Consider the following 57,671-nt stretch of genomic DNA (forward strand, 5'->3'; position numbering starts at 1 on the left):
GGCTTTGCGCGGCGATAACCGGGCGGTTCAGAATACGTCAGGATTTTCTGCTGTGGATTCTTTAACAGTCAAAGCTAAGTTCAGTTCTTCATTCTTTACTATTACCCCCCAACCCCTTAACTCTGTTGATGTAAAGAGCGACAGCAAAATAACAGAAGAAGAGCAAAAAGACCTCTTCGACCGCCCTCCTCCCTGATTAGATCATTCAAATCCCATCCTCAAGAGCAATTTGAACCATTTTTAGAAGATGGAATCGGGGGTGGTGCGTATGCAATTAGATGAAGAGAAAATCCCGAAGGGGAAGAAGGCAATTTGTTAGGCTGCAAGCCTGACACTTTCACGGAGCGGAGCGGAGTGAAAGAGAGAGAAGAGAAAACTAATTAACCAATAGGAAAATATAGAATATGAAAGCAAACATCAACATACTTAGAATTCACAAAGGTCAAGTCGTCCCTTGGAATCATTATTTACAAGATGACATTATCGGCATAGAAACAATCGAGCGAGTGGCACTAGAAGTTGCCCTTGTGAAAGAAACTTGTCTGCCGTTCAAAATCAATTGTATTTTCGAATCAGAAGAGGATGCAGAAATCTTTTGCAGACAGTACAGCCATAAAGTAATAAGAAATATAAAGAAGAAATCAGTGCTGAAGCGGCCAAAAAAAGAAGCTATTGAGCCATTTGATAACATAATTTTTGTTTGATGTTCTATATATGAAACAGAGAGGCGACTAAAGCTGCTTTAGTGCGCACTGAGTTGCCCTGAAGCAGCTTTTGATCAGAAAGAGGCATCTGCTATGGATCTGATTAAGGCCCTGAGAATGGCGTGGGGGGAGCAATAAAGGATTGAGAATATTAGTCAATATGAAATATCGCTTAAAAGAGGCAGTGCTTTCTGGAGTTTTGTTATGCCTTCTTTGGAGACATTGGTGTTTTTGAGAGACAACGTGAGAAGCTTCTTCAACCTGCTCAGATAATTCAGCCCTTCATCACTGACCTGTGTGTTATTGAGATACAACCATACTAGAGTCGTAAAACCACCGAGATGCTTCAGACCACCATCGCTGATCTGTGTGTCATTGAGGTTCAACTGTTCGAGATTTGTCAAACCACCAAGATGCTTCAGCCCTTCGTCACTGATCTGTGTGTTATTGAGATACAACCATGATAGATTTGTCAAACCACCGAGATGCTTTAGCCCTTCATCACTGATCTGTGTATCATCAAGAAACAATATCTCAAGATTCGACAATCTGCTGAGATGCTTTAGTCCTTCATTACCAATTTTTGTATGTTCAAGTTCCAATTGTGTAAGATTTATCAAAATGCCGAGATGTTTCATCCCTTCATCGCTAACTTGTGTGTTTCCGATGTCCAAGAATTTAAGATTCGTCAAACTGCTAAGATGCTTTAACCCTTCATCACTGATCTGTGTGTTATTGAGACCCAAAGATCTAAGATTCGTCAAGCCGTTGAGATACTTTATTCCGTCGTCATTGACACTTCTGCTGACGACAGACAAATTTTTGAGATTAGGCAAATCAATGAAGTGCTTCTTAAGATGCTTCAGATCTTCATCACTGATTGGTCTTTTGTAAAAATGCACAGAGTATTCAGGAGCATATATATAATTCGCAACTTCCCCTCCCAGCTTCTTAATTTCCCTAATCGCAACCTGCTCTTTGTGATACGGAAACCAGACTGCCAGAAACACCCACAGTACCATCATCACGACAGCAATAATGCCGAACCATAACAGTTTTGGAATGCGAAGTAATTTTGGTTTGGACATATTGATGATTCCAGCATTAGGTTACCCGCTTCGCAGTGTGAAGAGTGGATGGGATTGAACCCAAATCTACTTCTGTGTCACGTACTCACATTATACGAAAAAATTGTCCAAAGTAAAATTTGATGTATGAGTTAGGGCAGCCCTCACATGAGACCTGAGCAGCCTTTCAATCAGCCAGTAAAATCCTGCTTTGGATCTGCTTGAGGGGCTTAGGGTGGAAGTCAGAGGCGTATCTAAAGTGGGCTGAATTGCCGTAGGTCATTTTTCATGAAGCCTTTTAGGCATTGTGGGTCTGGAAGGTTTTTTGCATTAAACGAATAAAGCCCCTGATTCAGTTTGTCAGGGGCGTTAAGAGTACCTGCTTCTACAGAAAAGGTTGGGCCAAATATTATTATCTCTTTGCAGTCAAAACACTTAGTGAATCGTTTTCTTTGAAGTTTATTAAATAACACGTATTATTCATCAGGTTGTTTTATATTCGAAATAGAAGGAAAGAGCGATGGTTTTATCTGATGGAGAGCGAGTTTCAAATAAAGACAATGGTAGCTTGAATTTGCCCAACATAGATGAGATTTTGGCAGAAGCAGAAGCTACTATTGGGCAATGCTGCATAATGCATGGTGCTCATATCCAATATGCGAATATTGCAGGACGAAAAGTAAAAGATATCAGGAATACTTTCAGGGATGGATTTAGTATTTCTGATCGGGCCATCCCACTAGTTAAAGGCAAAGAAGTTGATGAAAACTATTCTGTTTTGCAGGGAGAAACCTTAGAGTTTGCAAATCAATCAGGTGTCAAAGGTTTGGGTAATCTCTTTACTAAAGAAAAGCTTGCTGAGTTCTGGGGTGTCTCTGAAGAAGCCGTAGAGAGTCTTCTCTCTGGTAGTGGTATTTCCCCTATGGTTTTAGATGGTAAAGAACTTTACTCTGAGCTTGTCATTGACAAAATATTCACAGGTGAAGAAGTTCCTTCAGTAGAACCTTTGGCTATCGCTAAAACAGAAGAGTCTGTTGGTGATGATAGAATGAAGTCTTTAGAATCGAAGCTTGAAGAAGTTCTTCAGGCAGTGAATCAAAATAAGCTTGAAAAAGATTTGAAGGTAGAAAAAAAATGGTTCACAACAAAAGAAGTAGGCAAGCTTCTAAAGCGAAAACCAAACACGATTATGCAAGCATGCAATGCAGGAAGAATTAAGGCTGAAAAAGATGAGGGGGGTAAAAACTGGAGAATTTCAGAAGTTGAGCTTAACAGACTTTTAGCTTCAGGAAGAATTCCTTCAGGTAAATAAATCATCCATAGCATCATTCATGTCTTCAGGAAAAAGATGTCTATACTGTTCTGTCACTTCGCTGTTAGGTTTGTGCCCCATACATGATGCAATGGCGGCTTCAGGTTTTCCTCTTTGTGCTAAATTCGAGCAGAAGGAATGCCTGAATACATGCCACCCTTTCAGAACTTCCCACTTGCTGTTTTTTAGTGTCCTTTCAAAGGCTTGTCTCATTTGATCTTTTGAAAGAGGCTTTGGTTTAACTGCAACAATTCTTGCTTTTGATAATTTAGGATCTGGCAGAGTGGCGATAGTAAATTTGCCACCTACATGATTGTTTTTGAAATAGTCTTTCATAACTTCTGTAAGCTTAGGATGAATTCTGATTTGTCTGTAGCTCAGGCTTTGGGTTCTGTCTTTCTTCTTCTGTCTTATTTGTACTCTTTTGTTTTTAAAATCAAAATCTGAAATTTCACTTCTCATAATTTCAGAGCGTCGAGCACCCGTATAAATCGCAAAACAAAATGCAGGGTGAATGAAATTATGTCTTGCATTTTCTTTTACGAATTTGAGAAGTTCTTCTAGTTCTGATTCTCGCAAAAATAGGCAATCCCACTCTTCTTTGATTTCTTTTTCATCGGTTAAGTGCTTGACTATTTCATCAATTTGCTCCCAAGCCGCAAAAGGTTTTTTTGCTTTCCCTTTAGGGAGTATTACATCTTTGGCCGGCGATTCTTTTTCTTTAGAAATATAACCTATCCTCTGGGCTACTCCCCAAAGAAAGTTAAAGGTTTGAATTTCTTTTCCTATAGTTCTGGGGGCTACTGGCTTATTTTTAAAATTCGTTGGTGGATTCATTCTGTCTTTGACATACTTTTGTAGTTTGTCAGTTGTAATTGACTGAATCGCAATATTTCCCATGAATAGAACTAAATTGTTCATGTGGGTTTTTTCTGTATCTATAGAAGATGGCTCTTTGCCTACAGCATATTTTTCTGCATATTCGTTCCATAAAGTTTCCAGCTTTATGGATTTTATAGCGGTGGGTTTGGCAGTTAGTTTTCCTCCTGAAAGAATAAAATTACCAATCTCTTTTTCAGTCATCCCATCAGAAATGGAAATCCTCCCTGTTTCAATAAGTACGATCGTTTCTTCAATTTCTACGCATCTAGCTGAAGCAATCTTCTTTGATTGAGTTTTTAAGGATCGATTGAATTGTTTTGGTTTTTCGTTGATCGGAAATCTAAATGTGACATAGTAAATTCCGGTTGGTTTTTGATGAATACTTGCCATGAGTGAGGATCTATTTGTAAAGGCAAAAAATCGTCTGTAAAATTTCGGTGCTAAATCGGGCCGAACCAGATAATCCAGCCTTAAAATACTACCGTCTACAAATCACGGTTAAAAGACGGTTGTTGCTTTTTTGTTACTTATTGTGATCTGCTAGTAGTGTGTAAACAAAAAAACGACTCACGGCATTTGCCATAAGTCGTTTTATTTCAATGTATTGGGGATGACAGGACTTGAACCTGCACGCCTTGCGGCACTAGATCCTAAATCTAGCGTGTCTGCCAATTCCACCACATCCCCGGGGAATTTTGATTCTGCAGGAATACTAACGATTTCCAGAGGCTGATACAAATCGGTCAGGAGAAAAAAGTCTGACTTTCAGAGGGTTTTGGGAGAATTTTCCGGTTTTATGCCGGGAATTCGGGCATCCGGAATTGTTAATCTTCTGTGGTCTCGGATTCGGAACTGATTTGCTCTTCCTGCTCGAGTTTGGAAATCTGATCGCGGAGTGCGGCGGCTGCTTCGTAATTTTCTTCTGCGACGGCAGCTGTCAACTCGCGGCGGAGTTTGATCAGGTTGTATTGCTGCTGGCTCGAGGTGGGGGCTCGCTTGGGGAATTTGCCGATGTGGACACATTCGCCGTGAATATTTTCCAGGAGCTGAATCAGCGGTTCCCGGAAGGCAATATAGTCGTGTGGACAGCCGAGCCGCCCTTCACTGCGAAATTCCTGAAAGGTGATGCCACAATTCGGGCATTCCAGTTCTTCATCGAGTTCCAAATCCTGCGAGTTGAGCTCGATCAGTGTGGCTTCGTCCTGGGGTTCCCATTCGTCCTGAGGGGCCTGGCCGCTGATATATTCCTGGAAATGATCTTCGCAGAAATGCAGTGCCTGTGCCTGCCCGCTCTGAATTTCGGTCAGGTGATAGACGGCCGGTTTGTTACAGACTTTACATTTTTTCATGGTCGAGGCTTTTCAGGTACCGGACAAATGAAGGAATTCATCAAACGCAAATGAATCACGTCTGAATTTATTCTATACGAACCGGTACAGGGGCTCAATCGCGATTCCGATTTATTCCGGATGATCAGACGGCGATTCGCCGATCGCGATGATACTGCACGCTTGAATGACGTTCAGCCCGAGTTCCCTGGCACGCTCAAGTAAGTCCGGACTTTCACTGCCGGGATTGAACCAGATTTCGTTTGCCCCGCGGCTACGAATCTGTTCCAGTAATTGAATCCCGACTTCGGGGGGCACATACACGCTGATCCGGTCGAGCTGTTTTGACGGAACTTGTTCCAGGCTGGGGTAGGCGGTTAACCCTTCGATATTGGATTCCGTGGGATGGACGGGGTACACGTCGTAACCCTGTTTTATATGAGCGCGAACCGATTTGTTTCCGTATTTCTGTCGGTCCGCGCTGGCTCCAATGATGGCAATAGTTGGTTTGCCCATGTGATATCCTATTTCTTCAAAGAAGCGGCAAATTCAGCATAGCGTTTCTGAATCTCTGCCTGTGCGGGAGTCTCCCCTTCACTGACAATCACCCGGTATTTCATTTCCAGTGGCTTGCTTTCATCGAACTTCGTATCAAAGAAAGCACCAAAGCGACCGTAGGGACGTTCGGAATAGCGTGATGGTTTTGGAACGCTGGGATCTTCCATGTATTCCACATTGTAATGTTTGCCGTCAATGTCATACGACATTTCGAACCAGCCCAGATTGATGTGGCCGTTGGGGTCGGTTTTGTCGGAGACCTGAAACGGAGCCGGTTGTTGTGGGAATCCTTCGGGGCGAACGTATTTCGCGTTGTTGGATTCGGCGACGGGTTGCGCGGCGCGATACTGGAAGCCGGCGTGCTGGCGGTCGCCATCGAGGATGATTTCGCCGCGTTTGCTTTCGAGTTTCGTTCGCCAGTCGATCTGCCAGGCGGGAATTTTAGAAGTGGCGACTTTGATCGGCGTGACAGTCACAGTGCGGGTTTCCACAATGACTGGTTTGCCTTTGGCGTCGTTCCAGTGAATTTCCGCAGTCATCGTGCCGGATTCGGGGCCGCCTTTCATCTCGATCATTTTAGCATGACGCAGATGAGCGCCTTTCTTACAGTGCCAGAAATCGAGTTCTTTGCCGTTGAATTTGGTTTTATTCCAGCCCACATACAGTCCGCGGTGATGTGTGTATTTTCCGCCGGGGCCTTTGGTGATGATGGCTTTACTGCCCGGTCCGTAAACATGGTGGAAGACTTTGTAGGTGTCATGAATGCTCTCTGCGGATGAGTCATCGTAGGGGTAGACGTATTGCAGAACCGGAGTGCCATTAAAATACAGATCGGCGACTTTTTTCTCGGGCTGATCTTTCCAGGTGAAACCGACTTTTTCCTCTGCGTTAACCGCTGAGACGAATGTGAGCAGCGTCATCATTGCTGAGAGGACGATTGAAAATGCAGAAAAACGTTTCATGGTAAGATCCATAGGACTAAAAGGTGAAAATAATATTGGGTGTGATCTATATGGTACGTGAAAAAATTCCCGCGTTCCAGAGCGGAACGCGGGAATTGGTATTTTCAAGCCGTATGGTTAACCAGCGTTCGAATTGGGATCATTCTTCGGAGGTTTTCCATCGATCCAGGGACCGGCCAGTGACATGTAGGCGGGTTCTTCCAGAAGGCTTCCTTTGTCGCCCGCTTTCCAGCCTGGAATGTGTTTGGGTTTCTGCCGTGCTTTGGACATGGTTTCCCATTTCTTGGACCAGCTTCCGTCACCATCGGTGATTTCCAGCGTGTCCGTATCGAAGTGGTAAACCTTACCGTTGCGATAGCTGTTGGAACCCATATTCACAACGGCAATGGCAGCAGCACCGAGGTCAGGTGGGTTGTTACACTTGCTCTGATCATTGGCCTGCATTGCTTCTACCCAGTTTTTGAAGTGAGCATACGTTGTATCTTTGATTTGAGCGACATCAATTCGCTGCTGCTTCAAAGAACTATCTCGCGTCACTTGAGGACGTTCGGGGATGAAGTCGTATCCGTCGAAACCTTCGCCGTTACCAAAGACGAACGAACCATTGTGCCCGCGAATGATCTGCTTGATGCGGGTTTCCTGGTTACACATTGTGGCGTTAATCAGCCCCTGCGCGCCTTCGTTGAAGTCGGCGGCTACAGTGGCGACATCGGGAACATCACGTCCGTCATATTCCAGATAGAGGCCCCCTGCACCGACAACACGGCCGGGATAACGCAGGCCGGTTGCTTTCAACATAGCGGTTGTTCTGTGGACGAACAGGTCGGTAAACATACCCGATCCAAATGGCCAGAAGCGACGCCATTGTGCGTACACAGCGCGGTCGAATGGCTGGAATTCTGCCAGGCCTTCTTTGGTACCCAACCAGAGATTCCAGTCGATGTTTTTGGGATTCATTTCTTTTTTCAGAGCGTAATACCGCCATTGTCCCATGGACGAGTTACGGAAGTATTCGGTCTGGAACTGAAGGACTTTACCCAGTTGTCCGTCCTGCAGGCGTGCTCGGACGTCGTCCCAGACAGGGAGACTGGTGGACTGCACACCGACCTGCATGATCTTGCCGGTCTTCTTCCAGGTTTCGACGACGGCCAATGCTTCTTCGACTTTTTTCGTCATTGGTTTTTCACAATAGACGTGCAGACCGGCGTTCATCGCGTCGATGGTCTGCTTGGCATGCCAGTGGTCAGGAGTACCGATGGCGACGGCATCCAGTTTTTCTTTTTCGAGCATGTCGAGGTAGTTCACATAAGCGGTAACATCGTTACCCAGCTCTTTTTTGATGTAGTTCGCTGTGCGATCACGGTGTTCTGAATAGACGTCTGATACGGCGACCAGCTCGATATTCATCCCATCCTTCTTCAGTTGAACCAATTTTTTGACGTGCGCACCAAATCCGCGCCCACCTGGTCCAATAAATCCAATGCGAATGGCTTCGTTACTGTTACCAGCTCCGAAGGCCGGCGCAGTCGCCAGTCCAGCGATTGTGCTGGCAGCAACAGCTGTCGTTCCTGATGTTTTCAGGAAATCTCTTCGATTGATGGGGCTTTGATCCATTTCGTTATCTCCAGTTATTTAATAAAGTGAGTCTGTTACTGGATGGCATCAAGGGACGGTGATACCAAGCTGTTCTATACTTTTGTGGTGAGCACCCTCTGGTGCAGCGGGGGAAGGAGAGGGAAACACTCTCCTTACGCATAATAGTAGCAATATTGGGGGCCAGATGGTACTTATCACTCTATATTTTCTGAATTGTTGCCGATTCAATTGATACAGCCTGATCGAAATATCGGGCATAGAGATTTTCTAAGTAAAGGCAATAAATTGTTGGGTTAAGTGGTGTTTATACGTGAAGTAAAAGGATTCAACGTCTGCCAGGGAGGCATCGTCTCAATTGGTAACTTTGATGGCGTGCATCGCGGGCATCAACTAATGATTCAGGCATTGGTTCAACAGGCCCGTGATGAGAAACTGCCCGCGATTGTGTTCACATTTGATCCTCATCCGATTCAACTGCTCCGTCCCGACCACGTGCCCCCGGAATTGATGGGGATTGAAGACCGTGCCGCTATTCTAGAGAGTCTGGGTGTTGATTGTGTGGTTGCCTACCCAACTGATCGGGCCTTACTCAATTTGAGTGCCGAAGAATTCTTTCAACAGGTTTTATGCGATCAACTTCAGGCGAAAGGTCTGGTGGAAGGTCCCAACTTTTATTTCGGCAAAGACCGCGCGGGTGATGTCAAGCTATTGCAGACACTGTGTGAGCGTGCCGGAATGTTTTTTAAAGTGGTCGAACCGAGTTTGTGTGACACACGGATGATTTCTTCCTCGGAAGTCCGCAAAGCGATTCAATCAGGGGAAGTGGCTCTGGCGGAAAAGATGCTGGGCCGTCCTTATCAGATCAAAGGAACCGTAGAACACGGTGCCGAACGGGGAAGAAAGCTGGGCTTTCCGACAGCTAACTTGAGCCAGGTGGCAACGCTCCTGCCTGCCGCTGGCGTCTATTGTGGGTTTGGGATTGTGGGAGAACAGCGTTATCCAGCGGCGATTCATATTGGTGCGAATCCGACGTTTCACAACTCAGAAATAAAGGTGGAAGTGCATTTGATCGGTTTTTCTGGTGAGATTTACGATCAGGTGCTAGAGGTCGATTTGATAGAACGCTTGCGCGCTACAGAGGTGTTTTCTGATGCCGAGGCACTCAAAACTCAGTTGGCGATTGACATTGATTCAGCAAAAAAGCAGCTCAAGCAATGGAACGCCGCTCAATAATTGCCTAAGATGCCTCAATGGCAAAGTGGAATCAGTTACTGGAATTTGCAGGTAAACGCAGCGCAGGAAACATCAATGAGCAGTATTAACTGGACTCCCCTTTGTGAAATCATCGAAGCACATCAAAAGTTTCTCCTTTCCTGCCATGTGCGTCCAGATGCGGATGCTCTGGGATCTGAACTGGCTCTGGCCTGCTTTTTGAAAGAGCTGGGTAAAGAAGTCCGTGTCATCAATCCGTCAGCGCATCCCAAAAGCCTGAACTTTCTAGTGCAGGAGCACGAAGTCCGCTACGTGGGTGATGGTGTGACCACGGAGGATTTTGAATGGGCCGAAGTGCATATCATTCTCGATACCAGTGCCTGGTCACAGTTACCCGGACTGGCGAATTTCTACCGTAAAACGGATTCGAAGAAAGTGGTGATTGATCATCACGTCAGCTCTGATTCTCTGGGCGCGGAAGAGTTCAAAGACATTACTTCTCCGGCAGCGGGGTGTCTGGTGTATGATCTGGGCAAAGCCCTCAAGTGCACGGTGACGCCGGAAATCGCGACCTTGATTTATGCTGCCATTGCCACCGATACAGGCTGGTTTCGATTTCCCTCAACAACCAGTTACACGATGCAGATCATTAGTGAGCTGGTTAAAGCGGGAGCAGAGCCACATCAGATTTATGAGCTGTTGTACGAACAGAATAGTTTGCCGCAGTTAAAATTGATGGGCCGCGTACTGGACAAGGTGCAGACCGACTTCGACGGACAGCTGGCTTATACGGTTGTCAGTTGTGAAGACTTCAGTGCAACGGGAACAACGCCCGTGGATACCGAGGGTCTCGTTAATTATTGTCTGACACTAGCGGGCACTCAGGCGGCGTTTATCGCCGTCGAACAGCGCAGCCGACAGGTGAAAATCAGTTTTCGCAGTCGTTCCGAATGGGATATTTCCAAAATTGCCGAATCGTTCGGCGGCGGCGGACATCGTCAGGCATCGGGCGCTATGTTAAATGGCCCGCTTTCTTCAGCCGTCACCAAAGTTCTGGTTAAATTTCGCGAACTGTTTGACACGATTGAGAAATAACGGTCTGTATTTCTCAATTTTATCAGTGATCTCCATGGCGATTTGATTGCTCTTGCTTCGTGGCTGATATAGCATAAATGATATCAAGCTATGTTTGTCTATTTATTCCAACCACAGAGGGTAATCGATGCGCTTCCACTACCTAAACCGGTTTTCTGTCTCTCTTCTGACGTTTACACTGCTCTTTGGTTTGCTGTTCAAATTCTCTGCAGCCGAAAGCCCGATTCGAAATACACAAGACCCCAAAGATATTGCGACCACTCCGGAACAGACTGTCAAAAATATGACCGTTCCAGAGGGCTTCAAGGTGACGGTGTTCGCCAGTGAGCCCGATGTGCATCAGCCGATTGGGTTTGAAATTGATGATCGGGGCCGTGTCTGGGTCGCTGAATGTTTCACCTATGAACGCGGCACATTCGATGATCAGTATGAGGATCGAATTGTTATTCTGGAAGATACCAACGGCGATGGCAAAATGGATCGGCGAAAAATCTTCTGGCAGGGACCGGGTCCTCTGACAAGCGTCACTGTTGGTTCAAATGGTGTCTGGGCATTATGCCGCGGGGAATTACTTTACTTCGAAGACAAAAACCACGACGATGTTCCTGATGGGAAACCACAGGTTCTACTCGAAGGCTGGAACTATAAAACGATCCGACACAATATTGTCAGCGGCCTGACCTGGGGCCCGGATGGCTGGTTGTATGGAAGACACGGAATTACCGATACCTCACTGGTGGGAACTCCCGAGACCGATCCTTCGCAGCGCACGCTGATTCATTGTGGCATCTGGCGCTATCACCCCGTTCGGAAAACGATTGAAGAAGTCAGTTCCGGAACCACCAATCCCTGGGGCTTTGATTACGATGAATACGGCCAGATGTTCTTCACGAATAATGTAAATGGTCATTTATGGCACATGATTCCTGGTTCGCATTACATTCGCATGAATGGTCACGGCAGCGATCCGAATCCTTATGTTTATGAGTTGATGACGAAGTGTGCCGACCACGATCACTGGGACAGTTCTTCAGGAAAATGGTCTGATTCACGTGATACGTCTGGAATTCATGGGAAACTGGGGGGCGGCCATAGTCATTGTGGTGGCATGATTTATCTGGGCGATAACTGGCCGCAGAGATATCGTAATAGCCTCTTCCTGTGCAACACGCACGGGCATCGTGTGAATAATGACGCACTCGAACGCGAAGGCTCAGGGTATGTGGGCACGCATCGTCCCGATTTTCTATTAACCGGTTCAGATTGGTTTCGAGGAACCGAATTAAAATACGGACCCGATGGCAGCGTTTATCTTTCTGACTGGGCTGATCTGGGAGAATGCCACGACCATGATGGCGTGCATCGTACCAGCGGACGCATTTATAAAATTTCGTATGGCGATGTGACGCAGCCGAAAAAACTGGATCTGAATCAGCTTTCCGACAGCGAACTCGTCAAGCTGCAACTGCATCCGAATGACTGGTATGTCCGCCATGCTCGTCGCATTCTGATGGAGCGAGCGGGAACGACTGCAAACTGGAGTCAGCCCAAAGCGGAATTATTGAACATCTTTAATACATCAAAAGAGGTCCCCCGGCGGCTGCGTGCGATGTGGGCTCTGTATTGTACAAATCAATTGAATGATGCGTGGCTGGTGAAACAACTGAATGATCCCAGTGAGCACGTTCGCATCTGGGCGATTCGGTATCTGGTTGATGATGGAAAAGTCTCTCCAGAGGCTGTTCAACAATTTGCAAAAATGGCGAAACAGGAATCCTCTGGACTGGTCCGACTTTATCTGGCGTCGGCGATGCAGTCACTTGCCCCGCAGGATTGCTGGGAGATCGCAGCGGCCCTTGATCAGAATCATACAGACACAGAAGACCGCAATTTTACGCTGATGCTTTGGTATGGAATTGAACCAGCGGTCATGGCGGAGAGTGATTCCGCACTGCAATTTCTAAGTCATTCCACACGACCACTGGTACGACAGCTCGTGGCACGGCGGTTGACGGAAGACATTGATCAACATCCCGAATATGTAAAACAACTGGTACAGCAGGTGATTGACGCGAAGGACTCTGAGGTTCAAGAAGACCTGTTAACTGGTATCCAGGCAGCGCTACAGGGCCGATTGAAAGCCCAGGCACCGAAAAACTGGCAGGCGCTCAAAGAGCAGACTGCGAAAGCAGACTCAAAGGAACTGCAGACACGGGTGACCGAACTGTCTATCGTATTCGGAGATGGCCAGACGATGGATGCACTCAAGCAGATCGTTCTCGATTCGGATCAGTCGATGAAAAGCCGTTATCAGGCACTGGAATCATTATTGGGCAGTTCCCAGGATAAAGATTTGCTGCCCGTGATTCAGAAGTCGGCGAATTACACTGAATTGCAGCCGTTGGCCTTTCGGGGTTTGTCGCGGTTTTATGATCCTAAAACAATTCAACGCATGTTGGGTCGCTATCGGAATATCAAAAATGAGGGACGTCAGGCTTTGATGGACACGCTCTGCAGTCGCAAGGAATATGCTCTCTTGCTGTTGACGGCCATCGATAAGAAACAGGTGCCTCAGGGTGAAGTCTCTGCATTTCATGTGCGTCAGTTGCGCAATTTTCAAGACAAGGAAGTGGTCGAAAAACTGAATCAGGTTTGGGGCCAGGCCCGAGAAACTCCTGAAAAGAAACGGGCACAGATTGAAGGTTATAAAACATTGCTGACGGCAGAACGACTGCAGCAGTCAGACCGTGTGCAAGGCCGGGCGCTCTACGAAAAAACGTGTGCGAAATGTCATCGTCTGTTTGGGAGCGGTGGAAGCATCGGCCCGGATCTGACCGGTGCCAATCGGACCAATATGGATTATCTGCTGGAAAATATGGTGGACCCCTCTGCCCTGATTCCCAAAGGATACGAGATGGTAGTGCTTGCTCTGGAAGATGGTCGCATTTTGAATGGGACGATTGTCAGACAGACCGATCAGCAATTGACCTTACAGACGCAGAATGAGCAACTTGTGCTGGATCGACGTCAGATTGAAGAAATCAATCAGTCCAAGCTATCTCTGATGCCGGAAGGGCAACTCGATCAGCTGACCAAACAGCAGTTGGCTGATCTGATCGCTTACATTGCTGGAAATACGCAGGTGAAGCCACCCGTTGCAGCCGCCACGACGAGCCCTTGAATCAAAGTAGTGGTGCTGATTCAGTAGTATCGATATTCGGGCGGCTCGGAATAGACTTCCGAGTTGCCCTGGTTTTTTACTGGATGCCACGGACGCAGAGGCTCTCACAAAGACGCCATTCGTCGTTGACTCTTTTAGTTACGCTTCTCTTTGAGGACGCGTTCAATTTCGCGGCTCAGTAGTGTGTATTGAAACTGATTCATGATCTCCATCATCTCAGCTGGAGTTGCATTCTCGGCAGGCGGCCATTTGACGCCGCTGGCCTCAGCGAGATTCTTCATGTAGGTCGCTTTGTCCTGCGCTGGTTCCACATCACTGCGAAATGTGATCTTGCCGTCTGCATTGATCACAATCAGAGTCGGGTAACTCTGTACGCCGTATTTCTCACTAGTTACACCATCCAGAATTGAAGTGCCCCGGTCAATTCCCGTGGGAGTCGTCCACTGTTCGCTTAGTTTCAATTTGTTGATCTGACTCATTTCGCCATCCGCGGTATGGATGCCGAGGAAGACAACGCCCTGCTCTGCAAATTTCTTGGCCAGTTTCTTTTGTGCAGGAATCGAAGCGACGCAGCCACTGCAGCGGAGTCCCCAGAAATCAATGACCACAATTTGACCGCGATAGTCCGACAGTTTGCGGGGACGTCCATCTGACCACTCCGCGATCTCCCACTCAGGGGCGATTAGTCCGACGGCCAGTGGCTTTGTTTTTTCTTCGGTGGCTGTGATAGAAGTTGCCAGTTTTTGCAGTCGAATTGTGACTTCCGTGTTGTCTTTCTTGTTTTTACTGACAAATAGATTGGTGTGTTTTATTTTTGTTCCCCAACGTAAGGAGACTTGAACCACACCGCTGGGTAAATTATTAATCACCGCCCGACCATCGGCGTCAGTGCGAACAGCTTGTCGTCTTAGGGCATATTTACCTCCTGGTTCCACAATTGCTCCAGGGAGAGGCTTGCCCTGTTCATCGAGAACACGGACGGGGATCGAATATCCGGGGCGCAGTGTGAGTGTTTTGAAATCGATGGGGGGAAAGTCCTTTGAAACGGTGACATCGTTCGAGTCCATCCCAGCAAAACTGTCTTTTGTCAGAACGACCGAAAATTGCTGTTCATCAGCAGCTTGGTTGTCATACTCATACATGGGAGAAGCCAGTGCGAAGCTGCCATCGAGTGCGGTATTTGTTGCTACCCCCGTGTCACCACTACCTCCTCCTTTCATGCCAAAGACCATTCCCACCCGCACCCCTGCGAGCGGTTTTCCTTCCACATCGACGACGCGACCGACCAGTTTTTGATTGCCGATTGGTTTGGATACTTCAGGCTCAAATGTGAGTAGGGGAACGCCGTTGTTGAGTGTGACAGTGGCTTTGTTTATGGTTGCTTTTTTCCCCGCCTTGTCGATCATTTGCGTTGTATCCGAATCGGGAAGGCGTTTCAGGGAGACGACTTGAGAATTGTCAAAACCAGGTTCCACGATTAGTTCGGCTGACATATTGACAAGAGTAAATATTAATTTGCCACTGGTGCCGACTTCTGTCAGCCTGCCGCGCCCTTCCTGGTTCAGGAAACTGTTTGATGATGCATTCGCTTTCTGGAACGAGACCGATTCCCCCTTCAGCCATGCTGCCCGTTTCGCATCATCCTCAATCTCCTCTATGGATGCTAATAATCGAATGGGCTGATCCTCGTTTTGCAAGCCTAATAGTTGAAGTTGTTGGTCATTGAGTTTACCTTTCCAGTGTACGTTCCAGACCGCTCCTGTTTGCGCTACAATGTCGTGTTCAACAACGGGGTTGTCAGGTGTTGTTGTTAACGCGCGCGTACATTCTTCCGGCATGAGCCAATATCCGGGTTTCAATGTAGGAAACCACATCTGCACATTGCCCAAAGGGACTTCAATGCGATACTGCCCTGCCTCGTTCGTCGTTCCTTGAATGGTTCTCTTGTCAGGATCTGGTTCTGATGCCACTAGAATCTGGATGCCTGCGTCCGCCACTGGCTTTCCAGTTTGAACTTCCCGGACGGAACCTGTGATGAAATACTGATTTGGTTTATTATTATCTGGAACTGCTTCTGTTTTTGGGGACACTGCCGCTTGCTTCGGTTTCGGGCTGCTTTGTTCCCGGGTTTGCGCCACGTCGCTCAAGCCCGTCACAAACAAAATCAGTAACACGCCGATGGCAAGTGCTGACTTCGTGCGGCTGTCCTGAATCGGCGATGTAAGCTGATTGATGCGAGCACGCAGCGCAGAATGTTTGCCCGCCATAGGGAGCGCAGCAACTGGCCCCTGTGTCTGCCGGGCAAGGCGGATTAATAACTCACCATAAGCATGACGTGCTTGCTTATCGAAATTCTCAACCGTTGCTGAATCCACGGCCTGCTCAATTTCACGGCGCATGCGATTGCTGATCAGGTAGGCCAGCGGATTGAACCAGTGTACGGTGATGGCGAGACGGCTTAATAACAGCAGTAAAACGTCACGGCGGCGAATGTGTTCTAGTTCATGATTGACAATCGCCTGCCGTTCTTCTTCACCGAAATCGGACCATAAATTTCGCGGCAGCAAAATGGTCGGCCGCCAGAATCCACAAGTGGACGGTCCAATATGAGGATCGGTAACGAAACAGCGAACAGGGAACCAGAGTCTGTCCCTCTTTTGTCTTTCTTCAATCAGTTTGAGCAGACCTACATCCCGGAGCCGTTCACTGTTTTTGATGAGTCGTGCTAATATGATCTTGGAACCGATCCATCTGCAAAGCACAACGCAACAACCAGTCAGCCAAAGAAACGCCAGGAAACTGGAACGCGAAATGGGGACGCTGGTTTGGGACTCTTGCGGTAGAATGACTGGAGTGTGCGATGCGTGATGCTCTTGAGACAGCTCAGCAGTTGAGTTCCGGTGATCTGGCTGAAGCGAATTGGGGCGGGGAGTCAATTTTATGGCAGTCGATTCAGTGGAAGAAACCACGGCTATGGGAGTTGGATATTTGCTATCGAAATCGAAAAAATAGAAGAGGCTCAACCCGCTTGCTGGAATCAGCAGTACAGCCAGACGTGCCAGCGGAATGGCCCATAGAAGTGCACGCCATTTGGGTGAAATCCAGCGGTGCATCGTCGAAGTCAGACAGAAGATGATGCCAGCCAGCACGAATGCCTGCCAGGTGGCACGCCAGACAAGTGCCAATAACGCGGTCAATTCAAAATCGAAGTTCATTATTTCTTTCTCCGTCTTGAAGATGATTTGTTGGAAGATTGGTCAGCATTCGGCTCTGACTTTTCTGTGAGACGTTCATCTAAACGTTGTCTGAGTTCTTCCACTTCGTCACTGGAAAGCGTTTCATTCTCGACAAAATGGAGTAATAACGACTGCAGGTCTCCGGCAAAGAATCGTTCCGTAAAGGAACGGGCTGCTAGACGCACGCATTCATTTCGCGTGACTGCCGCACGATAGAGATGTCGCGAACCGTCAACGCGCACTGTGACAGCACCCTTTTCGACCAGACGCGTGAGGAGCGTTCTCACAGTTCGATGACTTCGCTTTCGAATTGGTTCGACGCGGGCGATGATTTCGCCGGCTGTCTGGTCCTCAGCTTTCCAGACGCTGAGCATCACATCCCATTCTGCATCAGTGATTTGTAATTCTGATCGCTGGCTCATGGTATCCCCTGTGACTACGTGTGTAGTAATGTTCTGGCTTAGTGTTACCACAAGTGTAGTAATGCTGCAAGCAGAAAAATTGAGATTGAGCAGATGATGCTGCGCGTTCGTATCAGATCGCTATAAATTGACGACGCAACAGCAGACTTCAGCAGGCTGGAACGATGCGAGCGCTCCACCAGACAAGTCAGTGTGAGATCAGGAGTTGGATCCAAGACGAATCAACGTGAGCGGGCTACCAGCGTCTGCCACTTGGGAAGAAGCTGATCGTGCCCCGTTGATCGATTGAACTGTGAAGTTATTTTTCCTCTTCAGGACGCTGCCATTCGCCGCGCATCCAATTAACGAGCAGGTTCAGATCATGCTGAGAGAGTTTTGATTCTTCAAATGAAGGCATGATATTTTTCTCGCCATAAAAGTGTTCTGCTTCCGGATTGCGAATAAAATCGGAGAGCCATTTGGATGAGCCGTAGCCATTCAAGTCTGGAGCAGCGCCGCCCCCCTCTTCTTCGGGGTCGCCTGCTTTCATGGCGTGGCACTGGGCGCAGTAACCATCGAAGTCGACCACTTTCCCTGATTTATCTTTGAAATCGATGCCACTGAAGACGGACACGCCGCGTTTGATGACTGATTCGCTGACCAGTTCCGCATTGCGGTGTTTGGCTTCGCGTGCGATGAGTGCCGCGACTGCTTCGATGTCTTCTTTCGAGAGTACGCCTTCAGGACCGACATAGCTGTCAGCCCAGTCGCTCATGTCTCCGTGCAGAATTGCATCTCCCCCTTTTGTTGTGCCGAGGTGTCCAAAAAACCTGGGGGCTTTCGGATCTGTCAGAAATTCGGCAATCCATTCGGTTGTCGCAAAGCCAGCCAGATCGGAAGCGCGGGGAGTTGCTTTGACCTTTTTGCCATCTTTCATTTCCATGATATAGTGCCCTGTTCCGTCGTGACCATTCCAGGTATGACAGACTCCGCAATGCCGTGCAAAAATCAGCGGCCCTATTGATTTGGGGTCATTCTGCAGGAGCGAAGCAGGTCCTTCCGGGGGCACGCCATTTTCACTGGCCAGCCACGAGGCACGGGCCGCATAGGCGATTTCCTGTGAACGTTTTAAGGCATAGTCGGGAGCACTTCGCTCCAGATTGACTCCATACCAGCTGATGCCGCAAATGATCAATAAACCGCCCATATAAACGGCAATCGCCAGACGTTGTCCCCATTTCTCACCCAGAACTTTTTCATAAAAGGGAACCAGGATCAGGATGGCAAGCAGCACGCCTGGTAAGACGGCAGTCACCAGGACTTCAAGTTCCTTGGGAACCATGTGCCTGAGCTCAAATAGAAACCGCACAAACCATTCAGGACGCGCGATATAAGGGATTGAGCTGTCGGCGGGCGCTTCAAGTTTGATCTCGCTGGGAGGCAGGTCCATTTCCCACTCCGCCAGTCCTGGCGCCACATGCTGATTTTTGAGGGTGGGGTAAACCAGCATCTGGAGAATCACGATCCCGATCAGGATCAGAGTTAAGACCAGGGTGCGTGTTGTCTGGTAAGGCCAGTAAGGTTGTGTGAGTTCGTCTTTGACCGGGTCATCTTCATCCAGTTCAAAATCGATCTCCGGGTCATCGGCGGCTTCTTTGATTTTCGCGGTCCGCAGACGCTCACGACGCACCAACGCCATGTGAATCGTAAACAGCAGAATGGCTATTACAGGCAGAACGACGACGTGAATCGTATAAAGCCGTGTTAATGTCAGATTTCCGAATTCGCTACCGCCGACGATGACGGATCGGAGTGAGGAACCGATCCCCGGCATGGTACCGGCGATTCCTGTTTCAATTTGATAAGACCAGTAACCTTTCTGGTCCCAGGGAAGCGGATTTCCGGTAATTGTGAGTCCGACAATCACGCCTCCAATGAGCAGGCTGGTCCAATAAACAAATTCTTTCGGTTTGCGATAACCGGCTGAAATGATAACCAGGAATATGTGAATGATGACCGCAACAATCATCATGTGTGCGACGTAATGATGTAGACCACGCACAAACCAGCCCAGGTCTACCTGTGTTTCAATGTAATGTACGCTACCCCAGGCGGCCGCTTCAGATGGGCTGTAAACCGTCATCAATAGTGTGCCGGTGATGATTTCCAGCAGCATCAGCAGAACCAGTGCCCCGCCCCAAATGTTTTGCCAGCGGGAGCGTCTCTTCGTTGGGAAATTCAATAAAAAAATGGCATGGAAGAATTTCTTGTAGCCGGTTCGCTCATCGATCCACTGTTTGGTTTTTTCTGACAGCACTGAAACATCTCCCTATGGGAAATTAAAATAATTACGTCAACGGAGTAAGGTATCAGGAGCAAGGCATGGCATGCCGAGTCAGCCTAAAGGAATTTTTTCTGAAATGCCGGTCTCGAATTTTTGGAATTCGACGACAACCCACTGCTCGCCGCGTACTTTCTTCAGCGACGTTTTCAAATCATCCATTCCACGGGGCTGAGGACCACTGACCATGGCACCATCTGTCTGAAATGTGGCTGCATGGCAGGGACAGAAAAATTCTTCGTCGCCGGGCACATAATCGATCACACAGCCTAGATGCGGGCAAGTGGATGAGAAAGCGGTTACTGTTCCGTCCTGGGCTTTTGTGATCCAGACCGATCCGATCGGGCCAGAAGGATATTTCGTCCAGGCATCCTCGCGCTGGTCGATGATGGAGAATCGCTGGGGAACTCCTGGTTCCAGATCTTTCAGTTTGGCCAGTTGGTAGGTCTTCTCTTCTTGTTGACCGCGCTTGAGAGTCGAAAGCAGAAAGCCTAATCCAGGCACCGCTAGAACAGTGGCGTAGACGGCACCTAAAACACCAGTGCAGTATTTGAGGAATTTTCGACGTCGCATGGTGAGAACCTTCAAATCTGAAAAGCCGGTTGTTGATCAGTAGTCCGGGTATCACTATTTGATTTCTGAATCAAACAACAAGTGCCTTTTAAGGGTAACAGTTTAGTTTTGTTCAATTTCGAACAGTAATACGTCTGTCGTACTTTTCGCTGGCAGGGTGCTTCTCGTTTTTAGTGAGTCGCTGGTGAGGAGGGAAGTAACAATCTACTTTTCCGAAACGGTAATTTTTAAGTTTCCGTTATTGCTGGAAGGCTGGCTCTATCCTAACAAATCATACAAGGGTTTACGAATGTTTATTTTAAGTCTAATGGTTTCATGTCTTTAAGACAATGAATTTAGCTAATTCGGATTATACTGTCCAGAATAGAGGAAGTACAATCCCTGATTCTTGAATTCACTCAGACTATAAAAAAAACGGCTCCCCGATTTGGGAAGCCGTTTTCATCTTTAGTTCAGTCAAACTGAAGTCTTGATTGAGAACTAGTCAATCAGGCCGAACAGGTTTGACAGGCTGTTTCCGCTCAGACGGCGAGACTGTTTCCGGTCTTGCATACGGCTGGGGAAGTAAGCCTTAGGATCTGATGTTGGAGCAGGAGCTGCAGGAGCTGCTGATGGTGAGCATCCAGCAGGAGCACAACCAGTGTGACAGCAAGGTGTGTCACAGCAACCTTCAACAACTTCGTATCCACAGAGTTCCAGAGCCTGAGTTGCTTCACGAACAACTTTGCGGTCGCAATCGCCCAGAGCACAAGTCAGAGCAGCTGTCAGCTCAGGTGAGCAGCAGCAGTCATTCTTGCGAAGCTGGTCGCCGATTTCATCAGCAGCTTTAGCACGAACACGTTCGTCAGCGTCGTTCAAAGCGTAGATGAAAGCACACATGATCTCAGGATTGCATTCGCAAGTGAATTTGTCACCCAGTTTGTGGATTGCTTTGCGACGGTGTTTGGCGTAGCAAGCAGTCTGAGACTGGTAGATCAATTCTGCGATTTCGCATGGATCTGCGTTGCAGCAAGGTTTTTCGTTGCAGCAAGACTGAGCAGCTGGTGCAGCACAGGTCTTTGGAGCTGGTGTGCATGCTTTTGGAGCAGGAGCACAGCAAGCCTTTGGAGCTGGTGCGGCACATGCTTTAGGAGCAGGAGCACAGCAGGCCTTTGGAGCTGGTGCGGCACATGCTTTAGGAGCAGGAGCACAGCAAGCCTTTGGAGCTGGTGCGGCACATGCTTTTGGAGCAGGAGCACAGCAAGCTTTTGGAGCTGGTGCGGCACATGCTTTAGGAGCTGGTGTGCAGCATCCTTTGCCGGTATTACATCCGGTGTTGCATGTATTGCAGCTAGATTCAGAATTGCAGCAGCGTTTTTTGAACCAGCCACGCAGACGGCGAGCAGGCTTGCAACAAGCAGGAGCCGTTTCACCACAGCAAGGTGGTTTAATTGAGGAACACCGACGTTGGTACGTATAAACGTTGGCTTCACAGGGTTTGGTAATAGTGGGTTTACAACACTCGGGTTGACAGTTCGAGGCACATTCACAGCTCTTTGCAGCCCCGCAATTAAGCGAAAGGTCAAAAAGATCTGCTTGTGCAACGGCATTCATCCCCAATGCCACTACAAATGCACTTAACAGACTAATCCATTTCATAGAACAGCGTCTCCTTCTTGGGTCGATTCCTGACCATCATAGACAGATTGATGTGCCTCTTTTGTCACATCACACATTGGTTTACGGCGCGAATTTTGTTTTGTTTCTTTTGGGACTTCTTTCAGTCCAAGTTGACATCATCAATTCACGCTGGCTTGAGCCTTAAAGGAATTGTGACTTACAATTCCTTTACAATAATCTTCTTAATTTCGATTGCGGTCGATGCTCTTGCGAGCACTGGCCTAATTCACATCCGAATCGTTTCCTTCGATCATTCAGATGCGAATTCTCATTGCGACTGCTACAAATTATCGGCGTGCTGTTATTATCCCTTGAATGTCTCAAGTCATTATCAGACAAAAAGGTTACGTCATTTTTCATAGGGTTATTCGCATCGTACCGGTTGGTTAATTTGGGAGAGATTTGCGATGGTTCGAGTGCAGAAACACCCCTTGAAATGTGTAAGACTGGGATATTTGTGTGGCAGAGGGGGATTTGTATTAGACGGTTGCGGCTATGCCTAATGTGAGGAGGGACCCGTTCCTGTCAGCTCTATTTGTTGGATGGTTTGCGATATCGTACTCTTGAGTCCGTTGCAACTGAGGGCCGCAAAGTTTGACTAACTAGCCTGAATCCTGTTCAAACTTTGCCGGTCAACACCTTCTGAAGCAATCGCAACTGATTTTTTCTCTTTTCCTGCTGGTCAGTATGCTCAGGTAGTGGGAGTTGTATCTGGAAATAAACTTATACAGTTTCGGCCGGTCCTGACTGGTACTTTCCGGGTGCCACTCTCGCCTGGTCATTGTCAAAGGCTTTTGATTGTATCAATTGAACAAACCTTGCTTTTGACAAATTCAGCGTGCATAATGTGATAGAGTATTTCCAGTCGGGCCCAAAGGAGAAAAACAAATGCGGTATCTTCTCATTTTGAGCGCGACTTGTATCTTTATGGTGCTTCCCGAACCGGTTGCCGCTCAGCGGCATCACTCTGGACATGGGCATCATCACGGTTATTCGCAGCACCACCAATCGTACCCGCGTTATTACGGTCGTACGTGGCCTAATCCTGGTTGGTCGGTCAGTGGTCGCTCCGGGAATGTTGCTTATAACTTTTCGTTTGGCGGCAATTCCTACTATGGCGATCCGTGGGGCCCCTATTTCTATAACCGCTTTGGTTATTACAATACGGAAGCCTTTATTGCTGGCAATCCTGTCCAGTTTTCCAATGGTTATTCCTTAAACGGCTTTTATCCCATTCTCCCTGGTCAAGGATATTCGCCCCCGGCGGTATATCCCTATAGCAATGTGCCGGGCGTCATTCCGAGTTTGCCCGCGCATCCACAATGGAATGACCCCAACGCTGCCAGCAATGTGCCGTTGAACCAGGCGTTAAAGAATGATCTGGATCGCTGGAACGACAAGAACTATTTGCCTGAGCCCTCAAGAAAGATTCAGAGATATGTCATTCCCTCCACGCGTCACGCGAAAGAATTGAGTCTGCGTAATCAAGTGAAAGGGGATGAATACTTTAAGAAACTGGATTACCGCAGAGCCTATGATCGCTATAAGCTGGCGGCGTCTCTGGCAAAAGATCTTGCGACGCCCCATTTCAAAAAGGGATTTGCCCTTGTTGCATTAACACAATATGACCGTGCAGCCTATGAATTTAAACAGGGACTGGCACTTGACCCTACCTGGCCTGCGACCGGCGAAAGTCTGAGCGCACTATTTGGTCCAGATCATCTGATTGCGAAAGATTCGATGCTGCATCAGGTCGCTGAGTGGGTTCAGAAAGATATTCGTGATCCCGAACGGCTGTTTGTATTTGGCGTGGTGTTACATTTTAACGGTCAGGTAGAACAGGCAAATGATGTGTTCAGAACCGCGGCTCGTCTGGCGGGGCGTGGTGATCATTTCCTGGCGTTTCTGGATCCCAAACCAGCAGTCGGGAAACAGCAGATGATCCCACAGAAAGGCGGCCCTTCCGGGCATGTTGTCGATCCGGCGAAAACCCGTCCTCCCGCATTTGAAGCACCCAAACAGCAACCGCAGCTGAAACCACAGGGAACATCGCGGTCAGCTCCGATTTCCAAACCACTGGCTTTACCGCCGCCTCCAATGAAACAGAGGGCACCACAGCTTAATAATCAGATTAACAATCAGTCTCTACCTCCGCTTCCCAAAGACGCCGGTACACCGGGCGAACCGTTGATTCCTCTTCCCGAGCCTGCTAAAAGTCAACAACCACCGTTGTTGATACCTCCACAATAATAGAACACCTCTTTTAATTTCCGGGCTCGATACAACTGATGACTGATTCTGACACTTCCCGACTGTTAGTGACATTATGCACTTATAACGAGCGCGAAAACCTGGAATTGCTGATTCCGGAGATTCATAACTTTCTGCCCGAGGCTCATATTCTGGTGATAGATGATAATTCACCAGATGGGACCGGAGAATATGCGAAAGAGCTGGGACAAGCCGATCCTCGGATTCATTCGATCCATCGCGCCGGTAAATTAGGGCTGGGAACCGCGACCATCGCCGGTTTTCGGTACGCGATTGAAAACAAATACGATCTGGTATTGAATCTGGATGCTGATTTCAGCCATCCTCCACGGTTCATGCCCGATTTGGTGGAAGCAACCAAATCGGCTGATGTCGCCATTGGTTCGCGTTATATACCGGGCGGTAAGATCGAAGGCTGGGGGCCGAAACGTTATTTTATGAGTGGGGCTATCAACTGGTATGCCCGTTTATTGCTGCGTCTGAAATCACGAGACTGCAGCGGCAGTTTTCGTTGCTATCGCGTTCCCAAACTGGCCGAGATCGATTTCGCCTTGCTGCGGGCCAAAGGGTATGCCTTTCAGGAAGAGATTCTCTATCGCTGTCGTCGCGTGGGATGTACGTTTAAGGAAGTCCCCTTCACCTTCGAAGAACGCCGCTATGGTAGCTCCAAGATCAATATGGGAGAAGGATTTTCTGCGTTATGGGTGATGTTCGTGCTGGGCATTGATAACTGCCTGGGGAAACGGGTCCGTGCGCTTCCCTCAGAGTCTTCAAAATAAACGGCTGATTCCTCGTCGGACTAGCCTTATGAATGGCTGTGAGGCTCGTCTGGGAATGCCCCTTCGCGGACTTCATTCGCATACGCTTGCACGGCGGTCGTCATTTCTGCCGCGAAGTTGGCGTATTTCTTTAAGAACCGTGGATGAAAATCGGGATTCATTCCCAGCATATCCGGCGTGACGAGTACCTGACCGTCACAGCCCGGTCCGGAGCCGATGCCAATTGTGGGGACCGTGACGGTGTCCGTGATTTTTTGTGCGATGGGCGCGGTAATCATTTCGAGCAGAATTCCGAAGGCCCCTGCTCTTTCTGCAGCCAGCGCATCGGCGATGAGCTGGTCTTCGTCCCGTTGAATTTTGCCCATGCTCCCTATTGCACGCACGGATTGTGGTTTGAGGCCCAGGTGTGCCATCACGGGAATGTCGGCAGATGCGATGGCTTCGATGGTCTTTGCCTGATTCACGCCCCCTTCGAGTTTGACGGCATCTGCGCCAGTCTCCTTCAGAATGCGTCCTGCATTTTCCAATGCCTGTGCAGGAGAGACATGAAACGACATGAAAGGCATGTCGACAATGATCAGAGCCCGCTGAACAGCGCGGGCTACCATTTCGCCGTGGTAGATCATCTCATCTACGGTCACCGGCAGTGTTGTGCTCTTGCCCTGAACGACCATTCCTAAAGTGTCGCCTACCAGCAGGCAGTCTAAGCCAGCTTCATCCAAAATTTTTGCTGACAGAAAATCGTAGGCTGTCAGCATGGTGATTTTCTGCTTTTTTTCCTTAGCAGCCAGAAATCGGGGGACCGTAAACTTTTTAGGCCGTGCGGGGGACGCATTCGACACGGAACTCTCCTTAAATGACATCACTTGTCTGGCATAACAGCCAAAACTAAGTCAGTTACGTACTACGATAGTAGACATTTTATCGCAGTTGAGGCTCCACAATAGGAGAACTGAGTCCTGATTCGCAAGACTGAGGTCTGCTTTTCTTCAAAAACAGATTGGGCACAGCGACTGTAGTATTTTGCACCGTATTATATTGCAACACCTGTTGCATTATGCACCGCATTCTTTGGGGGCCATTTTCCTGTTAGGAACTACATAAAGTTGTAAAGGCCTGATTTTAAGCGGCTTACAGACAAAATTGCACAAAAGTTTCTGAATGGTATGGCTTGTGCAATAGTACTATATCAGCGATGGTGGCAAGCGTTGGCCCGCACTTGCTCCATTCAGCACAGAAAAGGTGCTTCAGTCATTCACATGATTCGAAGCACCTTTTTTTTATTTCTCCCTCCTGATTTTCTGCCTCTGCTTAAAAACGAGCCCTTTCCCCTTCTGGAATTCCTGCCCTGACTTCATTAGGATTGTGACACACGCCAGGTTCGTATGCTGGCTGTGTTTCAGAATTCCATTCCACTGGCAATTTCTCTTGTCTGAAATCGCATTTTCTGATTTCTGCCGGGGGAGTCTGCATATCAGGAGGTGACCAAACGTGCCAGAAAAAATCGTCGTAATTGGATCAGGACCCGCTGGTTGGGCCGCTTGTATTTACACATCCAGAGCAAATCTGGAACCCCTCTGTTTTGAAGGGGCTTTTACAAATGAGAATCGCCTGCAGGGGACGCTTCCATTAGGACAGTTGTCGTTAACGACGGAAGTTGAAAACTATCCCGGTTTTCCCGTCGGTAACCTCGAATCGTATTTGAATGATTCGATCGACGAACCCAAGCGAAAATTAATGGTACCGCATCTCGGGCATGGCGTGAGTGGACCGGAATTGATGTACTTAATGCGTCAGCAGGCGACGAATTTTGGGACACGGGTCGTGACCGACGACGTGGTGGATGTCGATTTTTCGTCACACCCCTTCAAGATCACGCTTTCAAATGGCGAGCCTATCGAAGCCCTGTCAGTCATTATTGCTACCGGTGCCCGGGCCAATTATCTGGGGCTTGATTCCGAAGAACGCTTCAAGAATATGGGCGTTTCCGCGTGTGCCGTCTGTGATGGCGCGATGCCTCGTTTTCGCAATCATCCTCTCGTCGTCGTTGGCGGCGGAGACAGCGCCATGGAAGAAGCCAGTTTCCTGACCAAGTTTGCTTCCAAGGTTTATCTCGTGCATCGACGCGATGAATTCCGCGCCAGTAAAATCATGGTCGATCGCGCCCTGGCCAATGAAAAGATCGAAGTGAAATGGAATTCGGTCATTGACGAGGTCTTGGGCAATGATGAAAAAGGAGTGACCGGGGTCCGTATCCGCAGCACGGTCGATGAGAATCAGACCGAAGAACTGGAAGCAACCGGTTATTTCGCCGCCATTGGTCATACGCCTAATACCAATTTTTTGAAAGGCCAGATCGATACCAACGACAAAGGTTTCATTCAGTGGAAAATTCCTTTCCGCACGAACACGAACGTTGATGGCGTTTTTGCCGCCGGTGATGTCGCCGATGACAATTACAAGCAGGCCATTACAGCCGCCGGCAGTGGCTGTATGGCGGCTCTTGATGCCGAACGCTGGCTGGTGGAAAAAGGCTTCGAGTAAACCTGGTACGCTGATTCATACTTTTTCAATCACGTCTTAAAAGGACTTCAAGATAATGCTGTCAAAAGAAGGTTGTCTGGCGCGACAGAAACGACTGTGGGAAGCTGTTCCCGACCATCTGGAATGGATTCTAATCGCGGACCCGCGTCATGTGCTTTATCTTTCGAACTTTCTCGTGCAACCCTGCAGTTTCTCGCGGGGGGAACGGGCGCTATTGCTGTTGGATCGTGACAAAGGCGTCACGTTGATCGGCGATAACTTTACACTGCGGTCCTCCTCTGCCGATTTCTTTGTCGATCATGAAGCCATCGAAACATGGTATGATCACAAACATTCGGTCGAGAATCGAGATCACGCGTTATTCAATGCATTGAAGTCAGTCGTTCCTCAATTACAGGGGCGGGCTGGTGCGATCGAAGCAGAATGGCTACCAGTTGGGGCGTTACAGGAGCTGGAAGTCACACAGACTGATACCACGCTCGAATTAGGTAGCGTGTTGCGTCAACTGCGTCGGCAGAAACATACGGATGAGATCGCGCTGATGAAGCAATGCATGCAGGCCTGTGATGCCGGTCATGCCTGTGCGCGGGAAGTGGTCGAAGCAGGCAAGACTGAGTTCGACATCTTCCGTAAAGTTCAGGCGGCTGTATTACAGGCGGCGGGACTGCCCGTGATTATTTACGGTGACTTTCGGGCTTCGACTCCTGCGGTTCCCAAAGCAGGCGGTTTGCCTTCCGGTCATGTTCTGGAAAATGGCGATCTGTTCGTTCTCGATTATTCGGTTGTGATTCACGGTTACCGGAGCGACTTTACGAACACGATCAGTGTCGGCGAACCGACGGCTGATCAGCAGAAGCTATTCGGTCTGTGCCAGGCTGCGATGCAGGGAGGCGAATCGGTTCTTAAAGCGGGAACGAAATGTGCTGATGTGCATGCGGCGACCGCGGCTCCGATCTGGGACGCCGGTTATAAAGAGAACTTCCAGCATCACGCTGGTCATGGATTGGGACTGGGGCATCCGGAAGCACCGATTCTCGTGCCGGAAAGCACCGATGTGCTGCTGGCGGGGGATGTGATCACGCTCGAGCCCGGCGTTTATGTGGAAGGCATTGGTGGAATGCGGATCGAGCATAACTACCTGATTACGGACGACGGATTCGAACGGCTCAGTAATCATGTCATTTCGTTAACGTAAAATATTCCTGAGTGAAATTTTGAAAACAGCGTGGCCGGTTTCAGTGTGTTGATGAGCCGGTCGCCTGTTTTACTCCCAATTTTTTTTATTCTGTCAGGTGTCTCAAGCAGCATGTCCCCTCCTGAACTTCCGGAATGGATTGAAGATGACTTGCAGAAGATTCGGGACACGGGTCTGTTTCGATCACGAAGAACATTCAAGCCACTCACAGGCGGACGCTGTATGCTGGATGGTCAAACGCTGATCAATCTTTCCAGCAATGATTATCTTGATCTGGCGCATGACGACCGTCTTATTGCCGCCGCTGCATCGGCCCTGTCGGAAATGGGCGTCGGCGCGCGGGCCAGTGCTCTGGTCAGTGGGCGTACGGAATGGCATGCGAAGCTGGAAGCACAACTGGCACAATTTGAGGGAACCGAGGCGGCGATTCTGTTTCCCAGCGGTTATGCCGCCAATCTAGGCATCGTCTCTGCGTTTGCGAATGAGCAAGATACGGTTTTCTGTGATCGCTTGAACCACGCGAGTCTGATTGATGGCTGTCGGCTCTCTGGTGCCCGGTTACGCGTCTATCGGCATGACCGTCTGGAGAAGCTGAAACGTGAACTGGACAAGGTAACCGGCGATGGGAAAAAAATCATCGTCACCGATTCAGTCTTCAGCATGGATGGCAGTCTGGCTCCGCTGGTTTCACTCTGTGATCTGGCTGAGAAATTTCAGGCGATTCTGATCATTGACGAAGCGCATGCCACCGGCGTCTGGGGGGCTTCCGGTAGAGGTCTGGCGGAAGAACTCGGCGTCGAACATCGTGTGACGATTCGGATTGGTACACTCAGTAAAGCGGTCGGAGCCATGGGCGGTTTTGTGGCTGGTGCGTCTGATCTGATCGACTGGTTGTGGAATCGGGTGCGGACACAAATCTATTCAACGGCCCTGCCCCCCGCGATTTGTGCTGCGGCCTGCAAGTCACTGGAGATCATTCAGGCTGAACCGGAACGGCGGCGTGTATTGAGTGAGCGGGCGGATTTTCTGCGGAACGAACTTCAGCAGCGTACCAACGTCACGATCCCCTCGTCTGCAGGGCCGATCATTCCGGTCATTCTACAAGACCCTGGTGTGACCATGAACGTTGCGGCAGAATTGCAGGAAGCTGGCTTCCTGGTCGGTGCCATTCGGCCTCCGACGGTTCCCGAGGGGACATCTCGCCTCAGGGTTTCTGTCACTTGTGCCCATCAGCGAGACGATCTGGAGCGGTTTTTAAAAGCATTGGATCGTTCACTCGCCAGAAATGTCGAATCTCGATAAGGTAGTCAAATCAACATTATCGAATCAGAAACATCGTTCACAGGACTGTTTTTCAGCCATTCAGAATATCATTGATTAAAGACGTTTGCATGAATTTTCGTGATCAGATCAAAAATGAATATCCGTTTGAATCTCACTGGTTGAAGATCGACGGCCATCAATACCACTATCTGGATGAAGGCCAGGGGCAACCGCTGTTGATGGTTCATGGAAATCCAACCTGGAGTTTTGCCTGGCGACGGCTGGTGAAGCAGCTTTCGGCCCACTATCGTGTGATCGCCGTCGACCATATGGGGTGTGGCTTGTCCGATAAGCCGCAGGATTACTCGTACAAGTTGGAAACACACATTAACAATCTGAAAACGTTGATTCAGGAACTGGATCTGCAGAACATCACGCTGTTCGCCCATGACTGGGGCGGTGCGATTGGCATGGGCGCCGCCGTCGATCTGCCTGCACATTTTCAGCGGTTTGTGCTGATGAATACAGCGGCCTTTCGTTCCCAAGCGATTCCGCTACGGATTGCGGTCTGCCGAATACCCTTATTGGGAGCCTTGGGCGTGCGAGGGCTAAACCTGTTTTCGGGAGCCGCCGTTTCCATGGCGGTGAATAAACGGGACCGGATGACAGATGAAGTCAAAGCCGGCTTCCTCGGACCTTACGACTCGTGGCAGAATCGGGTCGCGGTTCACCAGTTTGTGAAAGACATTCCGCTGAAGCCTTCCCATCCCAGCTACGCGACGCTGCAGCATGTGGAAGAGGGTCTTGAACAGTTTCAAAACCATCCCATGCTCTTGATCTGGGGCGAGAAGGACTGGTGTTTTACGACCAACTTTTTGGACGAATTCGAACGCCGGTTTCCCCAGGCAGAAACGCTACGCATTCCCGACGCAGGACATTATGTGTTTGAAGATGCCCACGAAATTATGTTGCCCCGCATTGAAGCGTTTCTTCAAACGCAGGCATCAAGCTCGATTAAGCAGTGATACCTGCGGGAAGCTCGTCGATTAAAAGTCACCGAAGTCAGGGTTTATTAAGTGCTCAGTCGAGCCGAGATGTGACACCGTCTCGATTTCCTTGCGAGGCTTTTGCGGCTTATACGCTTCAAAACCATCGATACGAAATTCGGAAATCATATGATTAATCCGGTTTTCAATATTAGTCAACTGCTCTCCTTCATCGGGGGCCACAAAGGTATACGCGGCGCCTTTCTGATCGGAAGATAACCGGCCGACCCGCCCGATTCGGTGCACATAATCGTCACTGAATTCGGGGATATCGAAATTGATGATGTGCGAGATCCCACTGACATCAATGCCGCGTCCCATCACGTCTGTGGCAATCAACAGACGAATTTTTCCTTCACGGAAATTTTTGAGAACACGATCCCGTTTCGTCTGCGGTAAGTCACCATGAATCGCGGCGACGTCTTTGAGTTTCTTGGAAAAGATGCGATCGAGCTTATCGGCACCACGTTTGGTGCGGGTGAATACGATCGTCTGTTTGGGGCGTTCCTGAAACAGCAGCCGCGAGAGGAGTTTGATTTTGCGATTCGGGTCGACCGTGACGTAATACTGATCGATAGCGTCCACACTGACCTTGTCATCAGACAGGTCGATCATCACCGGATTCTGCATGTAGCGTTGTGCCAGACGTTCGACCGGAGGGGGTAGCGTTGCGGATAGCAGCAGGGTCTGTCGTTCTTTCGGACACTTCCGCAGGATTTTTTCAATATCGGGGCGAAAGCCGATATCCAGCATACGGTCTGCTTCATCCAGGACCATAAAACCTAATTGACCCAGTTTGAGATTCCCGCGATTGATATGATCGATCACGCGTCCCGGAGTCCCGACAGCAATCTGGGCTCCCTTTTTCAATTGATTTTCCTGGGGGCGAACAGGTTTGCCACCCACCAGCACCGCCAGATTCAGCGATTTGGAACCGCTTAATTTGCGAATTTCTGTCGCGACCTGTTCACTCAATTCTCGAGTGGGAGCCAGGATCAAAGCCTGCATGCCCGGTCGTCGGAGATCAATTTGCTGCAGTACGGGGAGTGAGAAGGCGGCTGTCTTACCGGTTCCGGTTCTCGCCTGTCCGATACAATCCTGGCCGGTGACGGCGATCGGAATCAGCTCAGCCTGGATCGGGCTGGGGGTTTCATACCCTGCCTCGCTGAGATTTTTTAAGATTTCGTCATTCAGTCCTAACTGATCGAAACGGGTTTTGGTTGTCTTTTTTTTCTGTTTTGTTGTCTGAGTCATTTCCTAATTGTTCCTGCTGAAGCAGGAGAAAACTCGCTCTCTGATGAGGCGTCTTGGATTGGCTGGTTACTCTGGCTCGCTATTGCTTTGATTGTCAGTGCCGGTTTCTTTGGCACTATCAAGTTTTGCTTGTTCCCGAACCGAAATTCCAATTAGACGCTTGATGTCATTACTGTCAATAGCCTCTTGTTCTACGAGTGCTTTTGCCAGCAGGTCAAGTTTCTCCCTGTTTTCTGTTAATATTTTTTCAGCCCGTTCTCCTGCAGTATTTAAAAAACGCTGCATTTCCTGGTCGATGACGTGGGCGGTTTCTTCACTACATTCGCCCTGTGATTTCATCTCTTTACCCAAGAACGGGTTTTCATCCGAATGGCGAAACGCCACCGGTCCTATGACATCACTCATGCCCCACTGCCCCACCATTTTCCGTGTGATCTGGGTCGCCCGTTTGATATCATCTGCTGCTCCGGCGGTATGTTCGCCGAAGACAATTCCTTCTGCAGCCCGACCACCCAACATGAATGCTAATTGAGAGTGAAGTTGCTTCTCTCCTATACTATAGCGTTCTTCATCAGGCAGGAGCTGCGTCACACCAAGTGCTCTACCACGGGGAATCACCGTGACTTTGTGAACCGGATCTATCTCCGGAAGTAACCAGGCCAATAATGCATGGCCGGCTTCGTGGTAGGCTGTCATTTCACGTTCTTTTTCACTCAGGATTTCTTCGCGTTCCGGTCCCATCAAAACACGATCCCGAGCATTATCAAAATCATCCTTATCAACCTGGTCTTTGTTGAGACGCGTTGCCGAGAGAGCCGCCTCATTCACCAGATTCTTCAGATCCGCACCAGAAAAGCCAATCGTGCCGGCAGCGATATTGTGCAAGTCGACATCCTCTGAGAGAGGAATTTTTCGCGAATGAACTTTCAGGATCGCTGCCCGTCCTTCTTTGGTGGGACGATCCACGGTGATATGTCTGTCAAAGCGTCCGGGACGCAGTAACGCCGGGTCCAGAACATCCGGACGGTTTGTGGCTGCGATGATAATCACCGCTTCATTCTGCTGGAAACCATCCATCTCACTGAGCATCTGGTTCAATGTCTGTTCGCGTTCATCGTGTCCGCCTCCGAGACCAGCGCCTCGAATTCGGCCGACGGCGTCGATTTCATCGACAAAGATGATACAGGGAGCGTTTTCCTTGGCAGTTCGAAACAAATCTCTTACGCGGCTGGCACCGACGCCGACAAACATCTGGATAAATTCTGATCCATTGATCGAATAGAAGGGGACTCCTGCCTCACCGGCGGTTGCACGCGCCAATAAGGTTTTACCGGTTCCGGGCGAACCCATCAGCAAAACGCCTTTGGGGATTTGAGCGCCCAGTCGCTGGAACTTGGCCGGTGTCTTCAGGAATTCAACTACTTCCTGTAATTCTGCTTTCGCCTGTTCCATGGCTGCCACATCGTCAAAGGTGGTCTGTTCGTCTGAAGGGCTGAACCGCTTAGCTGGACTCTTGGTGAAATTTCCAAGCATTCCGGATCCCATGGGGTCGGAAGAACGCCGCATCATGAACCAGAAGAATCCGATAATCAACAGCGGACCAATCAGCCAGGGGATGATGTAGGTGCCGATGCCGACATTGGTACTTTCCGCCTTGAACTCGACTTTCTGCTTAATTAGTTCCGGAACCAGATCTCGATCTTCTACGGGTTGTGAAGGCAGAACGGTATTGAATTCTTCTGCCAGCTTTTCCTCTTTCTTTTCCTTATCATTCGGATTCTCAGGGCGAATCTTCCACTTCCCGGTCAGAATATCGCCATGGAAATCAACGGATTCTACATTACCACGATTCAGCTCTGAGATGAAAAAACTGTAGTCAACCTTCGAGCCAGTATTTTCCGGCGAGGTTTTCATCATGATCAGACTGCCGACCACCAGAATCAGCAGGATAATCAGCCAGGGACCTGTTGAGGGAGCAGAGCTCTGAGAGTCTTTGCCTGATTTCTTTTGTGGGGCTTTGCCTTTGGGAGGATTCTCTTGGGGGTTCTCCGGAGGAGAGGCCATATGATGTTCCGTTCGTTTACTGAGATCTTTATATTTTTTAGTTGCTGATGACTGTTTTAAACATGAAGTGGCATTCACGTTGCATCAGTCGTCTGCCGGGAAATCGTCTCATCACAGTTGTGGGGGACGAATGTTTATTTCTGCAATTCAGTAATATGTTGCTGATTCTATGAGAAAATCTGTCCTGCAGGCAATGGTGGGAAGCCTGTTTTTAGAAAGGATCAGGCAAGCCGTCAGCAAAATAAGTTCTTCCAAGACGGGATGTTATTGCATTTTTTCAGGATGAGGCCACTAATCTTTCAATCCGTAACGCACAATGCACCACAGCGCTTTGACACCATCCCGCCAGCCAATTTTTTTTCCCTGATCATATGTACGACCATCGTAGCTGATCGACATTTCAAAGATACGGCACTGACGTCGCGCTACTTTTGCCGTCATCTCCGGTTCGATGCCAAACCGATTCTGGCACAGGCCAGGGGCGATTTCCTTGATGACCTCTTTTTTAAAGAGTTTGTAACAGGTTTCCATGTCGGTCAGATTGAGATTGGTAAAACAGTTCGAAAGCGTGGTCAGGAACTTGTTCCCCAGAAAATGCCAGTAATACAGTACCCGGTGAGGCTGGTCTCCCAGAAAGCGGCTGCCATAGACGACATCTGCTTTGCCTTCGATGATCGGCTGCAGGAGACGCGGGTATTCTGAGGGATCATATTCCAGGTCGGCATCCTGAATCAGCATGACGTCGCCTTGCGCTTCGAGGAATCCCGTTCTCACAGCGGCCCCTTTCCCCTGATTCACGTCATGAAAAATGGCGCGAATTTGATTGCGGGGATCTTCGTTGGTCTGTGACTGTTCTTCCAGTCGCTTCAGGATTTCCCGTGTCCCATCGGTGCTGCCATCGTCGACCAGGACCAGTTCTTTTCGAATGGGAACGGCTTTAACCTGGTCGATCAGGTTCTCAACCGTTTTACTCTCATTGAAGATCGGGATGACCACCGAGAGTAAAAAGTCTTCTGGAATGGGATAAAAACCGAGCTGTCGGCAGCCGGCTTCTCCCAGGTAAGCTTTTAATGAGTCATACCATTCGGTCGTGTACGGGTAACCGTGTTCATCCGATTGAGGAACTGGTGTCATTGAGTGGAAATCCATAATTAACTTTGATACAGAGTGGTTAAGACTTTGATAGGCTCTCTCCTGTATTATAAGTTGCAAATGGCATCTGCAAGAGGACTTTCTGATTCATTTCTGCTTTCGGTGCTGGCCAGGTTGAACAAACCGGTTTACATTATCCAGACTGTCAGGTTGATATTCTTCTTTATTTCACTCATGCCGGATATTCCGAATTTACTGATCTGTTAGATTTAAGGCGCGACTATGAAATCAACACATATTTTGTTCACTGATGTGAGTTCGCAGACTTGGGTGGAAGAAATTCTGTTGAATGCAGAGAGCCACCCCGAGTTTTCTACGAATCCCGAGTGGTCAATTCGCAAAACACAACTGCACGGCGGCTTGTCAGAAGGCGTTGATCTGATCGAGGTGAATAACGGCGCACTGCAGCTTTCGATTCTACCCACGCGGGGAATGGGGGTCTGGAAAGGAAATTGTCAGGGAATTCCACTGGAATGGCAGTCGCCTGTTAAAACGCCGGTAAATCCTGCTTTTGTCACCCTTTCAGAACGAGGCGGACTTGGTTGGTTGAGTGGCTTCAATGAGCTCATTTGTCGGTGCGGCTTGATTTCAAACGGACCTCCCGGAACCGATTCCGCCGGTAATCCACTGGAATCCGAGTTAACATTACACGGACGCATTGCCAATACGCCGGCTCATTATGTGAGTGTCGAACTTGATCCTGCTGAGGGGGGCTGGCTGAAAATTACAGGAAAAATGGAAGAAGGCATGCTGTTTGGCAGTCATTTACTGCTGGAATCAACACTCGAAACCCGCTTGGGATCAGCAGAATTCCGAATTCGCGACCGCGTTACCAATCTGGGGCCGGAACCGGCGGAGTCAGAATTGCTGTATCACATCAATGTAGGTGCTCCGTTTCTGGAGGAAGGCGCTCAATTTGCCCTGCCCTTTGAGGAAATGGCGCCCCGCGACCCACGTGCTGCAGAAGGGGTGAACGAGTTTGAAATGTATCTGGGACCCACCCCCGGTTATGCTGAACAAGCCTACTATTTTCGTCCCATCTGTGATGAGCAGGGAGATAGCCCGGCGTTATTAACTGATAGAGAGGGTGGAATGGGGATTTTGGTTAACTTTAAAAAGGCGTCTCTCCCCTGTTTTACGCTATGGAAAAATACACAGTCTGAGGCGGGCGGTTATGTCACCGGACTGGAGCCAGGGGTCAGTTTCCCGAATTTCAGGGCGGTCGAGCGGGAGCAGGAACGATTGAAAACCCTCGAGTCTGGAAGCAGCTACGAGACCGAATTCCAGATTTCTATTTTGAATACTTCAGATTCCGTTGATGAGGTCAGACAGAAAATCACGAAGTTAAGTGAAAAGAGCCAGCAAGTTATTCATGAGTCACCCCATCCCCGGTTTTCTTAAGGTCTGTTTCTGGTAATCTGATTGCAGTCGGCCGGTATTATGCATCCGAGCCAGAAAAAGACAAAAAATACAAGAAATCAGTGATTTAGTGACTTTCAGACATCTATGTGGCTGGAATTAAATCAATTGATTCTGATATATTTGCTGGACTGATCTCCTTGGTGCAAAGATCAATGTGTTGTGCATTGGCCACTTAGTGAGACATTTTGTTTTGGAGAAATTGATATTCGCTGGAATGTTGCGGGAGATTCTCTGATCTCATCGCTTTTTTCTTTCGGTTGTTAGATCGCGTTCAAAGACAAGTTGACTCAACTCTCAACTTCCTGCTCTTCATGAGCGAGTGTTTGAGACCTGTCGACAAAGAGGCGTTTTTGAAACGCTGGAACGGGTGAGCCAAAGTGAGTTCACGCCGGGTTCCGCTAACGACAAAATTTGACGGTACATTCCTGTAAGAAATTGATTTTGAAATTTTAAGTGTATTTGGATTTTTTTTAGTATGGTTGATCGTAATTTAATTCGAGAATTTAGTGTTTCTGATGAAGACCTGGACGCAGCATTTGCCGAGGTCATGCCAGAAGTGGACGAAGATGGTGTAGAAACCGATTGGGTGCTGGATGACGTCTATGCTTCCGTCTCCTGTGCTTATGATGTGAATCAGATCATTGATGGTGTGATCTTAAGCGTCGAAGGTGAAGAGGTTCTGGTCGACATCGGATTCAAGAGTGAAGGTGTCGTTCACATTGACGAGTGGTCTGAGGAAGAAGAAACTCCCAAGGCCGGTGATCAGGTTCAGGTACTGCTCGAAGAAGTCGAAGATGAATTCGGCTTGACCATGCTTTCCAAACGCAAAGCCGATCGAATTCGCGAGTGGGAAAAAGTCATTGCCACACATGCCGAAGGCGATGTGGTTTCCGGTACGGTCGTTCGCAAAATCAAAGGTGGCTTGCTCATCAATATCGGTGTTAATGTCTTCCTGCCAGCCAGCCAGGTTGATATTCGTCGTCCATCCGATATCGCCAACTATATTGGTCGCACCATTGAGTGTGTGATTCTGAAAATTGATGAAGCCCGACGAAACATTGTTGTCTCACGTCGTAAACTCATCGAAGAAAAACGTGAAAAACTCAAACAGGATCTGCTCAGCAAGATTGAAGAAGGTCAAATTGTTCAGGGCGTCGTGAAAAACATCGCCGACTTTGGTGCCTTCGTTGATCTGGGCGGTATTGACGGACTGTTACACATCACCGATATGAGTTGGGGACGTATTAACCACCCAACGGAAATCGTGAAGATTGATGACGAAATCGAAGTCATGATCTTAAGCGTTGATCGTGACAAAGAAAAAATTGCTCTCGGTCTGAAGCAGAAGTCTCCCAGCCCCTGGGAACTGGTCGAATCCAAGTACCCCGTTGGTACCAAGGTTATCGGTCACGTTGTCAACGTGATGTCTTACGGTGCATTTGTCAAACTGGAAGACGGAATCGAAGGTCTGGTTCACATCAGTGAAATGTCCTGGACCAAACGCATCAACCATCCGAGTGAACTCGTCAATATCGGTGATGAAGTCGAAGTGGTTGTACTGGGTGTCAACAAAGACAAACAGGAAATCTCTCTCGGTATGAAGCAGACTCAGTCCAATCCATGGGACGAAGTCACCAAGAAGTACCCAGAAGGTGCCAAGGTCAAAGGGACCGTTCGCAACCTCACCAATTACGGTGCCTTCATCGAACTCGAAGAAGGCGTCGACGGCTTGCTGCATGTCAGCGATATGTCTTGGACCCGTAAGATTTCTCATGCCAGCGAAGTCATGAAGAAAGGCGACGAAATCGAGTGTCTGGTAATTTCCGTAGATGAAGAGCGAAAGCGAATTGCTCTGGGACTGAAGCAACTGGCTTCCGACCCTTGGGAAACCGACATTCCTCAGAAGTATCAGCCCGGTGCCATCGTGCAAGGGGTTGTTACCAAGATCACGAACTTTGGTGTGTTCGTCGAACTGGAAGAAGAGCTGGAAGGTTTGCTTCACATCTCAGAACTGGCAGATCACAAAGTCGAAAACCCAGAGGATATCGTCAAGGTCGGCGAAGCACTGGATGTCAAAATCCTGCGTGTTGACACTGACGATCGCAAGATCGGCCTGAGCCGTAAGCTCGAAGAATCGATCGAAGAAGAACAAACGGCTGGTGAAGCCGGTGAACCAGCAACCGCTGGTGCAACTCGGAAGGAACTGCTGGGCGGAACGGGAGGAAATGCTCCTCTGTTTTCACTGCCATCTGAAACTAGTGAAGCTCCTGCAGAAGAATCAGCTGCAGAAGAGCCAGCTACAGAAGAACCAGTTGCAGAAGAACCAGTTGCAGAAGAACCAGTTGTAGAAGAGCCCGTTGCAGAAGCGAGTTCGGAAGAAAAAACTGAGTAATCTCTTTCAGTCTAAATCAGACTGAAGGTTAAATCGAAATCAAAGCGGTGGTCTTAGCGGGCCACCGCTTTTTTCGTGTCTGCAAAACGTGTGATACGACGATGATTCCAGGGATTAGATCAGCTACTCTCGATGCAATGCCTGGAGCCCGTTTCTAGGAAAAACGGTACGAATCGTTGCGTGATTGCAGGCGAAATTTACCTGATTCCTATAATCGTTACAGTTTCTGCAGAATCCTCGTTTCCTGTTCGGCTTTTCCATCCAGCCTTCAGAAACCGGCTTTGAGTTGCCGATGAGTAGGTTACGGGGTGCAAGGTGTTTCTGCCTGTGTCCTGAAAATAAATCATCGTGTCGAGAGGAAACGAGTTCCCGCGAACGGTTGCAATTATGATGGAATGCCAAGGATTTGGTTCGGCAGTTCCATTTGTCAACAACGAATAGATAACAGGTTTTCCATGCAGAAAACTGCTCGACGGCGTTCCTCTTCAGCCGTACAGAATCCGTTAGAAACATATCTTAAAGAAATCAACGAAACCGCTCTGCTCACTGCAGATGAAGAAAAAGAGCTTTCGAACCGTATCGAGAACGGTGACAAAGAAGCCCGCGATCGTATGGTGCGTGCAAATCTTCGGCTCGTTGTGAATATCGCGAGAGCGTATTCAAACAAAGGTCTGCCACTTCAGGATTTAATTGAAGAAGGCAACCTGGGACTGTTACGGGCCGTTGAAGGATTCGATCCTGAGATGGGAACCCGCTTCAGTACTTACGCCAGTTACTGGATCAAGCAGTCAATCAAACGGGCACTGGTGAATTCTGCGAAAACGATTCGCATCCCTGCCTATATGGTCGAACTTTTGACCAAATGGCGGCGTGCTACCGCTCAGCTTCAAGACACTCTGGATCGAACTCCCACGACAGAAGAAGTGGCCAAAGAACTTGATCTGCCTCCGAAGAAATTGAAAATCGTCAAGAAAGCGATTCAGCTTTATAATTCGTCACCACAGTCCGAGCAGCATGAAGCTGGCTGGTCACTGGGAGAAATGATTCCAGATGACCGCTTAAAAGGCCCAGATGTTGAGCTGGTTGAGAATGATAATCTGAAACATGTCTATCGACTGCTGAAAGAAATTCCGGAACGCGAAGCCAGCATTTTGCGGATGCGTTTTGGTCTGGACGGCGACGAACCGAAAACGCTGAAAGAGATCGGCTTGGAATTAGGTTTGACGCGGGAACGCGTGCGTCAGATCGAGAGTGAAGCACTCAAAAAACTGGCCAAGGAAATTTCCGGCGAGTAATTTCGGAAACACGTCTTAAAAAGATTTGCAAAGAGACCGGTTATCTGCCGGTCTTTTTTGCGTTGGCAGGCACGACCATCGGATCATAGATGATCTGCTGTTTCTTTAAATCAATCCTGCGGTAGACGTGTGCCAGTTGAAGCATCAGTGGTTCGAGCTGCTGGTAATACTCATCTGAACTGGCAAACTCAGCTTTACGTTGTTTCAACGCCAGGATTTTGAGTTCCAGTTCATCGCGTTCCTGTTTTTGTTCGCCGGAAATCTGTGCAATCGATTGTGTCGCGAACAATGTGAATTGGTGCGCCCGATGTCCGTCAGGTAATGTCGTCGTAGAATGGGAATCAGGGAGCCGATTCAGGCCTTGAAATTGGTCGTAGCGGGTTCCCCGTTGATCGGCATTATCATCCAGCATCGCGTGCTCCGTAGAGAGTTCCCCTTTTTGTTGATAATAGGCGTTTGTTTCACGGCAGGCAGTCAGATAGGCTTCCAGCAACGAAATTTGCCCATCATGATCCAGGTCAGCCTGCGGTTGAGAACTGGCTGCGGAAAGAAAATTCCCAAAGCGGGAGAAGTAGAATTCGTGCCCATTTTTGGTCGCCGAAATAATCACACGATTGTCCGCAGACAACGCGTTCAAAAAGGGGCCGCTGGAAGAAAAGCAATTGATAATTGCCAGCGGATGTTTGATGTGATCACAAGACTCACTCAGTTGATCTACAGTGAGATCGGGGCCTCGCAAATTGAAACGGGCCATTTTACCATCAAATGTACCATGCCCGATCAGGATTAACCAGGTGGCCGTGGTGTTGTCTGTTTGACGCTGTAGCTCTCGGTTCATGAGTTCCAGATCCGTTTGCCGCGCATCGACGGTTTCACCAATGACCGTCAAGTCGGTTTGTTTATGCGCAGCGATCTGCTGCCAGCGCTGCGACCAGCGGGAAAACTGGTGCTCGTATTCCTCCAGACCGCCAGCTCCGATGACCACGATCATGCGTTCTGTTTGTTTGACGGGAGTTTCATTCTCCGCGTCCAGATGGCCAGCGTTCACCAGCGCAAACAGACTGACCAATCCAGCTAAAAACCAAATTCGGAATTGATTGTGCATCAGGGTAATCCTTTCCAGCGTCGTAAAGACCACTCACCAAACAGGCAGCCCAGGACAAACATCAGGACCCAGGGATGGTGCCAGAGCGGACTGACTGACTCTTCTGTTACGGGAACGTGACGTTGATCCAGAGAATGGACGAACTGGGCCAGTTTGGCCGCCGGGATCACTTCGCCTTTTGTTTGTGTCGCGAGTCGCTGCAGTCGTTCGAGATCCGGCTTAATGGACCGAAATTCTGTATTGCCCGGTTCATGGACCCAGCCACTATGAATTGTTTTTGTTTTCGAATCGGGGGTAGTCACCGTCGCAGATACCGTATAGCCGCCCGGTTGAGGTGGCAGATAGACGGTCTGGTATTCACCCGGCTTGTCGGCAGCCGGATCGGCGGACAGCTTGATCGTTTCATTTTCCGGCGTAGTGATTTCCAGTTCTACCTGATAATCGCTGCGTTTCTGGAATTCAGGATCGCGGACAAGCACTTTGATTTTCGTGCCGGAATTTCCCTCTAAGTTCGTGTCGACGAGGAGATCAACGGGCTCCAGTACATCGGTTGTCATCCACCGCAATAATTGTCGCCAGGACTTATAGAGTTGGGGTGACGTCGAATCTTCTTTCAGCCGCCAGCGCCACAGATCGCCAATCATGACGGCAGTAACACGCCCCAAACCGTAACGTTGTGTCGCAATCGCGGGATAAACGGCATTCTGGGGGCCCTTTATTTCAGCCGCCAGAGTTGCTCCGGGTTTTGTGGCGTCCATACGGTTGATTGTTTTGAAGGGGGGCATCTCCGTCAAGCGTTTGTGTTCTTCCTGTTCCTGTTTGTGATGCCGCATCCAGGGTTGCAGCCAGCCGTCGCGGGTCAGTGTAAACTGATAGTCGCTTTCGAAGGCAGACGCATCCCGCTGTGGGAAATACACAGGAAGCAGGCGGCTCAAGTCGGTTTTGTCATAGCCCCCTTTTTGAAACGATTCCTGTCCGCCGAGCATCACCAGCCCGCCGCCCCGTTCTGAGACAAAGCGGGTGATCAGCTCCAACTGGTCGTGTGTAAAGAAAGCCGCTTCCAGATCGTCGATGATCAGCGTTTCGTACCGAAAGAGATCGGCTTCGGATTTGGGAAAGCCGTCTTTTAATTCATCAGGAGACTGCGTATTGATCCGTACGAAGACCGGCTGGTCATACCGTTCCAGGTCGGCTTCATTGTTTGGGTCAAAGCCCCGAAAAAGCGCGTTCCCTTCTTCCCCGTCCCGACTGCGAAAATCGAACTTCGTCTCTTTTTTTCCGATGCGGATCAGCCCCACCAGATGAATGAATTCGTCTTCTTCGATTGCTCGCCGCAGGAATTTAAATTCCCAGTTCGGGCGTCCCGAGACATAGAGCACGCGATGTGCGGTGCGTCCACGATCAATTTTCAGTGTACGCTGGTTGTTAGCCAGCGTTGCTTCGCTATTGTCTTCTGAGATCAGCAACGTTTTGATTTGATAAAAGGCAATGCCTGTTGCTTCAGGACGTACCTGGAAGCGAATTTGGAACTGTTGTTCGGGCTGACTGACTTCGCGCGTCACAGTCTCGACCACTTTGCCTGTTTCATCCAGCAGTTGTGCTTTGATTTGTTTCTGCTGACATTGGGTGGCGGAGAGGTCGGCGAGAATCCGAATAGGAGCATCTTCAAAGGGGGAATAGCTGACAGACGTTTTCGTGATCGCCAGATCGGTCGCCGGCTTGGATGTTCCAATGGGTACCGGATAAATCGGAACCGAGGAATCCAGACGACTGATTTCTTCGGCGGAGATGCCATCGGTCATCAGCAGAATGCCTGCTAAGGGGAGTTTTTGATAACGACGATTTAATTCATTCAGACCGGAGACGAGATTTGTTTGAGAACCATCAAAGGCCAGATGCTTGAGATTCGTTTGAGCATGTGCGTGAGCGTCGACAGAATATTTCCGAACCGAAAAATTCTGTTCCAGATCGGCCATCCACTGGGGCGTTTGCTGTTTTGAATCGGTTGTTGAGAGCAGTTGTTGGATTTGTTGCAGGCGGGGTTGGCCTGTTTTCGAATCCGTAATTTGCAGGCTCTGGCTGTCGTCTACCACAATCGCGAATAGATTGGTGCCAGGATGAATTCGCACGCCGCTCCATAATGGCTCAGTAAGTGCGATCGAGAGAACCATGATGCCGCAGAGTTTCAAGCTGAAGGCGACTCCCGCCAGTGCGCGTTGCAGAGCGAGTGCGCGGTAGGCATAGATCAACAAAGCCAGTCCCACAATGATGACGACGATTGTGATCGTGGACCATTCAGGGGCGCCGAATTGGATTTGGGCCAGACAATTCATTTTCCACTCCCTAATTCTTCATAGTAGCGTCGGACCAGATCAGAGTATTTTTCCGGTACCGGGTCGCGGTCAATCGGTGCCAGTGATGTCTGTGCGCCTTGTTTACTGATTTCGTTTGACAATACTTTTTGAAGTTCAGCCAGCGGTTCCAGGATTTGTGCATTGACCAAGTCTCCCTCAGGTGCTTTGGAATGTCGTTTGAACTCAGCACGCATACTTTGTGCCCGTTCACGAATCTGAGCGACTTTACTACGTAGCTCGGGATCTCCCACCATCTCTTCGACGTCCCGCATGCGGTCAGACCATTCGCGGAACTGGTTGCCGGTAATCGGTCCCGATGCCTGCGCGCCAGGACCTCCCTGGCCTCCACCAGCCCCGCCTTTCGAATTGCCGCGGGAGCCTTTCAGCGATTTGGGGGAAGATGGTTTGGATGCTGACTGTGATGCTGACTTGCCGGAACCTGATTGCGAACCCTGCCCTTTGCCTTTTTGGGCCGACGCCAGTTGTACCGGTGATTTGCCTTGGCCGGAAGGTGAACCAGATTTTCCTGGCTGCCCAGATTTTGTTCCCGGTGATGGTTTTTGTCCGGGGGATTTCGCAGCGTCAGGTTGCGATTTGTTTTGTGGGGAAGACTTAGGCTGGATTTGCGATGAGGCATTGCCGGCGAGTTTCTGCTCCTGTTTCATTTCCGAGGTGAGTGATTTGATTTCCTGTCGCGCCCGTTTGAGTGATTCCAGATCGTTGCCCAGAACACTCTCGGCGGCGACTTTGATTCCCTGTTTCATTGCCTCAATCCCCTGCCCGGCACGTTGTTCGGCCTGCTGTGCCCGTTCGGTGGCACCCTCTTTCAGAAAGTTAGCGGCATTCTTTAACGCATCTTCCGGGCGATAGGGTCTTGTTTTGCGAATCGCATCATAGAGATGTTTGGAAAGGAGCGGCTCTGACTTTTCCGATTCCTGAACGACTTTTTTCATCTGCTCTACTAGATCTTTTAAGGGGTCTTTCTGCTTCTCCAGTTGATCTGCCAGTTTCTGTTGCCCCTGATTTTTCCTCAGAGATCGCCGCGCCTTAGGTTGGTCGGGCTGGTCCTGTTTGTTGAGGACCTGGCTCAATGCTTTCTGTTTTTGATCGAGTTGTTCGGCCTGCTGATTCAATGAACGCATGGCATCAGCAAATTGATTGGCGGTTTTCTTGCGGAACTCGTTTTTGAGTTGATTCAGTTGCTGCTGTGCTCTGGTTCCGGAATTCAAGGCGCGTGAGACCTGCCCTTCTTTGAGTGATTGTGAGCTTTGTTGCAGGTGTTTTCGTGTTTGTTCGAGTTCCCGCCGGGATTTTGTCGATGAGGGTTGTTTTGATTGATCCATGCGCTGGGCAACTTCGTCGGCTTTACGGAGCAGTTCCCGCTGCCGTTCCCGCAACCGCTTGAGCTGTCGTTCGATTTCTTCGCGTTCCTGATCGGTTTTCGCGAATCGCTGTTTATCGGACAATTCTTTGAGTTGTTCGTTCAGATCTTTTTGGCGTTGAGCCAGTTCTCGCAGACGGTTGAGGATTTGCAGTGAGTCACGGTTCGCCTGTGCTGCCGGCGGTTGCGATGCCTGATTCTCTGTTTCGTAGCGTTGTTTTTTGTTGGTTAGTTCCAGTTGTTGCAGTTGATTCTGAGAACGGCTGCTGCCACCCCCTTTACTGCCACCTCCATTTTTGTTTTTGGAAACCTTGTGCTCGCGGGCCCGCAGTTTTAACAGGAACTGGTAACTGGCTTGTTCTGTCGCCAGTGCCGCCGTGAGTTGTTCGACTGCTTTTGTTTCCTTTGCCGCATTGAGCAGCGAAACAGTTTCCTGCATTTTTTGTGAGACCGAATCAATAATTACTTTCGACTTTTGCGATTTGACTTTCGAAGCCAGTTTGATGAGTTCGGTGACGAGTGCCTGCTGTGCCTGTTGCAGTGTGTTCAGGTCTTCTACAAACTCGCTGGATACAGTCTGTTTGATTTCGCGGCGGATAATTTTCCAGGTTGCGTTGATAATCTGCTTTTGTTGTTCTGCCAGCTTTTCGGCTTTCTGAGCATTGCCGCCACTTTTTCCCGATTTCGAGGCACTGTTCGCAGAACGGCCTTCCTTGAATATTTCTTCAAAGTGGCGGACTTCCATGAAATACATGTCGCTGAGCACCTTGCGCCTGCTGCCATCCGGGGCGATGTCTTCCGCAAACAGGTGATAGGAAATCAGCGTGTCAGGCTGAACCTGCATCCGCTCCAGTGAGAGGAGATGTTCCACGGCCACCTCCAGTTTAGGGTTTGTCGAGTTGAGTAAATTCAGTGTCTGCGTGGTCTGGCCGGGAATGGTATAGACGAGTCCTACCTGTTGCACGCCGAAGTCATCTACGACGGTTCCCTGAACGAGGGCTTCTTCCAGCGGGGAGACACGGGTATCGCGGGCGGGAAAGGTGACTTTGATTTCGGGTGGCAGATTCGGAATAACGGCGAGCTCAATGAAAGGCTGGTTTCGGTTTTCGCGTTTGTCGGCATCGATGATCCGCAGATTCCAGGTCTGGCTTTGTGTGGCTTTGAGACTGAGTCGGGCGACTGTGCCATCTGAGCTTACCCTCATCGGCAATGGTGGCTGACCTGCCGTTGATTCCAGGAACGCCGATTTCACAGGTTTGTTGAACTGTGCGACGAGTACGATCCGCGAGCCGGTCACCGCACTGATGGTCAGGCTGTCTTCCACTGTCAGTGTTGGTTGCCCCGTGTAGTCAGGGGGTGTGATGAGCGTATCCAGTTGGACCAGTTTCGGCAGGACGTAGACTTTGACCTGATATGTTTCTGATTTCCATTCATTCGCTTGTACGGAATAAGAAAGATCCCCATTCACGGCGGGTAGCCGGGCAGCAAAGACGGGGTCGTCCAGATGTTTGACGAGCGGCAGTTCCTGTATTTTCCCTGATGCAGAGTGGATGTGCAGAGTTGCAATGTCGGGAATCTTTTCTGTGAAACGAGCCGTGATCAACAGGGGATGGTTATTTTCCAGATCGGTGGTTCCCGGTTTAATCTCGACTTGAAACTCTTCCTGCATCGCAGCGATACTCGATGGCGATAGGTCTTTGGGAACAGGAGCCGCCTTCAGATAAGACCAGCAGGTTAAGCAACTGATGAACCAGGCGGTGAAACAGACGAGGTGTGTGGTGCTTTGCAGGATCAGCCTGCGGTTGGAGATCGTCTGTCGCCAGTCGTGCTCGGTTGCATGCTGGATGACCTGTTGAATCAGGCGATTTTGCAGAAAGGTGGGAATCGTCTCTGCGGTCGTTTTCTCCATTTCCAGCGTTGCCAGCAGACTCGTATCCAGATCCGGATAGGTTTGCTCAATTAATGTGGCGATTTGATGCCGGCTAGCCGGGGAAACTCGATTTCGAGAGCGAAACAGGAGCATTCCCATCGCAACGAGGCATGGTACTCCCAGCATTACTACCAGCAATAAGTATTGGTATTGCGGTGTTGCAATCGGTTTGAGGCTGATGAAGATCAGCAGAGTCAGGCTGCCGGCGATGAGCCAGAGGAGGGTCAATCGTTTGAGCTTCAGGCTGGTCTGGTACCGAAAGACGACCTGATTGAGTTGTTGTAAGAGATCGGGCAGGCCCATCGTTACACCTTTCGTGTCGCTGAAGTTTTGCCGGCGATCCATTTCGCCAGCAGTGTTTCCAGACCCAGCATCGCCAGCGCGACGATGATCAGCCAACGCCAGATTTTCTGTTTCTGTTCCATCTCCCGGATCAACGCCTGGCGTTTGAGATCAGCGAGAGGTGGATTGCTGGCTGTCGTTTCACCGTGGTCGAGTAGTTTGACTCCCAGTGCTTCCAGTTTTTCGATTTCCAGCGGTGCGGTCTTGCTTTCTTCGATGTCGAGATTGACCACGAACTTTTGTGCCGGTGTTGTTTCATCTTCCGAAGTGATCCGATACAGGCCCGGCTGGACTGTCTGCTCGAATTTCTTTTCTCCCGCCGTGAGTTGGATTGGAGAGGCCTTGGGGACGCGGACTTTGGCTGCTTTCAGGGACGCTGGCAGCTTGACTGGTTCACCAACGATAAACTGGGATGGAGTATCGATTGTGTTTACATTGAGTGCCAAAATGGCATTCATCATCGGAACAAACTTGGTCGAAAGTGCGAACTGGCTTTCCTGAGGAGTCCAGCCAAATGTCATGACGATCAGTTGTCCCTGGCCGAGGGGAACGCTCACAATTGCGGGGCTCTCATGATCGAAACGGGCCAGAATCTGATGCGGTAAATTTTTAGGTAGTGAGAGCCGCTGATAATGCCAGAATTTCAATTTGGTGAAGTCTGAATATTCAGGAGCTTGAAACATCTGAAACAGCGGGTGCTCAAACTGGATGTTCGTGAGCAGAGCGTAGTCGTTGACGTCCGCTTCTGCGATGAGGTGCTTTTCCGAATGGGACACTAAAAGTTGAAACGTGTCGTTGGTTTGTTGTTCGTTTAGAGAAAACAGAACCACTCCGCCTTGCTGCAGATAGTTTTTGACGAGATTGGTTTCCTCAGCTGCAAGTTCGCGGCTGACAATCATCAGATGGATTTGAGCGGCCGAAAGCAGGACTTGTGGCGAGTTGGGGCCAACCGTTACGAACTCGACTTTGCGCTGGGGCGTTGTGGGAAACGCACGCTTGGCAAAGTAGTCAGGAGACTTAGTAGAGCCTGCGGCGGGAGTGCCATAATGCACGATGGTGATGTGAGCTTGTTCGCGTGGTTGAAGATAAAGCTTGTTGTCAAAGTCGTGATGGTCGCCGGTAAGTATGATTTGCGTCGCTGGCTGTTGCGAATCGACTGCCGGCATACGAATGACACGGGACTGACCGGCGGGAACATAAATCTTTTGAGGTTGTTCGGACTCGCTGAGCGCAGTCTGGTAAGCGATTTGGAACTGTTCCTGCTGTGAGTCGGCTGCATTCACAATACGAACGGTTGCCTGCCCTTGTTCATCCAGCGAAAGGAGTTGCAGGCCTGCATTGTTGGTCTGTTCGTCTTTGAGTTGATGCAAGCGGACCTGAAGTTCTGCCGGCCAGGAAAATTCTGAGAGTGAGTTGATCTGCGCACCGGCTTGAGAATCGGTAATGAGCTCAATTGTACTGTTTTGTAGTAGTGTCCCCGACGGATCGGAAATGGCCTGTTGTTGCAGAAGTGCTGCGACTTCGGTCAACGCGAGTCCCAGATTAGTCGCATTCCAGCCGGGAGTCAGTCTGGAGAGCCGTTGCCAATCAGCCTGCGTCGTTTGTTGTGGTGTGTTTTGTTTCGTTTCCTTGAGTGGTTTGACGGCAGTGAGGCGGGAATCAAAAGTGTAAATCGCGATTTGATCCTCGTCGGCTTGTTTGATGATTTCGTCGGCAGTCTGGAGTGCTTCTTTCCAGAGAGTGCCTCGTTGCATACTGGCGCTGGTGTCAATCAAAAGAATCGTTTGATGTTTTGTGTCCGCTGCCGTCAGTTCCAATTCGGTGCTTTTGAAAAAGGGGCGTGCAAAGGCAGTCACCAGCAGCATGACGGCGATTGCACGTAGCATCAGTAGTAACCAGTGTTCGATTTTATTTTTGCGATTGGTCTGAGGGGGCTTGTGTTCCAGGAAACGGAGCGAGCTGAAGAACAGGACATTTTTGGGTTGATGCCGGACCAGATGGAGCAGGATCGGTAGCCCGACGGCGATGATTCCAACTAAATAAAGTGGGGTTAAAAAACTCAACTATGTTCCCTCGGTTCGTGAACTGCGTTCATGCGGCGCGATCAGCTAAAAAATCAGAGAGCCCTGCTTCCAGTGGTGTATCGGTGGTCAACTTGTGGTAATGCACGCCTTGCTTACGGCAGATGGTTTGAATTTCGTCCAGGTGTTGGTTCAACTGCTGTTTGTAGCTGGCTTGCGCTGCTTTGGGATTGAGGGCGATGCGGTCTCCCGTTTCGAGATCTTCAAAAATCGCCGTTTCATTGAAGTTCAGATGAATCTCGGCTGGGTCCAGAATTTGGAACAAAGCCACCTCATGCCCTTTGGCACGCAAATATCCCAGATGGGTATTTAACTCATCCAACGGGGACAATAGATCAGAAATTAAAACAACCAGGCCGCGTTTTTTTATTGTTTCGACGGCGTGTTTCAGGGGAGACACCACATTGGTATGCGATCCTTGTGGAGGTCGTTCCAGTTCAATCAGAATGCGTCTGAGCTGGCCGCGTGTGAAGCGGGCGGGGACGACAGATTCGACCTGCTCATCAAAGATGATCAATCCGCTGGCATCGCGCTGGGTTGATAGAAAATAGGCGAAAGTGGCGACCAGTGTTTTGGCATAATCCGATTTAGAATATCCCAGGCTGTGAAATTGCATCGAAGAACTCAGGTCCAGCAGCATGTGGCAGCAGAGGTTGGTTTCTTCTTCAAAGCGTTTTATGAAATGCTGATTCGAACGGGCCGCCAGTTTCCAGTCGATGTGCCGCGGATCATCGCCGGGAGTATATTGCCGATATTCGGTGAATTCGACCGAGAAGCCATGATAGGGGCTTCTGTGCAAACCCTTCCACGCGCCTTCGACGACGGATTTCGCTCTGAGTTCCAGCGATTTAATCCGCATCAGACAAGCGGGATCTATCCGCTGAGAGGCCAGTCGCTGGTTCTGTTGGGGTGTACGTTGTGATGTTTGTTTCATGCGAATCGAACTCATTCTGCGATGGGCCTTTTGATGGTGTCAATCAAATGTTGAACGACTTGTTCGACGGTAATGCCTTCGGCTTCGGCGCGATAATTGATCAGGATGCGGTGACGCAAAACGGGAGCCAGTAACGCGTGGATATCCTCAATGGTGACATGCACGCGGCCGTGCAGGACTGCTCTGGCTTTGGCACCCAGAATCAGGCTTTGTGCGGCGCGCAAGCCGGCGCCCCAGTTGACCCATTCATTGATGAAGTCCGGCGTTGTTTCTTGATGTGGGCGGGAGGCGGCACAAAGTTGGACGGCATAGCGGACGATCTCTTCCGCAACAGGAACTTCACGGACAAACTGATGGAATTGTTGAATATCGCTGCCGGTAAACAGCGGAATGATCGGCTCGGCATTGCGGGTTGTCGTTTGCGTGACTACGGCGACTTCATCATCTTCCGAAAGATAATCGATGACCAGATTGAACATGAAGCGGTCCAGCTGTGCTTCCGGAAGCGGATAGGTGCCTTCCATTTCAATCGGGTTCTGCGTTGCCAACACGAAAAAAGGCTTGTCCAGTTCATATCGGACGCCGGTGACGGTGACCTGTTTTTCCTGCATCGCTTCCAGTAGCGCGGCCTGGGTTTTGGGAGGGGTGCGGTTGATTTCATCAGCGAGCAGAATATTCGTGAACACGGGGCCTTTGACAAACTTCATTCCCCGTGATTCTTGCGAGTCGCCCGCCAGAATTTCGGTTCCGGTAATGTCGGCGGGCATCAGGTCGGGTGTGAATTGAATTCGCGATGATTTCAACTTGAAGACCTGCGCCAGTGAATTGACCAATAGCGTTTTAGCGAGGCCCGGAGCTCCCGTGATCAGGCAGTGACCGCCGGCGAACAGCGCAATCAGGAGCTGGTCGATGATTTCTTTCTGGCCGATGACTGCTTTGGAAATTTCAGCATCGATCTGCTGGCGGCTGTTTTGCAGCATTTCAAAAGTGCGCTCGTCATCACTGCGACCATCGGGGGAGACAACTTTAAGGTTCACGTTTCGGCTCCTGAAAAAATTCTATAAATTCACGCGCTGGATTCAGTGGGTCATGGCATAAAACACAATGTTGATACCGAGGGGGTATGCTTTCTTTTCTGAGAACTCGCGGAAATACCATTTGTCCTCCCCTTCCCGTTCCCAGCCATCGCCCAGATCGGTGTTATGACAAACAACTGCCATCAGACGGCCTTTGTCGTCGAATAAGCCTCGGTAATGGACCTGTTTGGCATCTTCTCGTTCCCAGGTGATGCCTTCAGAGCGGCCCCACTGTGCGACTCCAATACTGGGGACCTGGGGTTTTTCTTTCAGGTCATAAACACAGTGAAAAATGGGATGTTCCAGAGGTATATCAACGAGATCGCGTTCGGGAAAAACGCGTTTCATTTCCAGAGCGAAATTATCCCATTCGGCTTCACCCCAGAAATCATCGACCATCATGAAGCCACCATTGGACAGATAACGTCTGAGGGCGGTGACTTCTTCTTCGGTGAATTCCAGCGAGCCGGGCTCAATCAGATAGATGAAGGGAAAATCGAAGAGTTCTTCGTCGGTCAGTTCCAGAATGCGGCCTTCCGGGTCGACTTTCATGGAAGTGAGTTGCTGCAGGCGATACGAAAAATTTAAGTCGCTGTCGGGATAATCGGTGGCCCATCGTCGCCAGCCCTGATGTGAGTTGTACCGGATACGTACGAAGGTGAAGACATCGTGTTTGAATTCGGCATCGTTCTTCCAGTCCGGAACACCGCTTCGATCAGCGGGGATCGCGGGTCGATACTGTCCGATGCAGATCGTAACGACGATCAGTAATCCGCAAATTGCGGTCAGCGAAATTAGACTATTCTTCATCGTCGGCTCCTCCGTGAGCCTGGTTAGTTCATATCAAAACCGGTGCGAGGCATTAGGGTGAATCTGCTGTCAATTCCAGTAATAGTTGGTGGGCAGCCCGGAAACGAGGGGCCTCTTCGAGCGCGATAAGTGTGTGTCGTTTGGCCTGTTGTAAATTCTCCGATTGCAGTAAGCGGGCGAGCTGGTAATGGGCGGCTGCTTTGTTGTGCGGCTTTAATGCCAGGATGGCGCGACAGGCGTTGATGGCTTCCTGATGGCGTTTCAGCTGAATACAGGCTTCGGCCAACGTCTGTTGGGTTTCCCGATTGAGCGGGTTGATGGCATTCGCATTTTGTGCAGCTGTGTAAACAGCGTTCCAGTTTTCCGATTTTTGATAGACTTTGGTCAACCGTCGAAAAACGTCTAGTGCGTTGGGATTATACTGGGCGTGTTGTTCCAGATATTTCTGCTCTTCGGTAAAACGTTTCTGTTTCTGGTAGAGATTCGCCAATCGCAGACAGGCGTTGTCGCCGCCCGTGTATTCAGGATAGATTTCAGTCAGTATTTTGAGCGTCGTTTCCAGTTCCTCAGTACGGTTTTCTTCTTGAAGGATCTGGGAATACGCCATCAGGGCTTCAAAGTGATTCGGGTGCTCTTTGATCCAATCATCAAACCGCTTGGTGTCATCGCTGAGCAGCGGCCGCAGGTCCTGCTCTGACCAGTCGACTTTTGGTGCAAAACTTTCTGCCTGATGTTTGAGAAACGCAGCAAACTCTAGTTCCAACTCTCCCAGTGTTTTCGTGCGGCGCTCGATGGCGACATTGATGGGGATGCCCACACGTAAATCATTCAAGATGAGCCGTAGTGTTTCGAAACCGAACTGATCAATCAAATATTCCACGACCATTGATGACTGGAAATATGCAAATTGTACATGCAGACTGCTTTTGGGATTGAGAAACGCACTGCTTAATTCGCCGATTGGTGTGGCTTCTCCGCTCAGGATCAATTCACGATACTGCGGGATCATCGTTTCGCCCCAGCGGGGATTTTTCTGACGTTCTTCGTAGACCGAGATGCCTTCACTGATCCAGCGGGGCATTTTGTTTTTCGTCAATTCAAGAGTGATGACATGGCAGAATTCGTGCCATAGGACCGACTGCCAGTTGGTGGGGTGATCGGCTTGCGAGGCGGGACTATTGGCGGTGATGACTTTTCCGAAACAGACTCCCAGGTAACCGGAGACTGCAGGCATGCCGAAGGTGCGAACGGCGAAATCGTCTGGATTGGGGAAAATTTCGACGGTGATTTTCGATTTTAGATCGAGACCATATTTTTGACAAAGCGTTTTGCGGGCGTCGTGCAGGAGTTCGATGACCTGCTGGCCATAGACGTCGGCCTCGCTCGACTCCATGCGAATGATGAAATACTCGTCTTCCAGGGTTTTGAATTTGGCCAGTTGATCTTTCAACTCCAGTAGATTGAAAGTCGTGGTATCGTAACCATCCTGTTGATGGGCCTGGAGTGCATGTTCCCAGCCACTGACTTCCTGGCCCAGCCGCAATTCGTCCTGGGTCAGTTGAATGCGGGCGGGCAGGTATTGATTATCTTTTTCCAGAGCCTGTCGTTGATAGGCGGCGCCTTCCGCGAAGCGATAATGTTCGGATAGTGCTTTGCCGATCAGGTAGTCGACTTGCGGGTTTTGGTCATGATGGCTGAGTGCCTGCCAATAAAAAGCGGTTTCCTCGTGACGCCGGTTTTCGAAGTGGGCAATTACAGCGAGAGTCGCCCAGGCTTCTGCCTGATGCGGGTTGATTGAGAGAACTCGCTCCAGTCGGTTTTTGGCATTCGAAAACTGCTCCGAATGGATCAACAGTGAGACTTGGTCCAGGTGCGCGGGGAGATGATTGGGATTCCTACTGAGCACCTGGGCCATTAATGTTTCATAACGTTCCGGGTTGGAACGCTGGAGTGACTTCGCCAGGCCGAACAGCAGGTCGGCATCATCGGGAATCTGTTTTACCGCAGCTTGAAATGTTTCCTGCGCCAAAGCATAGTCATGCTTGGCCAGCGCCAGGTTTCCACTGGCGAGGTAGGCGTCTTTGTGGTCGGGGTATTCTTTAATGGCGCGATCGTAAAAGGATTCGAGAACTTCGCCGGGATCGACATTGCGCAATAGCGAAGCGCGTCCCAAAGCCACCACACTGCTGGCATCGGTATAGCGCCAGGCAGAGCGGCTGGCGAGATCGTGAATGCTGGTTAGAAACGTGGCGGCTGCTTCGTGCTCGTTATTCAACTGGTAGATTTGCACGGCTAACAGTCTGAGCGGCAAGTTCCAGGAATAGCGTTTGAGGCCTGCATCAATGGTTTGTCTGGCTTCTACATATTGACCGACTGCCAGTTCAGCCTGGGCTTTGAGAAGTGGCCATTCCGAACCATAGGTTTTCTTGACAATCGCTGCTTCTGCGACGTGGATACACTTTTGGTATTGCCCGGTTCGCAGCAGTTGTTCGCAGTCTTCGATTTCTGATGAGTAAGAACAGACTGGTAAGACGGCGATGACGAGAAAGAAACTGAGTGTCTGGAGAGTCTGAGTGCGGAGCCGCCGGCTGTGAAAAGAAAGCGGGTGTAGAAAAGGGACCGTGAGGTCAAACCTGAATCGGAAACGTTGCACTCGTTGCATATGCGCCCTTCCCTGGGAAAGTTCCAATGTACGAATGGAATTCGCAGACATTGAATCACTTTCTTCAATGCGGGATCAGAAACAATTTCACGATCCCGAACCACTGAAGAATTTCATCTCTGACTCAATTGGAGGACGCCTGTTGTAGATCTTGAGTATGTGAGCCAACAGGGAACGATATCGAAAATTCCTGATATGTGCAATAAGAATATTTTGAAGGAGGGGTTTTGATTACGGTGACTGCTTTGATTTTAGCAGGTGGTGAACGCAAAACAGGCAGCGATTTCAACGGTTTGAAGGTTGAAATGCTGCCTGTTTGGTATTTGCTGTTCAGCTACTTAAAATGAGCTGCAACACAATTTGGATCTCATTCTTAGTTTAGAATTCACCAATCACTTTGCCATCGTTAATGCCGGCAAGCCATGTGTAAGTGTCGCCGTTGATGTTTTCACTGATGAAACGAACTTTTCCATCACCCATCAGGAAGTGGCATCCACCTACGTGTGGGCTGCTGAATGCGTGACCACTTGCTTGGTTGATGAGTTCATTCGTTGAGGCAGCAGGTGTTGTGCTTTCAGCACTGGATGCGGTTCCAGAAATGGAATCGATATCGTTTGATACGGTACCAGTCGCATTTTGAAAACCAATCCAAATTGCGCCAGTACGAGTAATTGATGCGGGAGCAGGAGAATCTAAAGTTGCTCTTTCACCAACCATAATGATATTACTTGTTCCGTCTGTCATGTCACGAAAACGGACTTTGATGTCACTGTTGCCAAAAGAACCTTTTACGGCAACGTCATCCATTGCGGTTGCGTCCCAGTAGAGTGATGCTCTTACGGCTGGGTAGTTAGATTTACCCCAAGAGTAGCTTTGGCTTGGGCTATTACGGTCTGAGTTGCGACCACCCATTGGGTCAGAAGGGCAATTGTAACCGGGGATCACTGTCTGAGCCTGCGTTGCTGCAGCAGGTGGTCCTGCAACGTCTGCAACGGTTAACCAACCGCCGGTCCCAGGATTATGGAACATGGAAGAGCTGATCTGGTTGTACAAGTTTGCCTGGTCGATGAAAGGCAGAATCATAGTGGACCATGCCAGGAGGTTCGGGTTCTGAGTAGAAGCTCCTGTTCCAATATAACCGGGAGGGAAGATGCTGAATGTCTCGTGGTAGTTGTGGAGAGCCAGTCCGATTTGCTTTAAATTGTTTTTGCAGTTTGAGCGTCGTGCCGCTTCACGTGCCTGTTGGACAGCCGGAAGAAGTAAAGCAATCAGAATGGCAATGATTGCAATTACGACAAGTAGTTCGATAAGTGTGAATCCGCGTTGGGCGGTTCCTTTGCATCTCTTCATCATTACTCCAGTCAAAACATTGTGTGTAGAGGGCGCCTGCTAAAAGCGAAATTTAACTCTTGAGAAACAGAGTAAGCTTGAGCAGCACGTGAAATTACATCTGCAATGAAGAGGAAACAAGAACGGTTCCAACTTAGTTTAATAAAAAACTGAAAATTAATTTTTGATTGGTGCCATTGTGTTTACTGTGATGGCTTTAAGGCCTTTTTGGCAGTCTTTTTTTTGTTAATATTTGTCAAGAATATAATTATTAAGACGAACGTGGTGTTCTGTGCATAGGCAGGAATACCCAGGGAGATGGTGGCTTATTCTGAGTGAAAAATCAGCGTCGTAAACGCTCAAAACGGGCCAACGCCATCAGCGGAAAGTAGGTGCGGTAGAGGTGGTATTTGAGATAAAAGACCTTGGGGAAACCGGTCCCTGTGAAAGGTGCTTCATCCCAGTTTCCGTCCGCATTTTGGGTTTCCAGCAGATAATGAATACCGCGTCGGACGGCCGCCGAGTCGATTTCTCCGGCTGCCATCAATCCCATCAAAGCCCACGCGGTTTGCGAAGGGGTCTCGGCACCTTGCCCGCGCAGTGTGGGGTCAGCATAGCTGTCGGCTGATTCCCCCCAGCCACCAGAGGGTTGCTGTTTGGAATTGAGCCATCCGACCGCACGGACAATGCGCGGGTCGTCTGCGGGAACACCGATCTGAGTCAGGCCGAGAATCGCTTGCCAGGTTCCATACAGGTAGTTCACGCCCCAGCGGCCATACCAGCAGTGATCGTCTTCCTGTTCGCTCCAGACATATTCAATGGCACGTTGACAGGCGGGGTGGCTGATTGGTAGTTGCATATCTGCGAAGGCTTCCAGCACGCG

The 57,671-nt window shown here is 49.4% G+C and carries 41 protein-coding genes and 1 tRNA gene (1 of these 42 running past the window's edge); 16 read left to right on the forward strand and 26 right to left on the reverse strand.

Features of this window, described 5'->3' with window-relative positions; translation table 11 throughout:
* Positions 1–196: hypothetical protein (locus AAC022_RS23065; RefSeq protein ID WP_339734902.1), on the forward strand; the 196-nt coding region annotated here is incomplete at its 5' end.
* A gap of 208 nt (positions 197–404) precedes the next feature.
* Positions 405–704: a hypothetical protein gene (locus AAC022_RS23070; protein WP_339734904.1), complete on the forward strand. Its 300-nt coding sequence runs from the start codon at positions 405–407 to the stop codon at positions 702–704.
* Between the two features lie 155 nt (positions 705–859).
* Here the strand turns inward: AAC022_RS23070 and AAC022_RS23075 are convergent, their stop codons facing one another.
* Positions 860–1,792: a leucine-rich repeat domain-containing protein gene (locus AAC022_RS23075; protein WP_339734906.1), complete on the reverse strand. Its 933-nt coding sequence runs from the start codon at positions 1,790–1,792 to the stop codon at positions 860–862.
* 499 nt (positions 1,793–2,291) lie between these two features.
* Here AAC022_RS23075 and AAC022_RS23080 point away from each other — a divergent pair, with 499 nt between their 5' ends.
* Positions 2,292–3,083, forward strand: coding sequence for a helix-turn-helix domain-containing protein (locus AAC022_RS23080; protein WP_339734908.1), 792 nt, complete (start codon positions 2,292–2,294; stop codon positions 3,081–3,083).
* On the opposite strand, the gene AAC022_RS23085 is transcribed toward AAC022_RS23080, so the two are convergent.
* The 6 genes from AAC022_RS23085 to AAC022_RS23110 all read right to left on the reverse strand — a co-directional run bounded on the left by AAC022_RS23085 (position 3,072) and on the right by AAC022_RS23110 (position 8,427).
* Complete coding sequence (locus AAC022_RS23085) at positions 3,072–4,355, reverse strand: site-specific integrase (protein ID WP_339734910.1); 1,284 nt, start codon at positions 4,353–4,355, stop codon at positions 3,072–3,074. The two genes, AAC022_RS23080 and AAC022_RS23085, sit on opposite strands and share 12 nt — an antisense overlap.
* Positions 4,356–4,570: 215 nt before the next feature.
* Positions 4,571–4,652, reverse strand: a tRNA-Leu gene (locus AAC022_RS23090).
* Between the two features lie 137 nt (positions 4,653–4,789).
* Positions 4,790–5,314 carry a UvrB/UvrC motif-containing protein gene (locus tag AAC022_RS23095; protein WP_339734912.1) on the reverse strand — a complete coding sequence of 175 codons (525 nt, stop codon included), beginning with the start codon at positions 5,312–5,314 and terminating at the stop codon, positions 4,790–4,792.
* Between the two features lie 111 nt (positions 5,315–5,425).
* Positions 5,426–5,809: a CoA-binding protein gene (locus AAC022_RS23100; protein ID WP_339734914.1), complete on the reverse strand. Its 384-nt coding sequence runs from the start codon at positions 5,807–5,809 to the stop codon at positions 5,426–5,428.
* Positions 5,810–5,817: 8 nt separating this feature from the next.
* Positions 5,818–6,813, reverse strand: coding sequence for a DUF6807 family protein (locus AAC022_RS23105; protein ID WP_339734916.1), 996 nt, complete (start codon positions 6,811–6,813; stop codon positions 5,818–5,820).
* A gap of 117 nt (positions 6,814–6,930) precedes the next feature.
* Complete coding sequence (locus AAC022_RS23110) at positions 6,931–8,427, reverse strand: Gfo/Idh/MocA family oxidoreductase (protein WP_339734918.1); 1,497 nt, start codon at positions 8,425–8,427, stop codon at positions 6,931–6,933.
* A 282-nt stretch (positions 8,428–8,709) separates the two neighbouring features.
* Here AAC022_RS23110 and AAC022_RS23115 point away from each other — a divergent pair, with 282 nt between their 5' ends.
* From AAC022_RS23115 to AAC022_RS23125, 3 genes are all read left to right on the forward strand, one after another.
* A complete protein-coding gene (locus AAC022_RS23115; protein WP_339734919.1) occupies positions 8,710–9,642 on the forward strand; it encodes a bifunctional riboflavin kinase/FAD synthetase in 933 nt (310 codons plus the stop codon).
* 75 nt (positions 9,643–9,717) lie between these two features.
* Positions 9,718–10,716, forward strand: coding sequence for a bifunctional oligoribonuclease/PAP phosphatase NrnA (locus AAC022_RS23120; RefSeq protein ID WP_339734921.1), 999 nt, complete (start codon positions 9,718–9,720; stop codon positions 10,714–10,716).
* Positions 10,717–10,843: 127 nt separating this feature from the next.
* Positions 10,844–13,897: a PVC-type heme-binding CxxCH protein gene (locus AAC022_RS23125; RefSeq protein WP_339734923.1), complete on the forward strand. Its 3,054-nt coding sequence runs from the start codon at positions 10,844–10,846 to the stop codon at positions 13,895–13,897.
* Between the two features lie 134 nt (positions 13,898–14,031).
* Here AAC022_RS23125 and AAC022_RS23130 read toward each other — a convergent pair whose 3' ends face one another.
* The 5 genes from AAC022_RS23130 to AAC022_RS23150 form a co-directional block, all read right to left on the reverse strand.
* Positions 14,032–17,112 carry a M56 family metallopeptidase gene (locus AAC022_RS23130; protein ID WP_339734925.1) on the reverse strand — a complete coding sequence of 1,027 codons (3,081 nt, stop codon included), beginning with the start codon at positions 17,110–17,112 and terminating at the stop codon, positions 14,032–14,034.
* Positions 17,112–17,555 carry a BlaI/MecI/CopY family transcriptional regulator gene (locus AAC022_RS23135; RefSeq protein WP_339734927.1) on the reverse strand — a complete coding sequence of 148 codons (444 nt, stop codon included), beginning with the start codon at positions 17,553–17,555 and terminating at the stop codon, positions 17,112–17,114. The genes AAC022_RS23130 and AAC022_RS23135 overlap by 1 nt, the downstream gene beginning before the upstream one ends.
* A 298-nt stretch (positions 17,556–17,853) precedes the next feature.
* Positions 17,854–19,851, reverse strand: coding sequence for a cytochrome b N-terminal domain-containing protein (locus tag AAC022_RS23140; RefSeq protein WP_339734929.1), 1,998 nt, complete (start codon positions 19,849–19,851; stop codon positions 17,854–17,856).
* Between the two features lie 78 nt (positions 19,852–19,929).
* Positions 19,930–20,448 carry a Rieske (2Fe-2S) protein gene (locus AAC022_RS23145; protein ID WP_339734931.1) on the reverse strand — a complete coding sequence of 173 codons (519 nt, stop codon included), beginning with the start codon at positions 20,446–20,448 and terminating at the stop codon, positions 19,930–19,932.
* A 480-nt stretch (positions 20,449–20,928) separates the two neighbouring features.
* A complete protein-coding gene (locus tag AAC022_RS23150; protein ID WP_339734933.1) occupies positions 20,929–21,426 on the reverse strand; it encodes a HEAT repeat domain-containing protein in 498 nt (165 codons plus the stop codon).
* Between the two features lie 91 nt (positions 21,427–21,517).
* Here AAC022_RS23150 and AAC022_RS23155 point away from each other — a divergent pair, with 91 nt between their 5' ends.
* From AAC022_RS23155 to AAC022_RS23165, 3 genes are all read left to right on the forward strand, one after another.
* Complete coding sequence (locus AAC022_RS23155; protein WP_339734934.1) at positions 21,518–21,907, forward strand: hypothetical protein; 390 nt, start codon at positions 21,518–21,520, stop codon at positions 21,905–21,907.
* A 1,088-nt stretch (positions 21,908–22,995) separates the two neighbouring features.
* Positions 22,996–24,357 (forward strand): hypothetical protein, encoded by a 1,362-nt coding sequence (locus AAC022_RS23160; RefSeq protein ID WP_339734935.1) that lies wholly within the window; start codon positions 22,996–22,998, stop codon positions 24,355–24,357.
* A gap of 38 nt (positions 24,358–24,395) precedes the next feature.
* The gene (locus AAC022_RS23165) at positions 24,396–25,157 is read left to right on the forward strand and encodes a polyprenol monophosphomannose synthase (protein ID WP_339734937.1); all 762 of its coding nucleotides are present in this window, start codon (positions 24,396–24,398) and stop codon (positions 25,155–25,157) included.
* A 26-nt stretch (positions 25,158–25,183) separates the two neighbouring features.
* Here the strand turns inward: AAC022_RS23165 and panB are convergent, their stop codons facing one another.
* Positions 25,184–25,999: a 3-methyl-2-oxobutanoate hydroxymethyltransferase gene (panB, locus tag AAC022_RS23170; RefSeq protein ID WP_339734939.1), complete on the reverse strand. Its 816-nt coding sequence runs from the start codon at positions 25,997–25,999 to the stop codon at positions 25,184–25,186.
* A 649-nt stretch (positions 26,000–26,648) separates the two neighbouring features.
* On the opposite strand from panB, the gene AAC022_RS23175 reads away from it, so the two are divergent.
* The 4 genes from AAC022_RS23175 to AAC022_RS23190 all read left to right on the forward strand — a co-directional run bounded on the left by AAC022_RS23175 (position 26,649) and on the right by AAC022_RS23190 (position 31,184).
* Positions 26,649–27,701 carry an FAD-dependent oxidoreductase gene (locus AAC022_RS23175; protein WP_339734941.1) on the forward strand — a complete coding sequence of 351 codons (1,053 nt, stop codon included), beginning with the start codon at positions 26,649–26,651 and terminating at the stop codon, positions 27,699–27,701.
* A gap of 55 nt (positions 27,702–27,756) precedes the next feature.
* Positions 27,757–28,896 carry a Xaa-Pro peptidase family protein gene (locus AAC022_RS23180; RefSeq protein ID WP_339734943.1) on the forward strand — a complete coding sequence of 380 codons (1,140 nt, stop codon included), beginning with the start codon at positions 27,757–27,759 and terminating at the stop codon, positions 28,894–28,896.
* A gap of 111 nt (positions 28,897–29,007) precedes the next feature.
* Positions 29,008–30,198: an 8-amino-7-oxononanoate synthase gene (bioF, locus tag AAC022_RS23185; RefSeq protein ID WP_339734945.1), complete on the forward strand. Its 1,191-nt coding sequence runs from the start codon at positions 29,008–29,010 to the stop codon at positions 30,196–30,198.
* Positions 30,199–30,287: 89 nt separating this feature from the next.
* Entirely contained in the window at positions 30,288–31,184 is an 897-nt protein-coding gene (locus AAC022_RS23190) for an alpha/beta fold hydrolase (RefSeq protein ID WP_339734947.1), read from the forward strand.
* A 21-nt stretch (positions 31,185–31,205) separates the two neighbouring features.
* Here AAC022_RS23190 and AAC022_RS23195 read toward each other — a convergent pair whose 3' ends face one another.
* From AAC022_RS23195 to AAC022_RS23205, 3 genes are all read right to left on the reverse strand, one after another.
* The gene (locus AAC022_RS23195) at positions 31,206–32,459 is read right to left on the reverse strand and encodes a DEAD/DEAH box helicase (protein ID WP_339734950.1); all 1,254 of its coding nucleotides are present in this window, start codon (positions 32,457–32,459) and stop codon (positions 31,206–31,208) included.
* Between the two features lie 66 nt (positions 32,460–32,525).
* A complete protein-coding gene (gene ftsH / locus AAC022_RS23200; protein WP_339734952.1) occupies positions 32,526–34,523 on the reverse strand; it encodes an ATP-dependent zinc metalloprotease FtsH in 1,998 nt (665 codons plus the stop codon).
* Positions 34,524–34,814: 291 nt separating this feature from the next.
* Positions 34,815–35,657, reverse strand: a complete 843-nt coding sequence (locus tag AAC022_RS23205; protein WP_339734954.1) for a glycosyltransferase family 2 protein — start codon at positions 35,655–35,657, stop codon at positions 34,815–34,817.
* 240 nt (positions 35,658–35,897) lie between these two features.
* On the opposite strand from AAC022_RS23205, the gene AAC022_RS23210 reads away from it, so the two are divergent.
* The 3 genes from AAC022_RS23210 to AAC022_RS23220 all read left to right on the forward strand — a co-directional run bounded on the left by AAC022_RS23210 (position 35,898) and on the right by AAC022_RS23220 (position 40,784).
* Positions 35,898–37,076, forward strand: a complete 1,179-nt coding sequence (locus tag AAC022_RS23210) for an aldose 1-epimerase family protein (protein ID WP_339734956.1) — start codon at positions 35,898–35,900, stop codon at positions 37,074–37,076.
* A 496-nt stretch (positions 37,077–37,572) separates the two neighbouring features.
* Positions 37,573–39,489 carry a 30S ribosomal protein S1 gene (locus tag AAC022_RS23215; RefSeq protein ID WP_339734957.1) on the forward strand — a complete coding sequence of 639 codons (1,917 nt, stop codon included), beginning with the start codon at positions 37,573–37,575 and terminating at the stop codon, positions 39,487–39,489.
* 455 nt (positions 39,490–39,944) lie between these two features.
* Positions 39,945–40,784, forward strand: a complete 840-nt coding sequence (locus AAC022_RS23220; RefSeq protein WP_339734959.1) for an RNA polymerase sigma factor RpoD/SigA — start codon at positions 39,945–39,947, stop codon at positions 40,782–40,784.
* 40 nt (positions 40,785–40,824) lie between these two features.
* Here AAC022_RS23220 and AAC022_RS23225 read toward each other — a convergent pair whose 3' ends face one another.
* The 10 genes from AAC022_RS23225 to AAC022_RS23270 form a co-directional block, all read right to left on the reverse strand.
* Entirely contained in the window at positions 40,825–41,889 is a 1,065-nt protein-coding gene (locus AAC022_RS23225; protein WP_339734962.1) for a hypothetical protein, read from the reverse strand.
* Positions 41,889–44,222, reverse strand: a complete 2,334-nt coding sequence (locus AAC022_RS23230) for a hypothetical protein (protein ID WP_339734964.1) — start codon at positions 44,220–44,222, stop codon at positions 41,889–41,891. The genes AAC022_RS23225 and AAC022_RS23230 overlap by 1 nt, the downstream gene beginning before the upstream one ends.
* Positions 44,219–47,899, reverse strand: a complete 3,681-nt coding sequence (locus AAC022_RS23235; protein WP_339734966.1) for a DUF4175 family protein — start codon at positions 47,897–47,899, stop codon at positions 44,219–44,221. The genes AAC022_RS23230 and AAC022_RS23235 overlap by 4 nt, the downstream gene beginning before the upstream one ends.
* A complete protein-coding gene (locus tag AAC022_RS23240; RefSeq protein ID WP_339734969.1) occupies positions 47,860–49,959 on the reverse strand; it encodes a BatA and WFA domain-containing protein in 2,100 nt (699 codons plus the stop codon). The genes AAC022_RS23235 and AAC022_RS23240 overlap by 40 nt, the downstream gene beginning before the upstream one ends.
* A 28-nt stretch (positions 49,960–49,987) precedes the next feature.
* The gene (locus tag AAC022_RS23245) at positions 49,988–50,911 is read right to left on the reverse strand and encodes a DUF58 domain-containing protein (protein WP_339734971.1); all 924 of its coding nucleotides are present in this window, start codon (positions 50,909–50,911) and stop codon (positions 49,988–49,990) included.
* A gap of 11 nt (positions 50,912–50,922) precedes the next feature.
* A complete protein-coding gene (locus AAC022_RS23250; protein ID WP_339734973.1) occupies positions 50,923–51,948 on the reverse strand; it encodes a MoxR family ATPase in 1,026 nt (341 codons plus the stop codon).
* 42 nt (positions 51,949–51,990) lie between these two features.
* On the reverse strand, positions 51,991–52,797 hold the full coding sequence (locus AAC022_RS23255) for a DUF4159 domain-containing protein (protein ID WP_339734975.1): 807 nt from the start codon (positions 52,795–52,797) through the stop codon (positions 51,991–51,993).
* 52 nt (positions 52,798–52,849) lie between these two features.
* Positions 52,850–55,510, reverse strand: a complete 2,661-nt coding sequence (locus AAC022_RS23260; RefSeq protein WP_339734977.1) for a tetratricopeptide repeat protein — start codon at positions 55,508–55,510, stop codon at positions 52,850–52,852.
* Positions 55,511–55,837: 327 nt separating this feature from the next.
* Positions 55,838–56,812 (reverse strand): DUF1559 domain-containing protein, encoded by a 975-nt coding sequence (locus AAC022_RS23265; protein WP_339734979.1) that lies wholly within the window; start codon positions 56,810–56,812, stop codon positions 55,838–55,840.
* Between the two features lie 319 nt (positions 56,813–57,131).
* Positions 57,132–57,671, reverse strand: partial view of a terpene cyclase/mutase family protein gene (locus tag AAC022_RS23270; RefSeq protein ID WP_339734981.1) — the final stretch only. The gene runs 1,617 nt beyond the window's last position; the window shows 540 of its 2,157 coding nt (coding positions 1,618–2,157); its start codon lies beyond the right edge, outside the window — the gene reads right to left on this strand; its stop codon occupies positions 57,132–57,134.

The sequence above is a fragment of the uncultured Gimesia sp. genome, assembly GCF_963976445.1.
GTDB lineage: Bacteria > Planctomycetota > Planctomycetia > Planctomycetales > Planctomycetaceae > Gimesia.

What these genes read in the sequence shown, in the direction of transcription:
- AAC022_RS23125 (WP_339734923.1), top strand. Translation starts at nt 10,844, where the DNA reads ATGCGCTTCCACTACCTAAACCGGTTTTCTGTCTCTCTTCTGACGTTT.
- AAC022_RS23100 (WP_339734914.1), bottom strand. Translation starts at nt 5,809, where the DNA reads ATGGGCAAACCAACTATTGCCATCATTGGAGCCAGCGCGGACCGACAG.
- AAC022_RS23085 (WP_339734910.1), bottom strand. Translation starts at nt 4,355, where the DNA reads ATGGCAAGTATTCATCAAAAACCAACCGGAATTTACTATGTCACATTT.
- AAC022_RS23190 (WP_339734947.1), top strand. Translation starts at nt 30,288, where the DNA reads ATGAATTTTCGTGATCAGATCAAAAATGAATATCCGTTTGAATCTCAC.
- AAC022_RS23070 (WP_339734904.1), top strand. Translation starts at nt 405, where the DNA reads ATGAAAGCAAACATCAACATACTTAGAATTCACAAAGGTCAAGTCGTC.
- AAC022_RS23265 (WP_339734979.1), bottom strand. Translation starts at nt 56,812, where the DNA reads ATGATGAAGAGATGCAAAGGAACCGCCCAACGCGGATTCACACTTATC.
- AAC022_RS23255 (WP_339734975.1), bottom strand. Translation starts at nt 52,797, where the DNA reads ATGAAGAATAGTCTAATTTCGCTGACCGCAATTTGCGGATTACTGATC.
- ftsH (WP_339734952.1), bottom strand. Translation starts at nt 34,523, where the DNA reads ATGGCCTCTCCTCCGGAGAACCCCCAAGAGAATCCTCCCAAAGGCAAA.
- AAC022_RS23110 (WP_339734918.1), bottom strand. Translation starts at nt 8,427, where the DNA reads ATGGATCAAAGCCCCATCAATCGAAGAGATTTCCTGAAAACATCAGGA.
- AAC022_RS23095 (WP_339734912.1), bottom strand. Translation starts at nt 5,314, where the DNA reads ATGAAAAAATGTAAAGTCTGTAACAAACCGGCCGTCTATCACCTGACC.
- AAC022_RS23105 (WP_339734916.1), bottom strand. Translation starts at nt 6,813, where the DNA reads ATGAAACGTTTTTCTGCATTTTCAATCGTCCTCTCAGCAATGATGACG.
- AAC022_RS23210 (WP_339734956.1), top strand. Translation starts at nt 35,898, where the DNA reads ATGAAATCAACACATATTTTGTTCACTGATGTGAGTTCGCAGACTTGG.
- AAC022_RS23135 (WP_339734927.1), bottom strand. Translation starts at nt 17,555, where the DNA reads ATGAGCCAGCGATCAGAATTACAAATCACTGATGCAGAATGGGATGTG.
- AAC022_RS23120 (WP_339734921.1), top strand. Translation starts at nt 9,718, where the DNA reads ATGAGCAGTATTAACTGGACTCCCCTTTGTGAAATCATCGAAGCACAT.
- AAC022_RS23160 (WP_339734935.1), top strand. Translation starts at nt 22,996, where the DNA reads ATGCGGTATCTTCTCATTTTGAGCGCGACTTGTATCTTTATGGTGCTT.
- AAC022_RS23080 (WP_339734908.1), top strand. Translation starts at nt 2,292, where the DNA reads ATGGTTTTATCTGATGGAGAGCGAGTTTCAAATAAAGACAATGGTAGC.
- AAC022_RS23130 (WP_339734925.1), bottom strand. Translation starts at nt 17,112, where the DNA reads ATGAACTTCGATTTTGAATTGACCGCGTTATTGGCACTTGTCTGGCGT.
- AAC022_RS23165 (WP_339734937.1), top strand. Translation starts at nt 24,396, where the DNA reads ATGACTGATTCTGACACTTCCCGACTGTTAGTGACATTATGCACTTAT.
- AAC022_RS23195 (WP_339734950.1), bottom strand. Translation starts at nt 32,459, where the DNA reads ATGACTCAGACAACAAAACAGAAAAAAAAGACAACCAAAACCCGTTTC.
- AAC022_RS23205 (WP_339734954.1), bottom strand. Translation starts at nt 35,657, where the DNA reads ATGACACCAGTTCCTCAATCGGATGAACACGGTTACCCGTACACGACC.
- AAC022_RS23215 (WP_339734957.1), top strand. Translation starts at nt 37,573, where the DNA reads ATGGTTGATCGTAATTTAATTCGAGAATTTAGTGTTTCTGATGAAGAC.
- AAC022_RS23180 (WP_339734943.1), top strand. Translation starts at nt 27,757, where the DNA reads ATGCTGTCAAAAGAAGGTTGTCTGGCGCGACAGAAACGACTGTGGGAA.
- AAC022_RS23260 (WP_339734977.1), bottom strand. Translation starts at nt 55,510, where the DNA reads ATGTCTGCGAATTCCATTCGTACATTGGAACTTTCCCAGGGAAGGGCG.
- bioF (WP_339734945.1), top strand. Translation starts at nt 29,008, where the DNA reads ATGTCCCCTCCTGAACTTCCGGAATGGATTGAAGATGACTTGCAGAAG.
- AAC022_RS23235 (WP_339734966.1), bottom strand. Translation starts at nt 47,899, where the DNA reads ATGGATCGCCGGCAAAACTTCAGCGACACGAAAGGTGTAACGATGGGC.
- AAC022_RS23220 (WP_339734959.1), top strand. Translation starts at nt 39,945, where the DNA reads ATGCAGAAAACTGCTCGACGGCGTTCCTCTTCAGCCGTACAGAATCCG.
- AAC022_RS23145 (WP_339734931.1), bottom strand. Translation starts at nt 20,448, where the DNA reads ATGCGACGTCGAAAATTCCTCAAATACTGCACTGGTGTTTTAGGTGCC.
- AAC022_RS23230 (WP_339734964.1), bottom strand. Translation starts at nt 44,222, where the DNA reads ATGAATTGTCTGGCCCAAATCCAATTCGGCGCCCCTGAATGGTCCACG.
- AAC022_RS23245 (WP_339734971.1), bottom strand. Translation starts at nt 50,911, where the DNA reads ATGAAACAAACATCACAACGTACACCCCAACAGAACCAGCGACTGGCC.
- AAC022_RS23225 (WP_339734962.1), bottom strand. Translation starts at nt 41,889, where the DNA reads ATGCACAATCAATTCCGAATTTGGTTTTTAGCTGGATTGGTCAGTCTG.
- AAC022_RS23075 (WP_339734906.1), bottom strand. Translation starts at nt 1,792, where the DNA reads ATGTCCAAACCAAAATTACTTCGCATTCCAAAACTGTTATGGTTCGGC.